Source organism: Sphingopyxis sp. HIX, assembly GCF_001468285.1.
In the GTDB taxonomy this organism is placed as follows: Bacteria; Pseudomonadota; Alphaproteobacteria; order Sphingomonadales; family Sphingomonadaceae; genus Sphingopyxis.
The window spans coordinates 1-57,671 of the sequence record NZ_LNSB01000015.1 but is presented as its reverse complement, the minus strand read 5'-3'; the positions used below and the strand labels follow the sequence as shown (position 1 = coordinate 57,671).

The 57,671-nt window shown below is 60.8% G+C and carries 50 protein-coding genes and 1 pseudogene; 29 read left to right on the top strand and 22 right to left on the bottom strand.

Annotated elements, in window-relative coordinates; all coding sequences use genetic code 11:
• Positions 1–8: 8 nt before the first annotated feature.
• Positions 9–1,178 (bottom strand): ATP-binding protein, encoded by a 1,170-nt coding sequence (locus ATE62_RS09095; RefSeq protein WP_058807938.1) that lies wholly within the window; start codon positions 1,176–1,178, stop codon positions 9–11.
• A gap of 119 nt (positions 1,179–1,297) precedes the next feature.
• On the opposite strand from ATE62_RS09095, the gene ATE62_RS09090 reads away from it, so the two are divergent.
• Both ATE62_RS09090 and ATE62_RS09085 read left to right on the top strand, forming a co-directional pair.
• Positions 1,298–2,719, top strand: coding sequence for a conjugal transfer protein TraH (locus ATE62_RS09090; protein ID WP_058807937.1), 1,422 nt, complete (start codon positions 1,298–1,300; stop codon positions 2,717–2,719).
• Positions 2,720–2,733: 14 nt separating this feature from the next.
• A complete protein-coding gene (locus ATE62_RS09085) occupies positions 2,734–6,468 on the top strand; it encodes a conjugal transfer protein TraG N-terminal domain-containing protein (protein ID WP_058807936.1) in 3,735 nt (1,244 codons plus the stop codon).
• A gap of 10 nt (positions 6,469–6,478) precedes the next feature.
• On the opposite strand, the gene ATE62_RS09080 is transcribed toward ATE62_RS09085, so the two are convergent.
• On the bottom strand, positions 6,479–6,889 hold the full coding sequence (locus ATE62_RS09080) for a hypothetical protein (protein ID WP_082660218.1): 411 nt from the start codon (positions 6,887–6,889) through the stop codon (positions 6,479–6,481).
• Between the two features lie 179 nt (positions 6,890–7,068).
• On the opposite strand from ATE62_RS09080, the gene ATE62_RS09075 reads away from it, so the two are divergent.
• The 5 genes from ATE62_RS09075 (at position 7,069) to ATE62_RS09055 (ending at position 10,496) form a co-directional block, all read left to right on the top strand.
• Positions 7,069–7,791 carry a hypothetical protein gene (locus tag ATE62_RS09075; RefSeq protein ID WP_231736217.1) on the top strand — a complete coding sequence of 241 codons (723 nt, stop codon included), beginning with the start codon at positions 7,069–7,071 and terminating at the stop codon, positions 7,789–7,791.
• Positions 7,784–8,467 (top strand): RES family NAD+ phosphorylase, encoded by a 684-nt coding sequence (locus ATE62_RS09070; RefSeq protein ID WP_058815256.1) that lies wholly within the window; start codon positions 7,784–7,786, stop codon positions 8,465–8,467. Before ATE62_RS09075 ends, ATE62_RS09070 begins: the two co-directional genes overlap by 8 nt.
• A gap of 343 nt (positions 8,468–8,810) precedes the next feature.
• Positions 8,811–9,104: a type II toxin-antitoxin system prevent-host-death family antitoxin gene (locus ATE62_RS09065; RefSeq protein WP_082639250.1), complete on the top strand. Its 294-nt coding sequence runs from the start codon at positions 8,811–8,813 to the stop codon at positions 9,102–9,104.
• On the top strand, positions 9,101–9,553 hold the full coding sequence (locus tag ATE62_RS09060; RefSeq protein ID WP_058807934.1) for a type II toxin-antitoxin system VapC family toxin: 453 nt from the start codon (positions 9,101–9,103) through the stop codon (positions 9,551–9,553). Before ATE62_RS09065 ends, ATE62_RS09060 begins: the two co-directional genes overlap by 4 nt.
• A gap of 19 nt (positions 9,554–9,572) precedes the next feature.
• A complete protein-coding gene (locus ATE62_RS09055) occupies positions 9,573–10,496 on the top strand; it encodes a nucleotidyltransferase and HEPN domain-containing protein (protein WP_058536454.1) in 924 nt (307 codons plus the stop codon).
• Positions 10,497–10,722: 226 nt separating this feature from the next.
• On the opposite strand, the gene tnpC is transcribed toward ATE62_RS09055, so the two are convergent.
• The 3 genes from tnpC to tnpA all read right to left on the bottom strand — a co-directional run bounded on the left by tnpC (position 10,723) and on the right by tnpA (position 13,081).
• Positions 10,723–12,255, bottom strand: coding sequence for an IS66 family transposase (gene tnpC, locus ATE62_RS09050; protein WP_058807933.1), 1,533 nt, complete (start codon positions 12,253–12,255; stop codon positions 10,723–10,725).
• Positions 12,256–12,317: 62 nt separating this feature from the next.
• Positions 12,318–12,665, bottom strand: a complete 348-nt coding sequence (gene tnpB, locus ATE62_RS09045; protein ID WP_058807932.1) for an IS66 family insertion sequence element accessory protein TnpB — start codon at positions 12,663–12,665, stop codon at positions 12,318–12,320.
• Entirely contained in the window at positions 12,662–13,081 is a 420-nt protein-coding gene (tnpA, locus tag ATE62_RS09040) for an IS66-like element accessory protein TnpA (protein WP_082662703.1), read from the bottom strand. The genes tnpB and tnpA overlap by 4 nt, the downstream gene beginning before the upstream one ends.
• 136 nt (positions 13,082–13,217) lie before the next feature.
• On the opposite strand from tnpA, the gene ATE62_RS09035 reads away from it, so the two are divergent.
• The 3 genes from ATE62_RS09035 to ATE62_RS09025 all read left to right on the top strand — a co-directional run bounded on the left by ATE62_RS09035 (position 13,218) and on the right by ATE62_RS09025 (position 16,298).
• Positions 13,218–13,466 carry a helix-turn-helix domain-containing protein gene (locus ATE62_RS09035; RefSeq protein ID WP_058536453.1) on the top strand — a complete coding sequence of 83 codons (249 nt, stop codon included), beginning with the start codon at positions 13,218–13,220 and terminating at the stop codon, positions 13,464–13,466.
• A 1-nt stretch (position 13,467) separates the two neighbouring features.
• Complete coding sequence (locus ATE62_RS09030) at positions 13,468–14,802, top strand: type II toxin-antitoxin system HipA family toxin (RefSeq protein ID WP_058807930.1); 1,335 nt, start codon at positions 13,468–13,470, stop codon at positions 14,800–14,802.
• Positions 14,803–14,924: 122 nt separating this feature from the next.
• The gene (locus ATE62_RS09025) at positions 14,925–16,298 is read left to right on the top strand and encodes an IS1182 family transposase (RefSeq protein ID WP_058807929.1); all 1,374 of its coding nucleotides are present in this window, start codon (positions 14,925–14,927) and stop codon (positions 16,296–16,298) included.
• A 658-nt stretch (positions 16,299–16,956) separates the two neighbouring features.
• Here ATE62_RS09025 and ATE62_RS22860 read toward each other — a convergent pair.
• The 12 genes from ATE62_RS22860 to ATE62_RS08975 form a co-directional block, all read right to left on the bottom strand.
• On the bottom strand, positions 16,957–17,253 hold the full coding sequence (locus ATE62_RS22860) for a helix-turn-helix domain-containing protein (protein ID WP_197412018.1): 297 nt from the start codon (positions 17,251–17,253) through the stop codon (positions 16,957–16,959).
• Between the two features lie 261 nt (positions 17,254–17,514).
• Positions 17,515–18,027, bottom strand: coding sequence for a hypothetical protein (locus tag ATE62_RS09020; RefSeq protein WP_058807928.1), 513 nt, complete (start codon positions 18,025–18,027; stop codon positions 17,515–17,517).
• A gap of 33 nt (positions 18,028–18,060) precedes the next feature.
• Complete coding sequence (locus ATE62_RS09015) at positions 18,061–18,450, bottom strand: hypothetical protein (protein ID WP_156417083.1); 390 nt, start codon at positions 18,448–18,450, stop codon at positions 18,061–18,063.
• A gap of 45 nt (positions 18,451–18,495) precedes the next feature.
• Positions 18,496–18,966: a helix-turn-helix domain-containing protein gene (locus ATE62_RS09010; protein ID WP_058807927.1), complete on the bottom strand. Its 471-nt coding sequence runs from the start codon at positions 18,964–18,966 to the stop codon at positions 18,496–18,498.
• Between the two features lie 653 nt (positions 18,967–19,619).
• The gene (locus tag ATE62_RS09005) at positions 19,620–20,501 is read right to left on the bottom strand and encodes an NAD(P)-dependent oxidoreductase (protein WP_058807926.1); all 882 of its coding nucleotides are present in this window, start codon (positions 20,499–20,501) and stop codon (positions 19,620–19,622) included.
• A 66-nt stretch (positions 20,502–20,567) separates the two neighbouring features.
• Positions 20,568–21,710 carry an NADH:flavin oxidoreductase gene (locus ATE62_RS09000; protein ID WP_231728208.1) on the bottom strand — a complete coding sequence of 381 codons (1,143 nt, stop codon included), beginning with the start codon at positions 21,708–21,710 and terminating at the stop codon, positions 20,568–20,570.
• 157 nt (positions 21,711–21,867) lie between these two features.
• Positions 21,868–24,432, bottom strand: a complete 2,565-nt coding sequence (locus ATE62_RS08995; RefSeq protein WP_058817806.1) for a TonB-dependent receptor — start codon at positions 24,430–24,432, stop codon at positions 21,868–21,870.
• A 321-nt stretch (positions 24,433–24,753) separates the two neighbouring features.
• Positions 24,754–25,194: an acyl-CoA thioesterase gene (locus ATE62_RS22855; protein ID WP_231736215.1), complete on the bottom strand. Its 441-nt coding sequence runs from the start codon at positions 25,192–25,194 to the stop codon at positions 24,754–24,756.
• Between the two features lie 60 nt (positions 25,195–25,254).
• Positions 25,255–26,385, bottom strand: a complete 1,131-nt coding sequence (locus tag ATE62_RS08990; RefSeq protein WP_058807924.1) for an iron-containing alcohol dehydrogenase — start codon at positions 26,383–26,385, stop codon at positions 25,255–25,257.
• 101 nt (positions 26,386–26,486) lie between these two features.
• Positions 26,487–28,268, bottom strand: a complete 1,782-nt coding sequence (locus ATE62_RS08985) for a flavin-containing monooxygenase (RefSeq protein WP_197411660.1) — start codon at positions 28,266–28,268, stop codon at positions 26,487–26,489.
• Positions 28,186–29,088 (bottom strand): alpha/beta hydrolase, encoded by a 903-nt coding sequence (locus tag ATE62_RS08980; RefSeq protein WP_058807952.1) that lies wholly within the window; start codon positions 29,086–29,088, stop codon positions 28,186–28,188. Before ATE62_RS08980 ends, ATE62_RS08985 begins: the two co-directional genes overlap by 83 nt.
• A 357-nt stretch (positions 29,089–29,445) precedes the next feature.
• The gene (locus ATE62_RS08975; protein WP_082660453.1) at positions 29,446–30,900 is read right to left on the bottom strand and encodes an NAD-dependent succinate-semialdehyde dehydrogenase; all 1,455 of its coding nucleotides are present in this window, start codon (positions 30,898–30,900) and stop codon (positions 29,446–29,448) included.
• A gap of 162 nt (positions 30,901–31,062) precedes the next feature.
• Between ATE62_RS08975 and ATE62_RS08970 the strand changes: the two genes are divergently transcribed.
• From ATE62_RS08970 to ATE62_RS08925, 10 genes are all read left to right on the top strand, one after another.
• Complete coding sequence (locus ATE62_RS08970) at positions 31,063–31,854, top strand: IclR family transcriptional regulator (RefSeq protein WP_058807950.1); 792 nt, start codon at positions 31,063–31,065, stop codon at positions 31,852–31,854.
• Positions 31,855–31,872: 18 nt separating this feature from the next.
• Complete coding sequence (locus ATE62_RS08965) at positions 31,873–33,030, top strand: acyl-CoA dehydrogenase family protein (RefSeq protein WP_058807923.1); 1,158 nt, start codon at positions 31,873–31,875, stop codon at positions 33,028–33,030.
• Between the two features lie 13 nt (positions 33,031–33,043).
• Entirely contained in the window at positions 33,044–34,198 is a 1,155-nt protein-coding gene (locus tag ATE62_RS08960) for an iron-containing alcohol dehydrogenase (protein ID WP_058807922.1), read from the top strand.
• Positions 34,195–35,397, top strand: coding sequence for a CaiB/BaiF CoA transferase family protein (locus tag ATE62_RS08955; protein WP_197411658.1), 1,203 nt, complete (start codon positions 34,195–34,197; stop codon positions 35,395–35,397). The genes ATE62_RS08960 and ATE62_RS08955 overlap by 4 nt, the downstream gene beginning before the upstream one ends.
• A 59-nt stretch (positions 35,398–35,456) precedes the next feature.
• A complete protein-coding gene (locus tag ATE62_RS08950) occupies positions 35,457–36,335 on the top strand; it encodes a helix-turn-helix transcriptional regulator (protein ID WP_058807921.1) in 879 nt (292 codons plus the stop codon).
• Between the two features lie 431 nt (positions 36,336–36,766).
• Positions 36,767–37,438, top strand: a complete 672-nt coding sequence (locus ATE62_RS08945) for a TetR/AcrR family transcriptional regulator (RefSeq protein WP_058807920.1) — start codon at positions 36,767–36,769, stop codon at positions 37,436–37,438.
• Positions 37,435–38,358, top strand: a complete 924-nt coding sequence (locus tag ATE62_RS08940) for an alpha/beta hydrolase (protein WP_058807919.1) — start codon at positions 37,435–37,437, stop codon at positions 38,356–38,358. Before ATE62_RS08945 ends, ATE62_RS08940 begins: the two co-directional genes overlap by 4 nt.
• Positions 38,355–39,494, top strand: a complete 1,140-nt coding sequence (locus ATE62_RS08935) for a saccharopine dehydrogenase family protein (protein ID WP_058817809.1) — start codon at positions 38,355–38,357, stop codon at positions 39,492–39,494. The genes ATE62_RS08940 and ATE62_RS08935 overlap by 4 nt, the downstream gene beginning before the upstream one ends.
• Positions 39,495–39,548: 54 nt before the next feature.
• Positions 39,549–39,743, top strand: coding sequence for a hypothetical protein (locus tag ATE62_RS08930; protein WP_058807917.1), 195 nt, complete (start codon positions 39,549–39,551; stop codon positions 39,741–39,743).
• Positions 39,737–40,594: a fatty acid desaturase gene (locus tag ATE62_RS08925; protein WP_197411657.1), complete on the top strand. Its 858-nt coding sequence runs from the start codon at positions 39,737–39,739 to the stop codon at positions 40,592–40,594. Before ATE62_RS08930 ends, ATE62_RS08925 begins: the two co-directional genes overlap by 7 nt.
• Before the next feature lie 99 nt (positions 40,595–40,693).
• On the opposite strand, the gene ATE62_RS08920 is transcribed toward ATE62_RS08925, so the two are convergent.
• Positions 40,694–41,239: a TetR/AcrR family transcriptional regulator gene (locus tag ATE62_RS08920; protein ID WP_058807915.1), complete on the bottom strand. Its 546-nt coding sequence runs from the start codon at positions 41,237–41,239 to the stop codon at positions 40,694–40,696.
• 160 nt (positions 41,240–41,399) lie between these two features.
• On the opposite strand from ATE62_RS08920, the gene ATE62_RS08915 reads away from it, so the two are divergent.
• Positions 41,400–42,128 (top strand): hypothetical protein, encoded by a 729-nt coding sequence (locus ATE62_RS08915; protein ID WP_058807914.1) that lies wholly within the window; start codon positions 41,400–41,402, stop codon positions 42,126–42,128.
• Between the two features lie 204 nt (positions 42,129–42,332).
• Here ATE62_RS08915 and ATE62_RS08910 read toward each other — a convergent pair whose 3' ends face one another.
• The gene (locus ATE62_RS08910) at positions 42,333–45,518 is read right to left on the bottom strand and encodes a bifunctional cytochrome P450/NADPH--P450 reductase (protein WP_058807913.1); all 3,186 of its coding nucleotides are present in this window, start codon (positions 45,516–45,518) and stop codon (positions 42,333–42,335) included.
• Positions 45,519–45,523: 5 nt separating this feature from the next.
• Positions 45,524–46,228, bottom strand: a complete 705-nt coding sequence (locus tag ATE62_RS08905; RefSeq protein ID WP_058807912.1) for a TetR/AcrR family transcriptional regulator — start codon at positions 46,226–46,228, stop codon at positions 45,524–45,526.
• A gap of 219 nt (positions 46,229–46,447) precedes the next feature.
• Here ATE62_RS08905 and ATE62_RS23600 point away from each other — a divergent pair, with 219 nt between their 5' ends.
• Positions 46,448–46,858, top strand: a complete 411-nt coding sequence (locus ATE62_RS23600; protein ID WP_082660456.1) for an acyl-CoA thioesterase — start codon at positions 46,448–46,450, stop codon at positions 46,856–46,858.
• A 262-nt stretch (positions 46,859–47,120) separates the two neighbouring features.
• Here the strand turns inward: ATE62_RS23600 and ATE62_RS08895 are convergent, their stop codons facing one another.
• Positions 47,121–48,083 carry a helix-turn-helix transcriptional regulator gene (locus ATE62_RS08895; protein ID WP_058807911.1) on the bottom strand — a complete coding sequence of 321 codons (963 nt, stop codon included), beginning with the start codon at positions 48,081–48,083 and terminating at the stop codon, positions 47,121–47,123.
• A gap of 307 nt (positions 48,084–48,390) precedes the next feature.
• Here ATE62_RS08895 and ATE62_RS08890 point away from each other — a divergent pair, with 307 nt between their 5' ends.
• The 4 genes from ATE62_RS08890 to ATE62_RS08875 are packed head-to-tail and all read left to right on the top strand — an operon-like array spanning position 48,391 to position 52,675.
• Positions 48,391–50,424, top strand: a complete 2,034-nt coding sequence (locus ATE62_RS08890; RefSeq protein ID WP_197411656.1) for a TonB-dependent receptor — start codon at positions 48,391–48,393, stop codon at positions 50,422–50,424.
• A 10-nt stretch (positions 50,425–50,434) separates the two neighbouring features.
• The gene (locus ATE62_RS08885) at positions 50,435–51,580 is read left to right on the top strand and encodes a PepSY-associated TM helix domain-containing protein (RefSeq protein WP_058807909.1); all 1,146 of its coding nucleotides are present in this window, start codon (positions 50,435–50,437) and stop codon (positions 51,578–51,580) included.
• On the top strand, positions 51,577–51,771 hold the full coding sequence (locus ATE62_RS08880) for a hypothetical protein (protein ID WP_058807908.1): 195 nt from the start codon (positions 51,577–51,579) through the stop codon (positions 51,769–51,771). Before ATE62_RS08885 ends, ATE62_RS08880 begins: the two co-directional genes overlap by 4 nt.
• 22 nt (positions 51,772–51,793) lie before the next feature.
• Positions 51,794–52,675 carry an alpha/beta fold hydrolase gene (locus ATE62_RS08875; protein WP_058807907.1) on the top strand — a complete coding sequence of 294 codons (882 nt, stop codon included), beginning with the start codon at positions 51,794–51,796 and terminating at the stop codon, positions 52,673–52,675.
• A 187-nt stretch (positions 52,676–52,862) separates the two neighbouring features.
• Here ATE62_RS08875 and ATE62_RS08870 read toward each other — a convergent pair whose 3' ends face one another.
• Positions 52,863–54,155 carry a tyrosine-type recombinase/integrase gene (locus ATE62_RS08870; RefSeq protein ID WP_082660459.1) on the bottom strand — a complete coding sequence of 431 codons (1,293 nt, stop codon included), beginning with the start codon at positions 54,153–54,155 and terminating at the stop codon, positions 52,863–52,865.
• 464 nt (positions 54,156–54,619) lie between these two features.
• Between ATE62_RS08870 and ATE62_RS08865 the strand changes: the two genes are divergently transcribed.
• From ATE62_RS08865 to ATE62_RS08850, 3 genes and pseudogenes are all read left to right on the top strand, one after another.
• Entirely contained in the window at positions 54,620–55,156 is a 537-nt protein-coding gene (locus ATE62_RS08865; RefSeq protein ID WP_156420524.1) for an RNA polymerase sigma factor, read from the top strand.
• A 109-nt stretch (positions 55,157–55,265) separates the two neighbouring features.
• The gene (locus ATE62_RS08855) at positions 55,266–57,077 is read left to right on the top strand and encodes a vWA domain-containing protein (protein WP_082662700.1); all 1,812 of its coding nucleotides are present in this window, start codon (positions 55,266–55,268) and stop codon (positions 57,075–57,077) included.
• Positions 57,078–57,205: 128 nt separating this feature from the next.
• Positions 57,206–57,671, top strand: a pseudogene (locus ATE62_RS08850) (hypothetical protein); the annotation flags it as partial.

Below are 57,671 nucleotides of genomic sequence, written 5' to 3'. Positions count from 1 at the left end.
ACGGGTGGTCAGCCGCCGAGCGACAGCAATTCCTGCGCTGCGAATGGGAGGGGCATCGCCTCTACCCCCTCCTTCAACGGGAAGGCCTCAGCGCCGGGATAGATCGCAATCTTGCGTTGGGGCTTAAGGTCTTCGCACGCGCTGTAGAATCCGCGCTCCATTTTCGGAGCGAGGCTGCGCTTGATTTCGATCGCCCAGAGCGCACCGCCCGGAAGGCTCAGCAGAAGATCGATTTCTGCACCGGCGGCCGTCCGATAGAAGTTCGCGGTGCTCCCTTCAGGCGCGGCTGCGATCATGGTTTCGATGACGAAGCCTTCCCAGCTGGCCCCGGCGACGGGATGTCCCAATATGTCGTCAAGAGTCGTCAGGCCGAGCAGATTGTGCACCAGGCCGCTGTCGCGAACATAAACGCGCGGCGACTTGACCAGGCGCTTGGAACCATTGCTGTGCCAAGGCTCAAGCCGCCGGATGAGCAGCAGATTTACGAGCAGGTCAAGATATCCCGCGACGGTCTTGGAATCCACGCCGAGGCTGCGCGCGAAGTCCGATGCGTTGAGCAATCCCGACTGGTGATGCGCAAGCATCGTCCAGAAACGCCGCAGCGTTTCCGCCGCGATGCGTGGTCCCAGCATCGGAATGTCGCGTTCGAGATAGGTGCGAACAAAATCCTGCCGCCAGCGCTGGCTCACTCGGTCGCTGATTGCCAGAAAACTGTCGAGGAAGCCGCCGCGCACCCAAAGCCGGTCGAGATCCTTCGGCGGCACTTCGAGAGCATCGAGCGGACGCATTTCGAGATAACTGATACGGCCCGCAAGGCTTTCCCCGGATTGAGCGAGCAGGTCTATCGAAGCCGACCCCAAGAGAAGGAAGCGACCGACGCGAAGACCCTTTTGGCGTCCGCGATCAACGAGCCCGCGCAGGATCTGGAAGATGCCGGGCATGCGATGAACCTCGTCGAGAATGACGAGCTGTTCCTCATGGGCCGCGAGATAGAACTCCGGATCAGCAAGCTTCGCCCGGTCGGCGTCCGATTCGAGATCGAGATAAATCGAAGGGCGCCCCTCCGCTATTTCGTGGGCAAGCGTCGTCTTGCCAACCTGCCGCGGCCCAAGCAACGCGACAGCGGGCACCTCGCCGAGGCGCTCCGCGAGCTCCTGCTTGATCCTGCGTTCAATCATCCTTGCATATTCGGAGTTATATTCCGAAAATGCAAGGATGATATGGGATGCCTCATCACCCTGCAACCCGGGCTTGGCGGGCCGGGAGCGGGATCTTTGCCTTCCAAAGGAAACCCGCCATGTCCACCTCCCCTCCCCGCACGATCCTCGCAGCCCTCGCCTTGTTCGCCGGCTTTGGCTCGGCGCCTGCACACGCCCAAAGCTGGGCCGAGAGCTGGTTCGACAATGTCACTTATACCTCGCCGGGCTCGTTCGAGGACCAGACGCGCGGCTATGTGACCGCTGGCGGCATGTCGGGGCGGGTCGACGTCCATAATGATTATCTCATGTCGATCAGCCTGCCCAAGGTGCGTGCGGGCTGCGGCGGCATTGACATGTTCCTGGGCGGCATGTCCTTCCTCGACCCCGAATATCTCGTCCAGAAACTCGAGAGCATCCTCCAGGCGGCACCGGCGGTCGCATTCCAATATCTTCTGGAAACCCTCGACGAGAAGATGGGCAACATCATCTCGAAGATGGAGGCGGCGACCAATTTCCTGAACTCGATCCAGGTCAACGACTGCCGCCTTGCCAACCGCATGGTCCAGATCGCCAAGGGCGACGACAATATGTCGGGGATCATCGAGGAGATGACCGGCTATCGCTCGATCAAGCAGGGCTATGCGAAAAGCTATCAGCAGAGCCGAGAGAAAATCCAGGCGAACAACAACAACCCGACCGAGGATCTGAAAGACGCGCTCGCCAATTGTCCGCGTGACGTCACCGACATCTTCCGCACGGGCTCACTCCTCGCCCATGCCGCGCAGCGGGTCGGTGCCGGCGAATGGACGGGCGTGATGCGCGCCCGGGTCGGCGACGTCTATATGCGCTGGGACCCGTCGGACAAGGTTCCGTTGTTCACGGCCATTCCGCAATGCCCGGCGCAGGACAGCGAGAGCGCGCAGGATTTCCTGACCGGCAAGGTCCAGCGGCGCTCGCTCAGCGTGCCGCCGACCGGTGCCGACTGCTCACAGGATGGAGCGGGCCGCGGGGCGCTCCTCCTGGCGCGCGAGCGGATGCAGTCGATCGCCACCAAGATCCGGACCCGCGCGGCGCTCAGCCCCGAGGAGCGCCAGTTCGTCGCGAATGTTCGCACTCTTCCTGTCTATCGCATGCTCGAATGGGGCGTCCGTCAGGGCGTTGTCGATTCCGTCATCGCCGACACCGACGAACTGGTGGCGCTTACGCTCGCCTACCAGATGCTCAACGATCTTACCCGGACGATCGATTATGCCCTCACCAACGCCGAACGCGGATCGGCCGCGGCGGGCGCGGCCGACGCCAACAACGCGAATGTTTGCCAGACCAGAATCCTGTCCAAGGGCCTCGAACAACTCCGCGACCTGCGCGACGAGGTGCTGCGCCAGCGTGCACAGATGCGGCAGAGCTATCTGGCTGCGATGTCGGCGGCGAACCTTTCGGCGAGCTATGCGGGACTGGTGCGAGAGCGCGACCGCGATGCTCGCGACGCCGCCGGCACCGCCGCTTCGCGCAATCCGTGACGAGGGCGACCGCAATGCGCCGCCTTCTTCGCCTAAGCGCCGGACTTCCCGCCCTTCTCGCCGCCGGTCCCGCCTGGGCGATCGATACGAGCTTCCACACTTATAATGGCTTCGCCGAGACGGTCGATGCGTTCCGGCTCGTCTCGATGATCTTCGCCGATCCACGCTATGAGACGTTGGTCCTGATCATCGCGACCGCCGGGATCGCGCTCGGCGCGGTCATCGCGAGCGTTCGCGGCTCGGGAATGGGCCTCGTCGGGTTCGGTTTCCAGATGTTGTTCGGCATTGGCCTGTTCGTGGGCCTTATCGCGACCACGGGCACGGTCCATGTCTATGACCGGGTGCGCAACGCCTACCAGCCGGTTGGCGACGTCCCCAATTTGCTGGTGCTGGTGGCGGGCGCCACGAACATGATCGAGCGCGCGATCGTCGAGACGATCGACGACAATACGCTCGATCCTGGTGCCAAGATCGAGTTCGGCGCCGGCGGCCACGGCTTCGATCTGCTGCTCAACGCGGTGAGCCCGCGCGGGCCGATGACCGACACCTTCCTCGATGCCACGATCAAGGATTATGTCCGGCAATGCTATCCGGTCGCCAGGGTATCTGCGGCCTATGGCGTCGATGACGATAAATTGTTTCACACAGCAACCGACCTTCCCGAAGCATTCGCGGCGATGGCGGGGCCGGCGACCTTCTCCACGGTCTTTACCGCCGCCGACAAGGGTGGGTCGACGATGAGCTGTTCGGACGCTTGGACCCATATTTCGGATCGCCTGTCCGACCCGACGCTGTTCGACGGCTACACAAAGCAGATTTGCTCGCGAACCGGCTATGACGTCGGCAGCGCGCAGCAGCTGGCGCGCTGTCGGCAGCAGCTTGGCGATCTCGGCCAGATGATGCTCGGCCACCCGCTTACCACCCAGGCGCTCATGACCCACGTGCTGCTCGGCAATACGGTAGGCGATGTCCTGTTCGAGGACTCGCCCGCGAGCGCGGCGCGCGTGATGGCCAATCGCGCGGTCATGTCGAACGGGCTCGCGACTTTGTCGGTCGCCAATGAATGGATGCCGACAATCCGCGCGACGGTGTTCGGGATCATGCTGTTCATGATCCCGGTCGCGCTTCTCTTCATCCTGACCCCGATCAATCTCCGGGTCGCAAGCTTCGCGCTCGGGCTGTTCGTCTTTGTCGCGCTCTGGGGCGTGATCGATGCCGGCATTCATCAGCTCACGCTGGGGCGGGCCATGGCGGCGCTCGAAGAGGTGCGCGCGAACGGACTCGCGGCGAACGCCTGGTTGCTCGCGCCGTCATCGGCCATGAAGGCGCTCGCGGTGTTCGGGACCTTCCGGACGGCGGCGGCCGGGATCGCCGGGGCCTTCGTGTTCACGATCTTCCGGTTCAGCGGAAACGTCTTCTCGTCCTTCACCCACGGCGCACAAGGGATTGCCGGCGGCGCGGCGGCCGTGGCCGCACCGATGACCACCCCTGAAGGGCAGGCGTCGGCACTCGAAGCGCAAGCCTCCGCGCTCGGGACACGCGCCCGCGCCTCGGCGGCGTCGAGCTTCGGCGATTTCGGCGAGCGCACGACGTTCAGCGCCAACCGCTCCTTCGGCGAGGCGGGCCGCATCCTCGGTGAACGGCCCGGCACCCCCGGCGGTACGGCCATGGCGCTGGGCGGGATCGAGGGATCGCGCGCGCTCGGCGGCCTTGCCCCCGCGCTTGCCGGGCGCGATCTCGCCGATCCGGATGCGGCGCGCGCGGTCCAGGCGAGCGCAGCGACCAGCGCTATCCACCAGTTCGCGCAGCAAGATGCGCTTCGTTCGCTCGGCACGACCTATTTCGGCAAGGGCGAAGCAGGTGAACGTGCCTTTGCCTCCTTTGCCCAGAATCTGGTACAATGGCGCGCGTTCGGCGATCAGCGCGCCTATGGGATGATGCAGCAGGCCGCGACGCGTCATTTCGAACGTAACGGCTATTCGAAGGACGACGCGGCGCTGAAGGCGTCGGGTGTCATCGGCGAAGCGCAGGCCGACCCGACCTTCGCGAAGCTCATAGCCAATGCCTATGACCAGGAACAGATGATCGCGAACGACCTCACCGCCGCACAGGTCCAGGCTGGCGCGATGGCTGGACGCAGGGACTTCGCAGGGGAAGATGTTGCTGGCGTCGAGCGCGCGAATGTCGCGACCGAACAGGCGTGGCGGACCGGCAGCAATCAGGGTCAGCGTGGTGCGGCGGGCATGCTCGGCCTTCCGGTTGACGAGACTGCCCGGCGCATCTCCTTCATCAACGGCTTGTCGGGCGAGGCGCGCAGCAGTGCGATTACGCAGCTCGCGCGGTCGACGGGACGCAATGAAGCGCAGGTCATGCGCGCACTCGAGCAATATAATGCCTCGGTCTCGGTTGGAACCGCCGACGGGGCGACGGCCGAGGCCGGGCGCGAGGGCGCGAGCGTCTATGGACGCACTCGTGAGGCAGCCGGCTATGACTTCGCGGAACGGTCGGGCAAGCTCGATGCGCAGCGCGAGGTGGGAACGAGCGGCACCCGTGCCGCAGCGCGGATCGGTGAACAGCGGCGGCAGTCGGACAATTTCGGGTTCGCGCAGGGCGCGGCCGCGGCCGGCGTTTCGACCCGCGAAGCCGCGCAGCTCGACAGCTTCATCCAGGCGCTCAGCCGCACGGCGGGCAATCAGGTCGATATGGCCGCTGGCGGCGCTGCCGGGATCGCCGATCGCGCGCGCAACGAGCGGACCACGAGCATCGTAGACAAGGAGCGGCTTACCCGTATGCAGGGGCTGCTCCGCGCGCAGGGCATCACCATGTCCAAGCGCGACCTTGCGCTCGCGCAGAATGGCGATCTCGGTCTCAACCTCACAGCGGCGCAGGCCGCACAATTCCACCAGGCCGGGCTCATCAACGACAGCCAATATGGCGCGCTCGCCAATGGCGGCCATGCGCGTTTCAGCTTCGCGAATAACGATCTGCTTGTATCAAGCAGCGCGAGCTATCAGCAATCTGCGCGGAGCGACACGAGTACGCGGTTCGAGGCGGGCAAACAGGCCGGACCCGACACGATCGAGCATTTCCTCGGCGGCGGCGCGGAGGGGCAGCGCGCGATGGAAGGGTGGCTCAAGGGCGGATTCGAGATGGACCGCCAGGGCAATTGGCGGCTCAAGCCGCAAGTCGCGGACACGCTTCAGCGCGACGTGCAGGCGATCATGGTCCAGACAGGATGGCAGCGGTCGATCACGCGGAGCGCCAGCGACAGCATTACCATGGGTTCGACGATCGACGCCGAGATCTCGGGCGGAGCCGGAAGCCGAGGCGCGGCCGCAGCGTCGCGTGCGGGCAACCGTCAATCGCCCAGCAAAGATCATTATGGCCGATCCGGAGCCAGCCTCGGCGGTTCGAGCAGCGACATGGGCAATTCCACCGAAGATGCCAATGCCAATCTTGATATCGTGAACTATGATGTTCGCGATGCGATCGCCAAGGCCGAGCGTGCGGCGGCCAGGTCGTCCGTCCCCGAGAAGGCCTTCAGCTCTGCTCTGTCGCGCGAGGTCCTCGGCAGTGATGGCCTGCGAAACCGTTATCTCCGGCAGGCCGATGCGAGCCGCGGGACGGATGACATTACTGGACCCCTGACATCGATCGAGCAGCGATCAGTCTTGAACAGCGGAAGCTTCTCGACCGACCTCGACAACGGCTGGACCGATGGCAACTCCGAATTCAAGGAACGCAAGTAAGGCGCCACCTTCAGTGCCGCTTGTGGCCAATCCAGAGAGGACCCGAGCGCGGGTCGAGCGGATCCACGTAACAGGGCAAGCCGCTTGGTCCACGTTCCGGACCGAACCGTTCGTGGGGATCATAGTCGCCGGACCAATCGAAAGGGCCTATCCGCTCTTGCGCAAAGCCCAGCCCGAGCACCATGAGTGCGGTCGGCGGAAAGAAGAAGACGTTGAGATAGCCGGCAAGTGCGAGATCATAGAAATCCGCGATCAGCGGCACTTGCGACGAAAGCGCCATTCCCGCCCAATAGGCGGGGATCGCCACCCACCAGAGCCGAGCGTACCATGGGCGCCAAAGATAAGCGGACAAGGGCGCCCGTTGCACCCTTTCCGGAGGATTTTCTTCCTCGCTATCCGTCGTTTGAAATTCGCGTGTCATCTCGATTGATCCCGGATATCCTATCATGTGGGCTGACCTAGCCCAACCAATTTCTTCCATCTTTCCTCCGACCCCGAGGGACAATCGCCGCAAATCTTGCGGGATTCCGGCAAACTTCGATTGCGCCTTTCCCGCTCGCGATGTCGATCCAACCTTTCTCTTGAATATTTCGAAGATCAATGTATATGGATATTCATTATATCCCATTGGACATGCGCATGGCTGCGACCTTTCCCACCGAATTGACGACAATCGGCTTCGAAACACTCGCAGGCACGGCTTCCGAGGTGCGGCGGAAACTTGACGCCGCCGGCGACGATCAAGTCGTGGCGTTCACCATGGAACATGGCAACAAAAAGCTCGCGAAGGCGGTCGAAGAGGCGATTCAGGCGATCGCACCTCTCGTGCTCGCTGCCGTTGCTCGCCGTGAGCAGCAGGCGCTGGAGACGATTGTCGATGCGCTGGTACCGCAGGTTCCGCCGCCGCAGCATCTGCTTGCAGAGGCCCGGATGAACGCCGAGGCACGCAAGCATGTGCTTGAGACTGCGGATTGGCTCACGGCCGCGCAGCTTTCGGAAATCGCAGGGTTCAGTGGGCAGAATGCCAGCGCCCAGCCAAACAAGTGGAAACGCGAGGGCCGTATATTCGCGATCCGTCGCAACGGGAGTGACTATTACCCTGGCTATGCGCTCGACCCCGACAGCGGATATCGGCCAGCCAAGGGGCTCGCGCCGATCCTGGCCCTATTCGACAGCGAACTTGACGCATGGGACGTCGCGATCTGGTTTGCCTCGGTGAACAGCTTCCTTGACGGCAAGATACCAAAGGATTTGCTGTTGGGCGCTCCAGATCGCGTTCTTGCGGCAGCTCAAGACGAACTGGCCGGCGTGCTGCATGGCTAGGAAGAAGGCCGCTTCCTCCACGCCGCCGCCCACTCCCCCTCCTTCACCTCCGGCAAATCTGGATGCGCTCGTACGCCGGGTGACCTGGCCATCGACCAAAATCATACACCGGGTCCATCCGGAGGCATATGGCGCTGACGTCTTCAATCCCGGTCCGAAGGGTAATGCGCGTTTCAGTCCCATCCTTGACGCCAAGGGCAAACCGGTTCCGACCATTTACGGCGGTGAGACCTTCGATTGTGCCGCCATGGAAACCGTCTATCACGACGTCCCTTTTGTGCCCGGACTCAAAAGCGTCGCCAAGCGCAAGCTCCGCGGCCATCTCTATTCGCAGTTCGCCAGTTCCTCCGACCTGACGCTGGCGGACCTGCGGGTAACCGCGCTGCGGAAGCTCGGGGTCGCGCGCACCCAGCTCATCGATACCGAGAAGGATCGCTATCCCTATACCCGGAGCTGGGCGGAGGCGATCCATGCGCAATGTGCAGATGTTCAGGGATTGTACTGGGTATCGCGACAGGATGACCGGGCGCTTGCCATCGTTCTGTTTGGCGACCGGATTGATCCCGGGCTGTTGTCACCGCATGGCCCTTCACTCGACATCGTCAACGAACCCGCCATTTTTGCCGGGATTGTTCTGCTCGCCGACAGAATTGGCGTGAAATTGACGGGGCGATGACCAGGATCATGTGATGCCATTCGGGTGGAGATTCCTCCAGAGCGGCCTGCACTTGTGTTTCCTGTTCCATAGCGAACATCCTCGGTTGGCTCGTATCATGACGGCGGATCGACCCCAAACAAGACCTCCCCCTCCTCTCTCACAACCCATGAAAATTGCCGCAAGATCTGCGGCATCTCTCATGGAACGCCATTGAATACGCAGCTATCCAAACGATCGGGCATCGCCTGATGGAGCCGAGCCGTGCTGCCCTACTCAACTCCTCCTTCGAATACGATATCCGCTATTGCCGTTCGATCGAGGTGTCGCTATATCTGACTAGCTAGTCAGAAGAGGTGTGAGTATGGTTGCCCGCAAGATTGCTCGTGGCGCACCCGGCGTTCGAATGCGGAGCTGGAAGCTGGAGGATGCCAAGGCACGATTCAGCGAGGTTGTTCGGCTCGCCGAGAGCGAAGGTCCCCAACGCGTTACGGTGCGCGGGCGCGAAGCGGTCGTAGTAATGAGCGTGGCTGAGCTCAACCGGCTCCTGCCTGATAATCCCGAACAGCTCTCCTTGGTGCCCTTCCTAGAAGGGCTTCATCTCGATGGACTCAATCTGGAGCGCGAGATTGACCGTGGACGAGATTTTGCGTTGTGATCGGGTGGCTGCTCGACACTCATATTGTTTCAGCGCTCGCAAGCCCCAGTGGCGCGCCATCGGTCAAGTCCTGGGCGTCGACGCAGCACGAGCAACGCATGTTCGTCAGTGTCCTGACGCTCGCGGAGATCGATAAGGGCATCCACAATCTCGAACCGGACCATCCCGATCGGTCACGCTATGCCGTCGCCCGGGACGCCTTGGCGACGCGGTTCGCCGATCGCATCCTTTCGGTCGATGACGCGGTGATATACCGCTGGGGCGCGATATCGGGCGAAGTGAAGCGGCAGACCGGGCATGCCCCGTCTGTGATCGATACGATGCTTGCCGCGACCGCTGTAGAGCATCACCTGATCTTGGTGACGCGGAACGCGAAGGATATCCGGCACAGTGGCGCGGTCATCTTCAACCCTTGGGAAGACGACCCTTCCCTCTTCCCGCTGACATGATGCTGACGAGATTTATGACGTGAAAACCGACCTCGATAATCTCCCTCCCGCAAAACAGCGCGAGCTTGAGCGTGTCGTCCAGATTCTGTTCGAGGAATTCGGCGATGCCAATGGCCAGGCGACTGGCAACCGCCGGCTCGGCCGCATTCTCAAAGTCATTCTCTACGGCTCCTATGCGCGCGGCGGTTGGGTCGACGAGCCGCATACGGCGAAGGGCTATCAATCGGATTTCGACCTTCTCGTGATCGTCAACCAGAAGGAGCTCACCGACCGGGTCGCCTATTGGGAACGCGCGGAGGAACGGCTCAACCGTGAGCGCGCGATCACGCAGACCCTGAAGACGCCCGTCAATTTTATCGTCCACAGCCTCCAAGAAGTGAACGATGGCCTCGCGCATGGCCGGTATTTCTTCATGGACGTCGCGCGCGACGGCATCGCCCTCTATCAGGCTGACGAGAGCGAACTTCACAAACCGAAACCGAAAGCGTCTGGTCAGGCGCTTGCATTGGCAGAAGAGTATTTTGAAGAATGGTTCTCGCTGGCTGTAGCCTCTCAAAAAGGAGCTCTTTTCTACATTTCGCAGAATGAGCATCGGCACGCTGCGTTTTCGCTACATCAAGCCACCGAGCAGTTGTACCATTGCGTCCTCCTCGTCCTCACCTTCTACACACCCCACGTCCACAATCTCAACTTTCTCCGCACGCAAGCCGAGCGCGCCTCCCCGCGCCTGTTCGACGCCTGGCCGCGCGATACGCAAAAGGAACGCGCACGGTTCGAGAAGCTGAAGGATGCCTATGTGAAAGCGCGCTACTCAAAACACTACAAGATCAGCGAGGAGGAATTGACCTGGCTCTCCAAGCAGATCGAGGCCCTCGGGCAACTCGTTCATATGGTTTGCACGGCGCGTATCGAGGAGCTTCGCGCCTCCACTTCATCGGAATAGTCGCTCGCCCCCTCCTACCTGAGCCGCTCAAAGCGGTTCCCTTTGCGCGACTCGATCCGAGCACCACCGTCTATTCTCGCTATCATTGGAACGACGCTGACCTTGGTATACTCTGCAGTGGCCCCTTCCGTTCTAGCTCCAATTTCCGCTTCCGGCTGCACAATATACCCTGCAGGGTGTAATGAAGGATTATACCCTGCAGGTAAGCGTGGCCTGAAGGCCGCAGCTAGGCGGCTTGGGCGATCTGCTGCTGATCGTGCTGCCAGTTCCATGGCATGAGCTCATCCCATCGGGACGCGAGCCAGCCTGAGGCGATCTTCTCGATGACGTCGGCGATATAGGCCTGCGGCTCGACCCCGTTGAGCTTCGCCGTCTCGATGACGGAGTAGATGGCGGCGGCGCGTTCGCCGCCGGCCTTCGATCCGGCGAAAAGCCAGTTCTTGCGCCCGATCGCGATGGCGCGGATGGCGCGCTCGGCGATATTGTTGTCGATCTCCGCGATGCCCTCATCGATGTAGCGGGTCAGCGCGCCCCAGCGCTTGCGGCCATAGGCGAGCGCCTTTGCCATCGCCGACTTGGGCGACAGGCAGCGCAGGGCGTCGTCGATCGCGCCGCGAAGCGCGTCGATCTGCGGCCTGGCCTGCTCTTGCCGGTGGCGGCGCCGGACATCGGGCGGCTGACCGCGGACGTCCTCTTCGATCCGGTAAAGCCCGGCGATGCGGTCGAGAAGATCCGTGGTGAGCGGCGTCGGGCTGGTCTGGTGACACTCGAAGATCTTGCGCCGGAAATGCGCCCAGCAGGCGACCTCCTGAATGCCATTGCCCTGGTAGAGCTTGTCATATCCGGCATAGCCGTCGGCCTGGAGTAGGCCGGTGAACGACCTGAGCTCGCTCTGCGGATGGATGCCGCTGCGATCGGGGGTGAACCGATACCAGGCGAGCGCCGGGGTGGCGGCGCCCGATGCGCGGTCATCGACAACATAGGCCCAGAGCCGCGCCTGCGCAGTCCGGTCCTTGCCGGGCACGAGCATCGGCACCGGCGTGTCGTCGGTGTGGAGCTTGGCGGCCTTCAGTCCTTCCTCGCGGATGCGGCTGACAATGGGATCTAGCAGATGCGCGGCCTGGCCCGCCCAGCCGGCGAGGGTCGAACGATCGATGTCGATACCCTGCGCCGCCATCATCTCTGCCTGGCGATAGAGGGGCAGATGATGATCGAACTTGTGAACGACGACATGGGCGAGCGTGGCGAAGCTCGCCTTACCGCGCGCGATCGCCTTCACCGGCGCCGGCGCCTGGACGATCCTGTCGCAGGCGCGGCAGCTATACTTGGGCCGCACGGTGCGGATGACACGCCACTGGACCGGCGCGACATCCAACTGCTCGTCGCTGTCGTCCCCCAGCGGACGCAGTGCGCCGCCGCAATCAGGACAGGTGCAGCTGCCGGCCTCGGGCTCGATCCGCCGTTCGGCGCGCGGTAAATGATCGGGCAAGGCCCGCACCGGTGAGGGGCGCTCGGTGGGTGCCCGCTCACTCGTTCGGTTGTCGGCGACCTCAGCCTCGCCTTCGAGTTCCTCGAGAGCAAGCTCGAGCTGCTCGATCTGCAGCGCGAGCTTCTCCGACGACTGGCCGAAGGTCATGCGGCGAAGCTGGGCGAGCTGGTGACGGAGGGTATCGATCAGCGTGTCGCGGGCCGCGAGAGCGGCTTCGAGCTCAGCGATCCGGGCGTCCTTGTCGATGCTGGAAGAGGCTGGTTCCGACACCCCGGATGCCTAGCAAAACAGGCTCCACAATGCCAGTAAAACTAACGATAATCCGCCACTTTTTACCCTGCAAGCAAGGGTGCCGCGGTGCGTTCGGGACGCCGCCAGTCGATGCCTTCGAGCAGCATGGAAAGCTGCGCCGCGGTGAGACTTGCCTTGCCGGCCTTGGTAATCGGCCAGACGAACCGGCCGCGGTCCATGCGCTTCGAGAACAGGCACAGACCCTGGCCGTCGTACCAGAGCAGCTTGACCAGATCGCCGCGCTTGCCGCGGAACGCGAACAGCGCCCCCGAGTGCGGACTCTTCTCCAGCACCTGCTGCACCAGCACCGCGAGACCATCGAACCCCTTGCGCATATCGGTGGCGCCGCAGGCCAGATAGATGCGCGTCGTCGGTGGTAAAGGGATCATCGGGCAAGGACGGACATCACCCGGGCCAGCGCATCGGCGTCGACCGCCGCGTCGACGGTGATCCGCACCCCCGACGGCAGCTCGATCCCGATCTGGCCGCTGCCCGCCGTCACCGCGGTCGGCACCGACACCTCGACCTCGGCGAACGATGGCGGCGGCGTCCGCTTCGCCCCCGTCAGATCGCCCGCCAATGCCTGCCGGCGCCACGTATAGAGCATCCCGCTGCCGACCGCGTGCCGCTGGCACGTTGCCGAGACCGAGCCATCCGGGCCGAACGCCTCGCGCAGGATCGACAGCTTCTGATCCACCGACCAGCGACGGCGACCACCGACGACCGCGATCCGACTGCTCATACGATCACTCATATGACCGGTCGTAAGAGCACTCGCTCCCGCCGCTCCGATATCCTCGTTCATCACCGCTCCTCGCAAAGAGCGGCTATCAGCACCCCAGAGCAGCTTCCCGCAAGGCGGCCTTCAGGACACGGTTACCCCTGCAGGGTATATTGCGTTTTTATACCTTAAAGGGTATATCGACGCCCGGAGGCACGGCATGAATCAGATGGTACGAACCGCTACGCAGCTAGGCGCCTATATTCAGGACGCCCGCGCCCGCAAGGGCATCTCGCAGCAGCAGCTTGCCGAGATGATCGGCAAGCATCAGAAAACCATATCGAGTATCGAGCAGGGCAGCGACGGCACGAAGCTCGACACGCTTCTCCTCGTGCTCGCCGCACTCGATCTCAACATAGCAATCAGCGCCCGCACCAAGGGAAACCAGAATATCGGCGACATCTTCTGACATGGCGCGCGAGAAGACGCACATCCCGCTCGACATCCTGATAAACGGGCGTCTTGCGGGTCAGCTGGAAAAAGAAACGAGCGGCGCGATCAGCTTCCGTTACGATGAAAGCTGGCTTGCATGGGAGCATCGCTTCGCGATTTCGCTCTCGCTTCCGTTGCGCCGCGCCATCTACCGCGGCGCCCCCGTGGTCGCCGTGTTCGACAATCTCCTTCCCGATAATCCCAATATCCGGAGGCGAGTTGCCGAGCGCACCAGCGCCGCAGGAACCGACGCCTACAGCCTGCTTGAACAGATCGGCCGCGACTGCGTTGGCGCGATGCAATTCCTGCCGCACCACGAAGGCGACGGAAATCGCACCATCCACGGCAAGCCGATCAGCGACAAATCGATCGAGAAAATGCTCGCAAATCTTAGCGGCGTGCCGCTCGGTATCGATCCCGAGCACGAGTTCCGGATTTCGGTAGCTGGTGCGCAGGAAAAGACCGCGCTGCTTCATTTCGAGAGAAGATGGATGAAGCCGATCGGCATCACCCCGACCACGCATATCCTTAAGCCTCAGATCGGCGAGATACCGACCTCGACCGGCGTCATCGACATGGCCGCAAGCGTCGACAACGAGCATTATTGCCTGGCGCTTCTCGAACAGTTCGGCCTCTCCGTTGCCCAGACGCGCATCACAACCTTCGGCAAGCGCCGCGTGCTCGTCGTCGAACGTTTCGATCGCCAATGGCGCGGCGACAAGGACCTGCTGCGCATTCCGCAGGAAGATTGCTGTCAGGCGCTCGGTATCCCGCCGACCCGCAAATATCAGTCGACCGTCATCGGCCATCAGAACGGGCCGAGTGCGGTCGACATTTTGAAACTGCTTGCCGCGAGCGACGAGCCAGCGAAGGACCGCGCCGATTTCTTCAAAAGCCAGATCATATTCTGGCTGATCGGCGCGACCGACGGGCACGGCAAGAATTTCAGCATCTATCTACGCCCTGGCGGCGGCTTTGCCCTCACCCCTTTTTACGACGTGCTGTCGGCGCAACCGGCGTTCGACAAGAAGCAGATTCCGAACAACCGCTACAAGCTCGCGATGTCGGTCGGCACCAACCGCAAATACAAGATTCTCGACATCTGGGGCCGGCATTTTGTCGAAACCGCGCGCGAAGCGGGGTTCGGCAAAACCCAGATAAGGGCAATGATCGACGATATTCTTGCGAAGGCGCCAAGCGCCGCCGAACGGGCCCTCGCCCGCATGCCCAAGGATTTTGCAACCCATATCCATGAAAGTGTCGCTGGCGCGATCGGGGCGCGCCTGTCGCGCCTTGAACATGTGCATCAGTAGTTGGCAACGGCCGCATTTCACTGCCGGCAACGACCGGGCACGGCCAATGCTGTTGAAAAAGTTCCCCTTGCAGTGATGGCGCAGTCCTGATTCAGAATCTCCAGGACCGGGAGATTTTGCAGATGATGGGTGAGCGGACGGTGATGCAGGAGGCGCTGTTTTACAGCTTCAGCCTCGAGGATCATGTGCCGGCAGATCACCTGTTGCGCTCGATCGACCGGTTCGTGGACCTGGGCGATATCCGGGAACACCTTCGGCCCTATTACAGTGAGACGGGTCGGCCTTCGATCGATCCGGAGCTGATGATCCGGATGCTGATCGTCGGCTATTGCATGGGTATCCGTTCGGAGCGGCGGCTGTGTGAAGAGGTCCATCTGAACCTCGCCTATCGTTGGTTCTGCCGGTTGGGGCTCGATGGCGCGGTTCCCGATCACTCGACCTTCTCGAAGAACCGGCATGGCCGCTTCCGGGACAGCGATCTCTTGCGCAAGCTGTTCGAGATGACGGTGTCGCGCTGCATGGCCGAGGGGCTGGTCGGCGGTGAAGGCTTCGCGGTCGATGCGAGCCTGATCCGCGCGGAGGCCAACCGGCAGCACTTCCATAGCGGCGAAGACGGCTTGCCAGCTGACCTGACGAGCCGGGCGGTCGACGAGTATCTGGCGGTGCTCGACGATGCGGCGTTCGGGGCGGCGAGCCAAGCGGTCCCGCCCCGCATATCGCCATCCGATCCGGCATCGCGCTACACCTCGGCGCACGGCGGCCGCGCCGAGTTCTGCTATGCGACCAACTATCTGATCGACGTCGACCACGCAGTGATCGTTGATGTCGAGGCGAGCACCGCGGTGCGGCAGGCCGAGGTCACGGCAGCGAAGCGGATGATCGCGCGTGTGCATGATGACCTCGGGCTCTGGCCGCGCAAGCTGATCGGCGACACGGGTTATGGCTCGGCCGACATGCTCGGCTGGCTGGTCAACGAACGCGATATCGAACCGCATATCCCGGTGTTCGACAAGTCCGCTCGCGCCGATGGCGCCTTCGATCGCACCGACTTCCTGTACGATCATGAGCTGGATCATTACACCTGCCCGGCGGGCAAGCAGCTGAGGCGCTTCCGCCGGTCGGGCCATGTCGATCACAACCGGCCCAACGCCGATGGTCTTTATCGCTACCGCGCCAGCAAGCTCGACTGCGATGTCTGCGCGCTCAAGCCGCGCTGCTGCCCGGGGACGGAGCCGCGCAAAGTGCTGCGATCGGTGCATGAAGGTGCTCGCGATCTGGCCCGTGTGATCGCCCAGGAAGACGAATGGATCACCTCACGGCGCGAACGCAAGAAGGTCGAGATGCTGTTCGCACACCTCAAGCGCATCCTCCGGCTCGACCGGCTGCGATTACGCGGCCCCAATGGCGCCCGCGACGAGTTCCACCTCGCAGCTGCAGCTCAAAACCTCCGCAAAATGGCAAAGATCATCCCCATGCCGCGGCCAGAAATGGCTTGAATGAAGAGCGCTGCCGCTCGCCGGCACCGTCCGCTTCTGTCAAATGCGGACTTTATCAACACCATCGGCCGAATGTGGTCTGTCGTCTGTGGATGGCTCCCGCGTTGCAAGCATAAATTGATGTTCGGCGTTCTGGTCGGTTGCAGTCGTCTGTCCGACCTGTTGATGCAGTCGGTAGGGACTGCTGGCCCTGATGGAGTCCGCGAACCGGGTCCCGATCGGCTTATCAGGTTATGACGCCTTTGACAGTCCATGGGTTGTCCCGGCTCCCAGTCTGACCGGTATCCCTGGACCGTCATTCACGTCGAACGGCGCAAGGAATATATGGCGTCCCTCGAGGCGGCGAGCAGCAAGCAGATTATCGCACCCTTCGCCGAGTTTCTTGCTGGCCTTGTCGAACGCGGACTCAAGGGCGAAGCGACCGCGGAGCTTCCTGCAGCACGCGAATAGCCGGGCGCCATTCTGTCAGCATGCTCCGGGCTTGAATTATTGATTGCACTAAAGGCCTGATCGGTCCTTCGGCCTGCCCTGCATCAGGGCGATGGCATCGGCAAATACGAGCTACTCGATACATTACAGGATCAGCGAGTAAGAATTGACGTGGCTGTCCGGCCGGATCGGGATACTCGGCCAGCTCGTGCATATGGTTTGCACAGCCCTATATCGCCCGCCTCGCAATCCGTCGCCAACGACCCGGCGTTTCTCCCGTCCGGCGCGCGAACGTGCGGTTGAAATGGCTCTGGTCGCAAAAGCCGCAAGCAAGTGCAATCTCGGCGAGCGGAAGATCCGTCGACCCGAGCAGTTCCTGAGCGCGATGAAGGCGTGAGCGGATGAGCCATTGATGCGGTGTCAGTCCGGTGGATGCATTGAATGCGTCAATGAAATAGCCGCGAGAAACGCGGCAACTTCTTGCAACCTCGCCGAGATCGATCGGGTCAGCCATATGGTCCGCCATCAGCTTCATGGCTTTGCGCACTTGCCACACAGCAAGGCGCGCGGTCTATGCGCCTTTAGACGGTCGCTGCCGAGCGCCGAAATGGGAAACTACAAACTCTTCGTGCGCGGCGTTCAACGACAACGGGCCGGTCGGTGACAATCGCAAAATGGGGGACCTGTCGAATGCTGACATTAGAGGGGCCTTAGCGCCGCCGATCCGGCAGGAGATTCCAGGCAACGGCGTTCGCGGCGAACGGTCGGTGGTCGCCGCGGCGTTTCTTCAGTTTGCGGCGCGGCCCAACGCGACCTCGACCGGCCCCTCATGCGGCGCACCGGACCGATAGGAAGCGGAAAGTTGCCAAACCCAGGCGGGGTCGGCGCCATAGCGGCGCAAGCGCTGCCGGTGGCGGCAGGTCGCAACCACAAGCATGATCAGCATGGCATAGGCCCAAACCGCGACGACGGTACCATAGGCCCAGGGAATGATCTCCAAGCGCAATCCCGCCAGGTGCGACAATGCCACGCAGGCCTGCGTTCCTGCCATCCACGCGGGCCAGTACCGGGTTGTTACCAGCGACAAGAGATAGAGCGCAACGAAGGCAGCGGAGTCGATGGCGAACATAGGCCATTCCACACCGGCGAAGCGGCTTTGCATCGGCTCCACGACCCAGGCACTGAGTTGAAAGTCGACGATCAGGATGACGGCCCCTATCCTCTCCGGCGCTCCTCCGCGGATTAGCGCGAAGAGGCTGGAGACAATGTAAAGGGCGTTGAAAATCAATATCCTGATCATCAGGGCGTACGGTCAGCATTACGGGGCTCCCGGTCAACCGGCAATCGCATCCGGCTCTTCAGGACTTGCTGCCGACTGCACGGCGCTCCACGACGGGAGCGGAATCTTGTCGCCGCCAAGCGTTTCAGGAATCCGCAGATCGCGGCGTATTTCGTCGAGGTTCAAGTGTCCGCTTGTTGCCTTGCCCATAGCCTGATTGACGAGCGAGATGGACGCGACAAAATCGCTGATCACCTCCACGCCAACGATATCGGAGACGTTGGCTCGCGACCGCGCCTCCGGCAGCAAGCCGACAAGCGCGGAACCGCTTGAAAGGGCGCGGCCAAGATCCATTTCGAAGGTCTTCAGTCGCGACACAATTTCTCCCGCGACTTCGTGGCGCTGCATTTGAACCTGACGTTTTTCCATAAATGACATCGACATATAACTCCTCGCGGCCCCAGGCCGTCGCCATGCGTGAATCCGATGTCAGCGTGTGAGGGCGATGGTCAGCTGCGAGAGTTCCGATGCCACGGCCATGATTGCTCCCGCTCCGATGGCGATAACGCCAAAAAGGAGAAGCGGCCATGCAAGACGCCATCCAAAACTCAGATCGTTCCATGGTCTTCCTTTCGTTGCGAAAGGAAACAGGCTCGATCGCTCCACCATCACCGGCTCAAACGCCGACGTGTCGGTGGCGCTGTTCTGGACAGGAACCGCCATGGGGGACGATCCCCATTCTTTGGTATCCGAATTAGTGATGGGGTCCTCGAGGGCGCGAAGCAACTGGGCTGCGCTCCAGCTGTCGGTCGTCCCCAGCTTGCGCCGCGCGGATTTCAGATGCTCGTTGACAGTGTTGACCGATAAGCCAGTAACCCGGGCCACTTCCTTGGCACGCATGGGTTTTAGAAGAAGCCTCAGGCATTCCTTCTCACGGGGCGTGAGTTGATCGATGGTCATGGAATGACTCCGGACGCACAAACGAATGACTCAATACAAGATCAAATCAATCCACTGGACTGTAAGCATTGTAGGTTTTCCTGCCGATTCCAACTAGCACTCTCTTTCCGATGTCAAAATTTCGGGGTGAACGGCTAGCCTCGGTGACGCCCTAGCCTAGCCATCCACGACGTCCGTCTCGCGGCGAGATGCAGGTCGTGCCATATTCAGCCGACGCCGACTGGAGTTTGGCCATCAATTGCCCGGCCTGGCTCCGCCCTACATCGGGGGAGCCGGCAAAAGTGCCAAGAAAAATAAGGAAGCTCGAGGCCACTGGCATTCCCCGTGCCTCAACCCAGACGATGCCATATTGACCACTTCCGGATCGGTAGGGTCGGCATGCAAGCGCAAGCATGTCATCGGGAGTCCCTAGCGTTCTAAGGCTCTGTTCCTCGCGCAAATCGCGCCGCAGCGCGGCGTGGCAGGAGGTCGCGTAAATGGGCCTCCGCCTCGCCGCTTTCCCGCATCCCCACGGCTCTGGCGAGCAACGATTTAACTTCGCCGGCATAGTCCCGAAAGCCAGCCATGAGATCGCCGGCCGGATGGCAGCAGGCGCGGCATCGGCGACCGAGTTTCGACGAGGAAGTCGATCAGACGGAGGAGTTCGTGGTCGTTTACATGGCGAAGCCAGCATCACGCTCGCATTGTTCGAGCAGCATGAAAAAGTCTCTCGCGCCATGCCCTTGTGCGCGGGCGGCTTCATATTGCTGACGGACGAGCGCGCTGAGCGCCATCGGGACGTGGTCGAACTTGGCCGAATCCAGCGCGAGATCAACGTCGTTGATCATCTGTGACACCGTAAACGCGGGAGTAAAATCGCGCCGAATAAGCATGGCGCGCTTGTAGTCCAGAACCGGCGATGCCACCACGCTTTCGCAGATGACATCGAGCATAGCCTCGACAGAGAGACCGCCCTTTTCGCCAAAAGTCAGCGCTTCGCCGACCAGTGCTGCGGTGCCTGCCAACATCAGGTTGAGGACAAGTTTCAGGTAGCGGGCTTCCTCCGCTGTTCCGACAAGAAACTGGCGCGCCGAAAGGCAAGACAGGAGCGGCAGCACGGCGGCGTAGTCGTCCCTATTGCCCGACGCGAGCACAGTGAGCTTCCCATCCTTTGCCATGACGGTGCTGCCGGAAACGGGCGCGCGCAGATAGCGCGCGCCAGCGGCGGCGAGCGCGGACGCCACCTTCGCTGACACGGCGGGCGACAATGTGCTCATTTCGATGAGCAGCTTCGATTCATCCAACGCGGGGAGAATCCCGTTTTCGCCGAAGATGATCTGCTCGAGCGCCTGGTCGTTGGGAATGGTGAGAAATATCAGGTCGCTCGCTTCAGCCAATTCCGCCAAGCTCGACGCCCTCCGCCCGCCTTCGGCGATCAGAGGCTCAATTTCGGCATGCGATGGGTCGAACACCGTTACCGCATAGCCTTGTCTCGCCAGGCGAAAGCTCATCGGTGAGCCCATCTTGCCAGCGCCGATCCACCCTATCCGCTCCAATTCTTGTCTCCATCCGGCTATCTGAACTGCCAATGGTGGCGGCGCCAGCGTTTATAACGCCGCCGATTAGCCGGCCGCGAGCTTGACGCTCCTTCCGGTCTTGAAGAATTCTTCGACGTCGAACCGCGGAATCTCGGGCGGCACAAAGTAGTTGATCACCATATCTGGCCAAGTTGCAAGATATGCGATGAAGCTTTCTCCAAGGCCTTGGGTGCGCAGATAGTCGGCAGTTACGGGGAACTTCTGGGGGATGAAGTGTGGATTCGCCCTGAACAGCTTGGGCAGGTTATGATGAGCGATCGCCGCGCGTCCAATGACGACGAAATCCGCCCCTTGCTCAAGGCAGCGTGTCGCGTCGGCATGCGAATTTATCTTACCCGCGAAACCAAGCCTGACCCCCTTCATATCCAGCTCCGTGAAATAGGACATCAATGAGCGTCCTTGATATTTGGGATCGACCGGATCTTTGAATACGTCCCAAAGCGATATATCAAGATAGTCGATTTTTCCTTCGTCGATCAACTGCTGGGCCAGTTCGGAGGTTTCACCGACATCCTGGCCGAAACGCTCCGGCGAAACTCGAACGCCGATCTGGAAATCCTCGCCGCAGCGCGCGCGAATTCCATCGACAATCTCAAGCAGGAACCGACGTCGTTTCTCAGGGCTGCCGCCGTAATGATCCTCACGCCTGTTATAGACGCTGCTCAGGAACGCACTGATCAGGTAACCATGGGCTCCGTGAAGTTCCACGCCATCGAAGCCGGCGCGTTTTGCGCGCTCGGCCGCGACTATGAAATCCTCAATTGTCGCGCGCACTTCTGCGACCGTCATCGCGCGTGCATGATCTTCCGGGGCGGCGGATGGTCCCGCGCGATCCGGAGTAATCGTGCGAATTCCGCCATGATAGAGCTGCATGCTTGATATGGCCCCCGCTCCGCGGAGGGCACCTGCGAGCCGCTCCAAGCCGGGAATCAAGGCATCAGAGTAGACGCCAAGTTCGCCGGGAAAGCCCTGGCCTTTCAGATGCACATGCGAGCAACAGGTCATGACCAGGCTGAAGTCACCCGTTGCGCGCATGAGCAACCAGTTCAACTCGTCGTCCGTCAGAGTGCCATCGTCACGTGCCTGCTGATTGGTCATCGGGGCGAGAAGAAAACGGTTTTTCATCGCGGGGCCACGCGGCAGCGTCAACGGTTCAAATAGCGACACGATCGATCCATTCCTTCAATGACATATTGTCTTGCCAATCGCGGTTGGTACCAGTGCAGGGTGGGCAAGACGCTGGCTGTCTGCAGGTCTTCCCGAGCATTTAGCGACCCGGGATCCTCAGCAATGATGCTTGGGAATCCCGGACCGGACCAACGAGCTAGAACTTATAGGAGACGTCGACGCCGAACCGGCGGAGCGCGCCACCTGCAATGAAGTCGCCTCCGAACTCCGGAGCGATCACCACGTCCTCGACATAGTGCTTGTTAAACAGGTTGGTAGCGAACGCAGAAATCGAGAAGTTGCCAACATCCACACCGAGTCTTGCATTCACGGTCGCAAATGTATCCCGCGTCGAGTTGTCATAGGTTGCCGGCAACCCGAAGATGGTCGGTGTCGTATTCCGTTGAACGGTATGGAACGGGGTTGGACCGACAACTCTGAAATCGATGCGGCTAACCAGATTGACCCGGTCGGAAACCGGGGCATTCATCTGCACGCCGCCGTTGATCGTGAAATCGGGCGTCGCAGGAGATTTGTTGCCGACGGTATAAGGACGGCCGCTATTGGCTTTGATTTCGCTCTCGGTGTAGTTTCCGTTCACGAAAACCTTGAAGACGGGCGATATCTTATAGTCGATTGAAGCGTCGATACCGTAGATCTGCACCTTGTCGATATTGGAGGTGCTCCGCAGCAAACCGAAGTCGCCGACGAAGAATTCAAAGAATTGCATGTTTTTCACGTTGGTGAGAAAACCGGCCACTTCGAAGTTCACCGCATCGAAAACACGCCCCTTAACGCCAAGTTCGAATGCGCTGTTGGTTTCCTTTTTGATGAGATCGGGAACCGAGATTCCGGCACTGATGCCTGTCGGCGGCGGCGGATTGAAGTAGCCATTGATGATTGCCTCGGTGCCGGCCGGATTGAAGCCACCGGCCTTGAATCCCATGCCCCAGTTTCCGAAAATCGTGAGGTCATTGTTGGGCTTGTAGGTGATCGTGATCTTCGGTTGAAGTTGCTTGAACGTTTCCGAAATCGGGGCAATCACGCCCGACGGGTTATAGGCCGGGTCGAGCCCTGGATTGAGGAAATAGTTCGACGGCGTGGTCGCCGTACCAATCGGATATCCCGTACGCGGATTGCCAACCCAGCGCGTGCGGGCATTTACCGGAACATTATTGATGCGGTCGCGCGCTTCGATATCGTAGCGCAGTGCGACGCCCAGCCGAAGTTTGTCAGTCGCGTCCCAGTCGGCTGCGGCAAACACGGCATAGACATTGGTCCGGTAATTGTCATCGGTGAGATTCTCCGTCGGGAATCGCGGGTCCGTCGTGAAGCACTGACGCGTCCCGCCCTGGCCCGTGTCGAGAGTAAGGTTTACGCAAACCCGTCGATCGATGTAGATGTAGCTACCTCCCAGTTGCCAGTTCAACGAGGTGCCTTCGCCGCCAGTGAGCCGGATTTCCGAAACCACATCTTTCTGCGTGCGACGATTGCCCTGGATACCGTCGCAGGTGGAAGGTGAGTAGGGCATGGCGAAACCGAACGCAGCATTATACTGTGTAAATGGCGCCTGGTTGACTACTCCTGCCGTGGCTGGCCTGGTGCGGATGCAGGTGGGCTCGTTGTTGAAAAAACCGAACGCCCCGCTCGTTCCTCCAGCAATATATTCATTCCTGTTGTTGTTGTAGGCCACGACTCCGATCAATGTGCCGAAATCCAGGTCCTGCCGAATTCTCATCGACGCCCCATATGTTTTTTGCCAGTGCTTAGCCTCGGTGTCGTCCGTGAATATGAACTTGTGCTTGCTCACCGGCGCGTTGAAAATCGGGTCATTGAACGCTTGCGCGAGTGTTGGGATCTGGAAGACTGCGTTGAAACTCAGTGCGCCGCCGTGGCTTCTTCCGTAATTGGCCTTGAGATCGATTTCGGTGTCATCCGAGGGCTCAATCAGGATGCGCCCAAAGATGTTCAATTTGTTATAGCTGTCCACTGAAGCCGGATTGCCGCGATAGCCGTACACACTCTGATGCAGATCCGACCCTACGAAGGTGTTGCGATAATATCCGTCCGACTTGGTCCATTCGCCGTTCAGCACGAATCCGACACCATCTGTGACAGGGCCACTTAGCAGCCCGGAGACGAGATATGTGTTGTCGTTGGCGACACGGCCCTTGATCTGACCAGACAGATCCGGCGTCGGCTTCTTTGTCGTAATGACGATAGCGCCGGCCGACGCGTTCCGACCGTAGATAGCGCCCTGTGGCCCCTTGAGAATTTCGACCTGTGCCAGCGCACCCTGAGGCTCATTAGTTGAAGCAATGCTCGTCTTGAGAACGCCATCGACCACCAGCGCAATGTTGTTTTCCGCGTCGCGCGGGCTGTTCAGACCTCTGATGTTGATGGACACGTCCGATGGATCGGTTGTGGCGGTTTGAATGGTGACACCCGAAGTCAAGCTCACGAAATCGACTGCTACGCGAGCTTTGGTATTTTCGATTGTGTCGGTCGAGAGCACATAGACCGACGCAGGAACATCCTTCAGGGATTCGTTCTTCTGCCGTGCGGTAACGATGATCTCGTCGCCATGGCCTTCTTCTGAAGCTTGATCGATCACGTCGCCGGCGCTGCTCGCCATCGCCTGGGCGTTCACTTGCCCGGGCAACAGCGCAATGCCCCAAGCGCAACCACATAGAAGCTGCGAAATTGCCTTCAGGTTCATCATCTCTCTCCCTCGATTGCAAAGTTCGGCTCTTCACGCGTCTCCCGCTGCTTGCGGAAAGGCGAATGCCGACTTAGTTTGTCGTCAAGGCGTAGAGCCCATCGAGGGGCGGCAGTCTTGAAAATCCTTGCTCGCATGGGTTGAACAATCCTGCGAGGTGGCAACCGGGATTGCCTAAGATTTCGCGGCCATTCCGGCCGCAAGAGCAGCTATAAATTCCTGCCGGGCCGCACTGATGATTTTAGGAAAGCGTGGCGCTTTGCAGAGCCACGGCCGAGGCGCCCGGTCAGCTCACGATCAGCGACGATCGAGCATCATGCGATATCAAGTTTCGATCATCTGCGCCGCAAGGACTTTTCGCCATCGCGCGGGCAAGACGACTGGTCGGCGGCTCTTACGATCTACCATGACATGGGTGAAATGCCCTTCCGCGGCAGCAAGGACGCTCAGCTCGCGGAAAATGCCAACGCGATACGTCACGCTTGTTCGCCCCAAATGGCTTACGCCAAACCCCACATCGACGGCTTCGGGATAGCAGACTGCTTCTGCATATCTACATCCCGTCTCGACCACCAGACCGATCAGCTTGCCCCCACTTAGACGAAGCAGGCCGCTGCCGATCAGCCAGCTGTTGATCGCAGTATCAAACCATCCATAGTGCACGGCGTTGTTGACATGACCATAGACGTCATTGTCCGCCCATTGCGTCTGAATCTTGGCCCATTGAGGGTAAGCACCGCGTGACAGGAGTTTCGCTTTTTCCAATCTGCCTCCTTGGGCAAGACGCTTCAACGGGAATACCATTCGGGAGAAAACTCGGTAGCCTCAGTAGGCTTCTCGATATAGCGACAGGGCGTCTTGTTCCGTCATGGCTCTCGGATTGTTGACGAGAAGCCGGGTCTGCAGCATCGCATCTCTCGCGAGCGAAGGCAGGCTCTTTTCAGGAACTTCCACGTCCCGAAGCCGCAATGGGCAACCGGAATCGACGAGCAGCTGGCCAATGAAGGACACAAACGCCTCAGCCCTCTCGACAGTCGGTGCTGCCGTAGGCCCCAAGACCGCGTCGCCAAGTTCGGCGTACAGCGCCGCCGCTGTTACCATATTGAATCGAAGTACCGGCATCAGCATGAGTGCGTTGGACAGCCCATGTGCGATGTGAAAAAGTCCTCCGAGCGGATAAGCAAGCGCGTGGACCGCCGCGACCGGCGCGTTCGCAAACGCCTGCCCCGCAAGATTTGCACCAAGCATCATGGCTTCTCGCGCGTCCCTGTCATGACCAACGCGACAAGCGGTGATCAAGTTGCCCGTCATGAGCCGGAGGGCTTCGCGAGCAAACATATCGGACATGGGGTTCTTGCGGTTCTGGCTCGTATATGCCTCGATGGCATGCACGATCGCGTCGATGCCTGTTGCCGCAGTGAGGAGCGGCGGCATACCGCAGGCAAGTTCCGCATCAAGGATGACCCGATCGGCGTATAGCTGCTGCGCTATAATTCCCGATTTCGAAGATTCCCCCGTGGTCAGGATCGATATGTTCGTTGCCTCGGACCCTGTGCCGGCGGTAGTTGGCATTTGTACCAGGGGCACTCTTTTGCCCCTTACGCGATCTATGCCGTAGAGTTCGGACAGATGTTGCTCTGAGACAGCAAGGACCGCAACCAGCTTGGCAATATCCATCGATGAACCGCCACCCAGGCCAAGAACGATATTCGTGCCCGCCTCACGCGCCAGCTGGACAGCGTTGGCGAGCACGGATTCGGGTGGGTCGGCAACAACGCCGTCAAAAACCGTTATTGCGAAGCCGGCTCCTTCGAGCGATTCCAAAGCAGGATCCAGGATACCAGCGGCGCGCAGATGATGGTCCGTAACGATCAGGATGCGGCGCTCTGCAAAACACTCAGCAAAGAATTGTCCCAAGCGGCGATGGACGCCCCATTCGACATGGAGGGTCGGCACTGAACGAAAAACAAGCGGCGTCTCGCGACTCCCAAATCTCGTTTCTGCCGCATTGCGAGTTGGCGCGGCGAGCGATCCATCGAGCGGTCGCGTCGCAGAACTCACGTCAAAATTGCTTCGCGATCGAAAATCATTGAGTCATATCCTGACTCGCGCACCGCCTGAAGCGCATCGCGGTAATTTCCAAGGCCGCCGAGATAGAACATCACGGCGTTTTTCTTTCCCGGAATATTAGCTCCGAAGATCCACGATTCAGCTTTCGGGAAGAGTGTCATATTTGCAATTGTCCGGCACGTCTCTACCCACTCGTCTTCGGCGGCCTGTGTCGGCTCGATCGTGGAGCGGCCGTCGGCTTCCATGGTGGCGATCGCGTCGGCAATCCAGTCAACCTGGCTTTCGAGACTCGGCGGAAGGTTTGTGAATGGGCCATTCGGGCCGAGGATCATGAACATGTTCGGGAAGTCGGCCTCCATCATTCCGAGATACCCCAAGGGACCATCGGCCCATTTTTCGCGAATGGTTACACCGCCGCGCCCGTGAATATCGATCTTCGTATAGTTCCCGTCGACCGCATCGAATCCCGTGGCGAAAATCACGACGTCAAGTTCGTGCTCGATACCACTGGCCAGGCTAACGCCATTTGCCGTGAACTCGGTGATCGGATCTTCCTTGACGTCTACCAGCGACACGTTCTTCCGATTATAGACTCCGTAGTAGTCCGTTGCGCACAGGGGGCGTTTGGCATAAAGATCGCTAGGCATCAGTTTCCGGGCAATGTCCGGATCCTTCACAATTCTGGCAATTTTCCGCTTGATGAAGTTGGCAGCGGACGTGTTTACGTCATGACTGGTTGCGACATCGGTGAATGTCTCGAACATGAAGCGGAAGCCGCCACCTCGCTGCCAGGCTTCTTCGAATACCCGGTCTCGTTCGGCTTCGGAGACATCTAGTCCTGACGTTGTGCTCTCGGCGAAGCCAAAGGCAACCTGTGAACGCTTAATCTGTTTCCAGATTTCGTCATAGTTGGCCTTATAATTGTCGATCGTCTCGGTGTCTTCGGGCCAGTTTCCAATAGGAACCACATATTGGGCCGATCGTTGAAACACGGCCAGATGCTGCACAATGGGCGCAAGCGCGATGATGACCTGAACGCCTGTAGAGCCGGTTCCTATAATGCCGACACGCTTTCCGCTCAGATCGGCGCCTTCTGGCCAAGCGCCAGTATGGTAAACTTCGCCGCGATATTCATCGATGCCGGCGAATCGTGGCTTGTTTATTGCCGAAAGCAGCCCCAGGCCGGTGATCAGATACTTCGCCGATGCCGACTCCCCCTTATCTGTCAAAACGTGCCACAAGCCGGTGGCCTCGTCGAAGCGGGTTGACACGATTTTCGTATTGAATTGATAGCTGCTGCGCAGATCAAAGCGGTCAGCGACGCCGTTCAGATATTCGAGAATCTCGGGCTGCGTAAGGTATCGAGACTGCCAGCTGCCTTGATCAAGAAGTTCCTTGTCAAACGAAAAGCGGTAACAAAAGCTCTCCGTATCGGAAAGGGCTCCGGGGTAACGATTCCAGTGCCAGGTTCCCCCGACGTCGCTCGCATTGTCATAGGCCTTCACGTGAAGACCCTGCTCATTGCGAAGCTTATGGACCGCATAGAGTCCTCCAAAGCCTCCGCCGATGACAATCGCGTCGAAATCGGCACCATGGGTTTTTGTCGCGGTTACATTGCTGATCATTATTTTCTCCAGAGCGGGGTTCCCGCACAAACCGTTGCTGCGAAATGGATTTTCGCGCGTGTCAAAGTGAGTGATACCAAGCGGCGATCTTGAGCAGTTCCTCGTCAGCTTCAGCGGCTCGACCGGCGAGAGCTGGAAAGACATGCTGCATGCCAGGGACGACCGAGAACGCGACTGAAACGCCTTCGCTCCGTGCCTTTTCGCACAAGGCTTCGGCGTCGCTTAGCAATGTCTCGGCGCCGCCCGCATTGACGTACAATGGAGGGAATCGCCGAAAGCTGTTCTCGAGCGGGTTCGCCAGCGGATTTAGCGGACTGGCCGCGTCGCCAAGAAACATGGCGATCATACCTTCCAGTATCGGCCTGCCAACGAGAGCATCCGTTGCGGCGTTTGTCTCCAGCGTGGCACCACGCAACGCCATGTCCAGCCAGGGCGAAAACGCGATGAGGCTTCCAGGAAGCTGCTCGCCAAGTTCTCGAAGTTGAAGAACCATGGCAATGGCAAGATTGCCGCCGGCGCTGTCACCCGCACTTGTTATGTGCCGGGGCTCTATGCCTCTTTCGATCAAGCCCAAATATGACGCAACCGCATCCTCGATCTGGGCCGGAAATGGAAATTCGGGCGATCGTCGATAGTCCAGGATGAAAGCTGATACGCCCAGAGCTTTCGCAAGATGCCCCACAAGCTTGCGATGGCTATCAGCTGAACCGACCGCGAAACCTCCGCCGTGGGTGTAGAGTATGACGCGAGAGAGATCTGCATCTCGCGGGAATGCCCATATGCCTGGAACACCGCCAATTTCATCTGACTTGTAGCTTACCCCTTCCGGCTCGCGTGCGGGCTTGCCCCACTCGTCGAACATACTGCGCAGCCCTGCGATGGACATTTCAGGATCAGCGACCATTCGGTCGCTCCAATCCTGGTACAGCTCGCGCAGGAAATCTGCTTCCCGATTTTCTGCCATTTTCCTCTCCATCCAAATTCTTGCGAACGCCGTACTCCACCGCTGCCCGTCGCATGAGGCAGACAGATGTGAGGCGTGATCAGGAGGAGACGCTAGGTTGCGCTGGTGAGGACGTCTTGAATTTCCCTGCGCGTTCCGTTGTCGTTTATTGCTGTCACATTAGGAGCAAACGCTCTGTCCGCCGACGCCAACACACGTCGCAACCAAGGCCATAGCGCACATCGGACCGGGCAAGTCCCTTTGCTGCATTGCCAACATTTCGTGTAGAGGACCCTCGCATGTCGAGGATTCCCAGGGATTGTCGATGATCGGGTGCAGTACGATCGCGGCGTTCGATCCGCACCATCATGACATCGCTCATGCGCAAACGCCTGCAAATCGCGAAACAAATTTCGTGTTGAGGTAGCCGTCAAAGGTTTCGCTACCGCCTTCCGTGCCGTAGCCGCTGTCACGGACTCCTCCGAACGGGGTTTCAGGTAATGCCAGTCCAAAGTGATTGATGCTGACCATGCCGGCCTGGAGGGCGGCGGCGGCACGATCGGCCCGCTCAAGCGAACTGGTAAAGACATAGGAAGCCAAGCCGAACGGCAATGTGTTTGCCCGATCGATAGCATCGCTCATATCACCAAAGCGCGAAACAACGGCAATTGGCCCGAATGGTTCATCCCGCATCAGTGCGATGCGATCACCCATGGTATCGACGATGGTCGGTGCGAAAAAATAGCCCGCATTTCCCTGTCGTGCGCCACCAGCCAGGACTGCGGCTCCGCCAGCGCGCGCGTCCTCAACAAGCCGCTCCATTTCCGTAATCCGCCTTGCGTGGCACAGCGGTCCCATTTGAACATCCGCCTCGAGCCCATCGCCTACCTTGACACTCGCGAAGACGTCAACCAACGCGTCGACAAAGCGTTGGTGGACGCCCGCTTGCACGAAGAACCTGGTCGGTGAAATACAGACTTGTCCGGCGTTTCGCAGCTTGTTGCTAGCCAATGCCAGGGCAGCGCCCTCTGCGTCGGCATCGTCGAAAACCAGGACCGGCGCATGACCGCCAAGTTCCATTGTGGTGCGCTTCATGTGGCGACCCGCGAGTTCAGCAAGATTCTTGCCGACTTCAACCGATCCGGTGAAAGTAATTTTGCGGACGTCAGGATGGGCCACCAACGTTTCTGAAATCATCGCCGCATTGCCCCACACAAGATTGAGGCACCCATCGGGCAGCCCAGCTTCTTGAAGGTAACGGGCGATGGCCAAACATGCGGACGGAGCTTCTGCAGGGCCTTTCAGGATCATCGTGCAACCGCAAGCTAACGCGGCCGCGACCTTACGTACCGCCTGACTCAGTGGAAAATTCCAGGGCGTAATCGCCAAGCATACCCCCACTGGTTCACGCAGGACCAGCTGTTGTACAGTGGGAGAGCGCGAAGGAATCACTCGGCCATAGATGCGGCGCCCTTCCTCGGCATGCCAATCGACATGATCGGCCGAGGCCCGTACTTCAACGCGCGCTTCAGCCAGCGGCTTCCCTTCATCCAAGGTAATGGCCGTAGCAATTGATTCTTCGTTCTCACGAAGCAGGTCCGCGAACCGCCGCAAGATGGCGCTCCGATCGAGCGGCGAACGTTGCTTCCAATCATCAAAAGCCGCCTGGGCGGATCGAACCGATGCCTCAAGATCTTCCAATGTTGCCATCGCCATCAGGCCAATCTGCTGTGCCGTGGCCGGATTGATGACTGGCTGTGCCTCACGTTCTCCTGGATCGATCCACGCGCCGGCAATGAACAATCCAATGTCTGTATAATCATGTTGCGTCATAACGACCCTCTCCGACCTTGAGTGCCAGCGTCCATGCCGCACTAGCATCTCAAATAAAATATTCCGCTGTGCCGAAATATATTCCGCAAACTTGACAGAAGCATTACTCCGTGCTTAGAAGCATTTCAAGCCGGCAACGACCGGAGCGAGAGGAGTATGGCGGTGCGACCGCGCAAGGAGCCTTCAAAAGTCGGTGATACAGATCGCGATTTCGTGGTCGCGTTGGGACGTGGACTCGAAGTTTTGCGCGCTTTCCGAAAGGAGGGTGAGGCCTTAGGCAACGGTGACTTTGCCGCCCGGACCGGCTTGAGCAAGTCGACCATCTCCAGGCTGACGTACACGCTCCATCGTCTTGGGTACCTGAGCTTCAATCCGGAAACAGCCCGATACCGCCTCGCTCCGCCCGTCCTTTCTCTAGGATATTCCTGCCTGGCTGGCATGCCGACCTTGCAGTTGGCCAAGCCATATATGCAGGAGCTGGCGAACTACTCGGGTATGCCCGTTGCGGTTGCGGGCAGAGATCGCCTGACCATGGTTTATCTGGAACGCTGCCGCGGTCCAAACCCGGTTACACTCGCGATCGAAGTGGGGGCTCATATCAAACTTGCGACCACGGCGATTGGTCGTGCGTACCTGGCGGGTATATCCGAAGATCTCAGATCTGAAATCCTTCAAGAAATTCAAGACCATGAAGGCCATGGCTGGCCCGCGATCGAGCGCGGGATATATGACGCTTTCGAATCCCACGCGAAACACGGATATTGCCTTTCGATTGGCGAATGGAAGACGGATGTTAACTCCGTAGCTGTGCCCTTCATCCCCTCAGACGGTTCGCCCGTTTTAGCCTTCAACTGCGGCGGGGCGGCGTCCCACCTATCACGCGATTGGATCGAAACCGACATTTCTGCTCGGCTGAAAGACCTTGTCCGCAACATCAGCGCGATTTCGCCCTGAGCTTTTGGAAACATTTTGATGCCCCTGGATGACGATACACTCTCACAGTTCCTCGACACGCTGGATCGCTTTGTCCGCGAGCGGCTCGTCCCGTGCGAAGCCGAGGTGGCCGAAAACGATGCAATTCCACCGGCTCTCACCGAGGAAATCAGGATCATGGGCCTATTCGGCATGTCGATACCTCAGGAATATGGTGGCCTCGGCTTGACCATGACCGAAGAGGTAAAAGCTGCATTTGTACTCGGTCAGGCCTCCCCGGCGTTCCGGTCACTGATCGGAACGAACAATGGCATCGGGTCGCAAGGGATTATCATCGACGGCACCGCCGAACAACGAGAGCGCTACTTGCCTCGACTGGCAACGGGAGAATTGATTTCTTCATTTGCCTTAACCGAACCCGATGCGGGCTCTGACGCCGGTTCGCTTTCCACATCTGCCAAGCGCGATGGCGATCATTACGTCATAAATGGGACCAAACGTTTCATAACAAACGCGCCGCACGCAGGACTGTTCACAGTTTTCGCACGCACCAAGCCGGGATCGACAAACTCTTCGGGAGTTACAGCCTTCCTCGTGGATGGCGATACAGCCGGCATCACATTCGGCGCTCGTGACCGCAAGATGGGCCAGAGAGGGACGCACACATGCGATGTGATTTTCCAGGATGTACGAGTGCACGAATCCGCGATCATCGGTGGTCCGGATCGCGAAAACCAGGGATTCAGGACGGCAATGAAAGTACTCGACCGCGGTCGTCTGCATATTTCTGCCGTATGCGTCGGTGCCGCCGAGCGGCTTATCCGGGACAGCCTGAGCTATGCCATGGAGCGAAGGCAGTTCGGTGAGGCGCTTGCGGAGAAGCAGCTTATTCAAGCGATGCTAGCCGACAGCAAGGCCGAGGCATTCGCCGCCCGTTGCATGATCGAGGAGACCGCACGTCGACGTGACTCCGGTCAAGACGTGTCGACGGAAGCGGCATGTTGCAAGATGTACGCCAGCGAGATGGTTGGCCGGGTCGCCGATCGCGCGGTCCAGATTCATGGTGGCGCAGGCTATATGTCCGAATATTCAGTGGAGCGGTTCTACCGGGATGTGCGCCTGTTTCGAATTTACGAAGGCACGACACAGATTCAGCAACTCATCATCGCACGGAACATGATCCGTGACGCAGCCTGATCGGAGACTTGAAATGAGCCTCGACTTCCGTTCCTGTCCGCGCGTTATCTGCGAAGCGGGATCGCTCTCTCAAATTGGAGCACTTATGCGCGGCCTTGGCGGAAGTCGCGTTTTGCTTGTCACCGACCCTGGAATTTTTGCTTGCGGATTTGCCGAACAAGCCGTTTCCGCCCTTGCCGACGTCGGAATCGCGACATCGACTTTTGATCGCGTGGCAGCGGATCCGCCGATAACTGTGGTCAACGATGCCGTGGAATGCGCCCGGTCCTTCCACGCAGATGCCATTGTAGGCTTGGGTGGCGGAAGCTCTCTCGATACTGCGAAAGTCGTTGCCCTGGCAGCGGCGACCGGCCAGTCGGTCGATGACATGATCGGTACCGATAGGGCAGTCGGCCAGCGGCTGCCATTGATTCAGGTCCCCACAACGGCGGGTACTGGCTCGGAAGTCACATGGGTTTCGGTCCTGACCAGCGAAAATCACGAGAAGATGGCGGTTTATGCACCGCAATTGCTCCCGGATGTTGCATTGCTTGATGCAGAGCTTACCATAGGGATGCCTCGCAAAATTACTGCAGCAACTGCCCTTGACGCGATGGTGCACGCTATCGAGGCTGCGACCAGTCGGACCCGCAAGAACCCGGTATCGGACGGGCTGGCGGACAAGGCGCTCGCGCTTCTCGGACAAAATCTGCCACGCGTACTTGACGCTCCTTCGGATTTGGCCGCGCGCGAAGCTGTGTTGCTGGGGGCTACCTTGGCGGGCATGGCGTTCATCAATGCCAGCGTTGGCTCAATCCACGCCCTTTCCTACCCGTTGAGCAGCCATTTCCAGGTACCGCACGGCCATGGCAACGCCTTGGTTGCAGCACCGGTATTGCGGTTCAACCTCCCCTCCGCCGAGGCTGAATACGCGCGACTTGCCCGTGTGCTTTTGCCCCGGAACACCTTCTCCGACGATTTTGAGGCGGCCAACGGTCTGATCTTGGCGATCGAGTCGATGTTTGTTTCAAGCGGCCTGGAAACGCGACTTTCGCAACTGGGCATTTCTGCCGAAGCCGTCCCGATGATGGCGAGCGAGGTGACGACCGGACTTACCCGCCTGCAAGCAAACAATCCGCGCGACATGTCGTTTGCCGATGTGGTCTCGCTATATGAGGAAGTCCTATGATTGGCGGTCCGCTTGCAGGCATTCGTGTCGTTGACCTCAGCCGCGTCCTTGGCGGGCCATACTGCACGCAGGTTCTCGCCGACTACGGCGCCGAAGTCATAAAGATCGAGCCGCCGCAAGGTGACGAAACACGAGCGTGGGGCCCGCCCTTCAAGAACGGCGTCAGCGCATATTTTTCTGGCGCCAATCGCAACAAGCGCTCGATCTCAATCGATGTGGGCAAACCGGAAGGACGGGACATCATATTGAAGCTGTTGGAAGAAGCAGACGTGCTAGTCCACAACTTCAAGAGTGGTGCGCTGGAGAAGTGGGGATTGGGCTACACCGAAGTGCTTGAAGGGCGCTTCCCGCGCCTTGTTATGTGCCATGTTACGGGCTTCGGTGCCGACGGCCCGTTAGGCGGATTCCCAGGATATGATGCAGTGGTTCAAGCAATGACTGGCTTGATGAGCATCAATGGCGACCCCCAACATGGACCAGTCCGGATGGGAACGCCTATCGTTGATATCGGAACAGGCCTCATCGCCTGCAACGCCATCCTTGCCGCCATAATCGAACGAGGCCGGTCAGGGCTTGGTCAACAGATCGAAGTTCCTCTATACGATTGTGCTATCAGCATGCTCCATCCGCAGGCGGCGAATAGCTTGATGTCGGGCAACACACCCGTCGCGACTGGCAACGGTCATCCGAACATCGTACCCTATGACATGTTCGAGACGAGAACCGGAAATATCTATCTCGCGGTTGGCAACAATAGTCAGTTCGCAAAACTTTGCGCAGTGCTCGAACGCCCTGACATTGCCCGGGACGAGCGCTTCGTCGACAATGCGGACAGGATTGCACATCGAGAACAGCTTGGCGAAATCCTGGCACATTGCCTAACTCAATTCGAGGCGGAAGACCTCGAACGAACTCTCCTGATCGCCGGCGTGCCGGCAGGCGTCGTGCGCAACGTCAGCGACGCACTGGCGCATCCCCATACCATCCACCGCAATATGGTGATCGATGCGGAAGGCTATCGGGGCACGGGAATAGCTGCAAAGTTCGGCAGGACGCCAGGATCGGTCCACTCTGCACCGCCCGGCTTCGGGCAGCACAGCCGGCACATATTGCTTGAATCGGGATACAGTGAGGCCCAGATTGCGGAACTGGAAAATCAGGCGATAGTGTTTTGTACCGAGGGAGCTGACGGCGACTAGAACAAAGGCCAGCTTGCGCGCCACAAATCAACGAGAGCGCCGAGTTGGGGGAGTGAGCGATGACTGACCTAATTCCACCAGAAAACATCAAGGAATGGATTCCTGGGCGCAAGACGGTCGACAGCTCCGCGATGGGCTGGCGCGGCATTACCTTGATGGGGTATCGATATAGCGGCCTTGAAGTCGAAATCCCGCCTATGCGGGACTACATGATCGTGGTCTATCAAGAGGCGGACACTTTCATGCGCCGACGTTGCGGCGGCCCTTGGCAAGCCGAGAGACTTGGCCCCGGGGCCGTCTCGCTCCTTACGCGAGGCGCGCAATCAACATGGCAGTGGGACGACGCTATCACCGTACAGCATATCTACCTTAGCCATGACGTCATCATCGATGCAGCAGCTCAAATCTTTGATCGGAATCTCGCGGCCATAGAGATTGATGACCGCATCCGCAGCAATGATACTGTGATACCTTCATGTCTCGCGATGCTCGAGCGGGAATATCGGGGTGCTGGAGTTGGAGAAACCCTGCTGATTGACGCGCTACGAACGCAGCTCGCCGTTCACATAATCAGAAACTACGCCGATATTGAGATCAAGGAGGCCCATGGGGGAGCCTTGGGGTCGGGCCTCAGAAAGGCAGTATCCGAATATATCGAGGAAACATTGGCGGATGGTATCCACCTTGAGGATCTGGCGTCTACCGCGGGATTGAGTCCGTTTCACTTTTCTCGCAAGTTCAAATTGGAGTTCGGCGTGACGCCGCATGCCTTTGTGGTTCAGCGTCGAATTGAACGAGCGAAGTCATTGCTACTCTTGAGAAACATCCCACTGAAAGTGGTGGCAGCCGATTGCGGCTTTTCCGACCAAAGCCATCTCAACAGAACGTTCCGCAAAGCGCTGGGTGTAACCCCGGCCGAATACCGCCGCTGCATTTAATGACTGCAACTTGATCGGCCGAGCGGAAGGAAGCTGTTCGCTAGGTTCGCCACAACGCTCTCGGTGAGCAGGCGATGCCGGCGACCCGCCTGTTCAACAACATGCTCTGAACGACCGGGATCGGCCTGCGCTCGACCGCGTACAAACGGAGCTGGGAGTTGCTCAAATTGAGGAACGTTGGCCGACGTTGGGCCGCCTGGTCGATCAGTCCCTGAACACCTTGAACGTTTGAAGCTCACCCCCGTACCGCGCCATCCGCAGCCTTTAACCTGCCGATCCGGCTTCGCACATGCACCGCTGCATTCAAGCGGAAATCTCTCCTGAAGGCGCATCGACGGCAGACCCCGTCATCCGTGCGCAATTTAATTGACATGCGTTGATTAATGATCAACACATGTCAATTATGAGATTGAGGAAAGCGATGGCACGATATGGTCAGTCATAGCGCAGCGGCGCCTTCCCGGCGCGCTCAACGGCGCGTAGAGCAGCCGCGCAGCGGGGATGAGCGGGAGCGCGCGATTCTGGCCGCAGCAAAGGTGGCGCTGAAAGCGCGGACTTTCGATACGATGTCCATCGCGGAGCTGGTAGCCAGCGCCCAGGTTTCCCGGCCGAGCTTCTATTTCTACTTTGCTTCCAAGGATGCGTTGCTGGCGACATTAATCGAAGAAGTACTGGAAGAAATCCGGTCGAACCTGGAACTGGCCAATGCCCGCGAGGGTGCCGATATGCGCGCACGGGTACAAGAGGGGGTCGGACATGTCGTCGTGGCTTGGTTGTCCCACCCCGAGATACTCTGTGCCGCGGTCGAACTCAGCTCTCGTCTGCCCGTTGTGGAGGACATGTGGCGTCGTGCCGTTATTGGTAGTGTGGAACTGTTCCTCCACCGCCTTGATCTGGAACAGATATCCCGGGACCCCGAGACGCTACGTCGGCAGGCCCATCTGCTCGCCTGGGGACAGGAACGCAATCTCTACAACTTGGCGAAATCCGGCGGTGACGCCGCAGCATTCGAGGCACTGGCGGTCGACCTGACCGAGATGTGGCATTCCGCATTGCTCGTCCCAGCCACTTTTTCGCTGCAAGCAGAAGGATCAAAACGATGACGGCAACTGCGCGCATCGACGTCGATTTTTACGTACGCGGCGTAAAATGCGCTGCCTGGCTCTACCTTCCCGACAATTTTGCCGGGGGGCCCGTTCCCGCGGTAGTCCTCGGGCATGGTCTCGGCGGTGTGCGCTCGTGGCGTCTCGACAATTTTGCCCGAGCCTTTTGTGCGGCCGGCTATGGTTGCCTCGTGTTCGACTACCGGGGTTTCGGCGACAGCGATGGCTCGCCGCGGCAGGTCGTTGATCCGGAACAATTGCTCGAGGACTGGCGCGCGGCTATCGTCTATGCCCGCTCCCGCCCCGAATTCGATCCGGACCGCATCGTCCTGTTCGGCACCTCTTTCGGCGGCGGCCACGTAACCCGCTTGGGCTCCGAAGATGCGAGAATTGCGGCCATCATCGCCCAATGCCCTTTTCTGGATGGGGTGGCCTCATCGCGTCTGACGGATCCGGTTCGCGGCCTCCGACTTCTCGGGCCGGCGATACGCGATGTGATCGCGCGCCGACGCGGCGCGGCGCCGGTTCTCGTCGACATCGGCGGGCCACGCGGCAGTAAGTCTCTGGTGCTGGCGGATCAGGCCGACTTCAACGCCATGATCCCCGAGGGTGTTCAGAGCGAGACCCAAGTTGCGGCGCGTATCCTGTTTTCCATCATCGGGTATCGGCCTGGATTGTCGACACCGGATATAAGCTGCCCGGCCCTGTTCATTCTGTGCGAGGGTGACCGGCTGATCCCCGTTAAGTCTTCACTGAGCCATGTACGGCGGGCGCCTCGCGGCGATATTCAGGTCGTGCCGTACGGGCACTTCGACATTTATGATGGAGCGCCGTTCCGCGACGTGCTCGCCAGAGAGCTGGATTTCCTGGCCCGGCATGTGCCCACGGCCTCATCTACGTCGACCGGGCAATCGCAATGAGCGGACCAGCGCGGATCGTCGTTTTCGGTGCAACCGGCTACACAGGAACATTGGTGGCGCGCGCGCTCGTCGAACGCGGCGCACGGCCGGTTCTGGCGGGACGGTCCCGCGACAAGCTGGCGCGGCTGGCCGATGCCCTGGGCGGGCTCGAAACGCACATCGCCGATGTCGCGCACCCCGCTTCAATCCGCGCCGCCATCGGGCATGGCGACGTCCTCATTTCGACGGTCGGCCCCTTTCTGCAATGGGGGAATGCGGCGGTGGAGGCAGCCATCGACGCCGGAGCAAACTACCTCGATTCCACCGGCGAGCCCGCCTTCATCCGCAAGGTGTTCGAGCATTATGGACCACAGGCGCGCCTGCGGTCATCAGCGCTGATGACCGCTTACGGTTTCGACTGGGTGCCGGGCAATCTCGCCGCCACCTTGGCCCTCACCCGTGCCGGCACTGCCGCAACCCGCGTTGAAATTGCCTATCTGCTCAACGGCACCAGCGCGGAGAGCGGCGGCGCGGAGGCGAGCGCGGCCGCCGCGATCATCGCGCCATCATTTGCCTTTCGCCAAGGTCGTCTGGTCACCGAGCGGACAGCTGCCCGCGCTCGGCGCGTCGCGGACGCCTCCGGTAAATCTCGTTGGATACTTAGCGCGGGCGGCACGGAACACCTCACATTGCCGGAGCAATTCCCCCATCTGCGCGATATCGAGGTTGGTCTGGGCCTCTATGGTGCTTCATCGGCAGTGGTTCCCTATGTCTCGGCAGTGCTCAACGCCGGCATGCGCATTCCCGCCGTGGCGGGTGGCATTCGCCGTGCAATGGCGCGCAAAGCGAACGGATCTTCGGGCGGGCCCAGCGACGAGGCGCGTGCCGCAGGATCAACCAGCGTGATTGCACGGGCATGGTCCGACAAGGATGAACTCTTACAAACAACCATCCTCACGGGAGTAGATGGTTTCAGCTTCACCGCGAACTTTCTAGCTTGGGCTTCGATCCAGGCCGCCGGGGGGATTATCGGAACGGGAGCCCTGGGACCGGTGCAAGCTTTCGGGGTCGACGCGCTGGAAGAAGGCGTGCGCCAGAGTGGCATCACTAGAGCGGATCGCCGATCGGATCAGTCGCTGATTGCGAGCGCGATATGATGAGTCCTGTTCTGACGCGCCGATCTGCTGTGGTACTCAGCTGAAGGATATCACATGCGTGTCGTCGGTTTCTTATTCGGCCTCGGACCGATCCTGTTCGGGGTCGGTTTTCTGGCGCCCGTCATCGCTGCTGCGATCACCGCGAGCGGTCTCGATGCACCGGCCGGCCTCAGCGCCGTCCAGTTCGGGCTTCTTACCGGCATCATATTGGGGGTGATCGCGCGTCAGCGGAGGACATGGCTATGGTGACGGAAACAAATACACCGGGCCTGAGGGCTCGCGAAAAGGCGATCGCCGAACAATTCATCGGCGGTTTTCCCTGGATCATGGTGATCTGGCCCCTAGTCAACACGAGCCTGTGGCTCGCGTTGTGGCCGCTGGTCATGACGGGCGCCCTGCCCCTATGGGCGGGATTTCTGATCGCAACGGTCAACATGACCGCCGCCTATCTGCCATCGCACGAAGCCCAGCATCACATCATCGTGCCGGAAGGATCGCGCTGGCACTGGTTCAACGAGTTTATCGGTTGGTACGCGCTGATTCCCATGTTCGCCCCCCTTACCGTCCTCCGGGTGACCCATTTCGAACATCATCGGCACACGAACGACCCGCTGCTCGATCCTGACATTCCGATGGCCGCAAACAGCGCCTGGGCCGCAATCGGCAGAGCGCTTGTAAAAGGGCAGCCACGCCACGATCGCTACGGCATGACATTGCAAAGGCTCGGGACATCTGGCGCCAAGACAGCCTCGCTTCACGCAATGCTTGCGAAGGCCGTGCAATATTCGATGCTCGCCGCGTTGGCATGGAGCGGACATGCGCTTGAGGCGCTGCTGCTTTGGTGGCTGCCGCTGAAAATCGGCTTGGTCTATATCAACTTCTACCTCAGCTGGGCGCCGCATCGGCCGATGACTGGTCGCGGCCGGTACAAGGACACGCGTGCCTTCAGCAGCTTCTTTGGCAATATCGGCTCATCGGGCATGCAATATCACATCATTCACCACCTCTATCCGACGATTCCGCTCAATCGGCATCCGGCCGCCTTTCGCGCGCTTCGCCCGATATTGGAGGAGCGCGGCTGCGATCTAGGCGGATTGTAACTTCCTTCGCTTGCGTGACCCGTCGCCTTGTCGCACTCGTCACCGACCGCACCTGCTCATCGGCATTGCGCACGTTCTTCGCACGACGCGGGGCGCAACCTAACCGCGAAGGTCGGCCGCTTGCAACGGGGGGAAGCCCTTCACATCCTGGCGTGCGACCCAAGCTGCCATTTGTCGGATGGTTCGATCGTCAACAGACGTCCCGAGAATGAGGATGCGGTAAAGAAGTGGCGCGGCTGCCAGCTCAAGAATCACGCGCGGCGAAACATCCTTGGGAAGTTCACCCCGCATAACTGCACGCGTGACGATTTCACCGCTGTCCGCAAAACGCTGCTCCCAGAATGCGGATTTGACGCGCGCGGCCTCTGGATCGACCCTTGAGGACAAAAAGAAGAAAATGCTGCGGATAGCGGGATCGGCCAATATGCTGGCGATACCCTTTAACATCTGTTCCAAGTCGGTTTGGAAACAACCTGTATTGGGCGTTGGCACCCTCACCCGCATCTCTTCGAGCATGAGCGCCAGGAGAAGCGCGGCCTTCGTAGGCCATCGGCGGTATATCGTCGTCCGGTTGACGCCCGCGCGCAACGCGATCTCCGGAATCTCGACGCCGTTCAGTCCACGCTCTGCCAGCAAATCGAACAAAGCCTGGCGGACCGCCGTTACCACTTTTGTCGAGCGGCCCCCCGGTCGTCTACGCGGCCCTCCTGTCTTTGCCTCACTCGACGCTCTCATATTGGTTGCCTCTCGGACCTAATGCAACTATAGTTGCTTTTATAACATTGACAGAGGGACTGGCAAGCCAATGACGATCGATCTTGAAGTCTTCATCAACGGCGAGGCCGTATCACAGGATGCAGTCTCGAGGTGGGAGCAAAATAGCGCTCGCAGGGCGCTCCGCAGACTGGGCCTCCGGGCCAATCATATGGATCTTGCAGAGCTTCGTGCAGAGCTGCGCGCCCGCAAGCTGAAGCTAGGGCATTCCGGCATCCGCAAGCTGCTTCGGCGCGAGCTTGCAGTCTCGGATAAATATGCACGGCTTGTCGCGTGGCTGTCGCGCGGCGGTCGCAGATATAGCGTGATTGAGATTGTGTCGCCTGAAGGGTCCGCGGCGGCGTTCGCTAATTGGTTTGAGGAACTCGCACATCGGAACCGTGAAGATGTCATGGTTGCGGCGGCACCCGAGCATTACCTCATTGCCACCGACGACGCGGGCCGGCAGGAAGTTATCGAGACGAACGGGGGATCGCCAATGGCTGCTCGTTTCTTGATCGATTACGCCGATCTTTCCACTCTGCGCTCGACACGCGACACCGATTACACAGCACAGGTCGCGGGTGTGGCGCGATCACCGAATGGCACGGCGATAGGGGGCGTTCGTCACCAGTTCCGCGACGAAGGAAGCGGCTTCCGCGCAAAGCTGACGGTTGAATTTCCTACCCTCATCCTGCCGTCGGTCGTGAGTGGACATAGATGGCATCTCGCGTGTGAATTCTCGAACTGGATCAGAACTGCTGTTGCCGAACTTCGCTAAGACCATGCGGGCGATTGCGTTCGCGGGTCGCGCGTGTTGACGTTGCAGACAGCGCACGCAGCGCGTTTCCTCAATGGCTTAGACCTGCATCGAGACGCCCGGCGCGCTGGCCTGCGGGCTTCGAAGACGGCCGGAGATCTGCTCAGATTTATAGTCGACCTCTAAAGGGCGCGGATGCGATTTCGGACCTGCCAGACTCCCACTCTATTTGCCAAAGCCGAAGACATCCTGCTGGAAACGCCCTTGTGCAATCAGGGTCTCAAGCCATGCCGAGCCTTGCGCATGCTCACCGCAGACCTGCTGCATCCAGATGCGGATCAGTGTATCGCGGACAGCGGGTGCCATGAACTGCCCGTCTCCACACAAATATATATACCCTCCAGCTTCGAGGGCCGCCCAGACGACCTCCTGCTTAGCCCAGAGGGCATCCTGAACAAAACGCCAGGGATGGCTTTCGACTGCGGAGAAAGCGAGATGCAGGAAGGCGAGTCCCGTCGTCTCCCAGCGCTCCATCTCGCCGCGGCAAAGCCAATCATGATCCGGGTGGCGGCAGCCGAAGAATAGATGAACTGATTCGATAGCCGCGCCCGCCATGCGCTGCGCCTCTCGCTCCTGCAGAAAGCCGCGCAAAGGCGCGAAGCCCGTTCCGGGCCCGATGAGGATCATGGGAACCGCAAGGTCACTCGGCGGCGCGAACGGCGGGTTCGGCTGACGGACGTAAGCAAACACCTCGGCCCCAGCTTCCGCGCTCGCCATATATGCGGACGCAAAGCCACGGTGCTCCCCCAGCCCCGACCAAGCAGGTGCCGCGGTGGTGCCGACGATCAGGTCCACAACATCAGGCGCAACCAGGGGGCTTGAAGCAATCGAATAGAAGCGGGGCGCAATCGCGGCCGACAACTCGATGAGGTGCGCCAGGTCGGCCTCGATTGCCGGATGGCTCTCGTAGAGATCAAGCAGGGTCAGCCGTTTTCCCGCCACCGAGGCATCATAGTCATTGGCGAGCACAGCAAGCTCGGCACGCGTTTTCGGGCAACGTGTCGCGCCTCCCAAAACATCGAGCGCGCGTTTTGGCGCCGGGTCTGACAGCTCGACGAAGTCGGTAAGCAGCTGCCTAACGGTCAGTGTGCGGCCGAGCGGCAAATGACGAAAGCGGCCACCCTGCCCGTCCACTGCTACCTGCAAGGCCGGGTCGAGTGCCATCCGGGCCAGGGCGCGTTCGACAAGATCCGGGCGGTTTCGGGCATAGACCGCGATATGGTCTCCTGCGCGATAAGTCTGCCCTTCGGGCAGGCGGAGCCGTATCAACCGTGTCGAGGGCCGTGGCGGTTCTTTCACGAAATCCCAAAGCCCGTCGGCGGACCGGACGAGTTCGGTGTTCGAGACCACGGCAAAGCGCTGCGCATGCTCGGGCAGCGCAGACGCTCGAAGGTCGCCGGGTTCAACCAGCCGAAGCGCCAGCTGCGCGTCAGATGCGGCGGGTACGCTCTTACCCCCGAGCGCTTGCCACAGGTCGCGAACGAAGCTTCCAACCGCGCCGTCGAAATCCGCCTGGCCGTCGGCTTCTGCACGGGGCACGAGTCTCGTCGCACCTGCGGCTTCAAGCGCCGCATCGACCCGCTTCGGAAAAGCCTGATAATTCGGCCACTGTGAATTGCCGATACCAAGCACCGCAAAACACGCACCCGCCCAGTCGTCCGCGACGAAAAGCTCCGCGTCCAGCGACTTCTCAACCTCTTTGGCTGAATCCGGAGCGCGCCCATTATAAGTGGCGGTGACGATCACGATCAGCTTGTCTTCGGGCAGGTCACCGCTTTGCAACGCGTCGTCCATTGGTCGAACGGCGACATCAAATCCATCTGCCTCGGCGCGCTCGGCGATTTCTTCAGCAACATCGCGTGCCGTCCCGAGTGACGAACCATAGAGGACGACGAAACGCTGGCCAGTGCCGGTGATGGAGGCGAGAGATTCCTCGGTCGCCGCCTGATTTAAGGGCGCGGGTGAATTTCGCTCGTGCGCTCCGCGAAGCCGGATACGCATGCGGAAATCATCGGGCTTGATCGACAATGTTTCCTTGATCCGGAGCTTGTAGGAGTGCGGATCGCTGATCGCGAACCGGCGCAGCAACATTGCAAGGGCGATCTTCGCCTCGACCATGGCAAATTGGCGTCCGATACAGGCCCGTTCACCATTGCCGAACGGCTTGAAGGCATGGGCATGGCGCGCAGCCTCGGCGTCCGGAAGCCATCGATCGATATCGAATTCTTCAGGCTCGGCCCAAGCGAGCGGATTGCGGTGCAAGCCGGGAGTAAAAATGTTGATTGGCCGGTCTTTGCGCAAGTGCCACCCATTGCCGATAATCTCGTCATCGAACGGCGCGACCTGAAATGCCGGGGCTGTGGGCCATAGCCGGAGTGCCTCCTTGAGAATTCGCTCGATCACCTTGAGCTGCGCGACCTGTGAATAATCGGCCCGTGCGTCGCCCGGCAACACACGGTCAACCTCGGCATAAGCCTGGGCTAGGACCGACGGATTTCGGAGCAGATAGCTGAAGGCGAAAGTCAACATACCGGACGTCGTTTCATGCCCCGCGATCAGGAACGTGAGGACCTGGTAGCGGATGTTGAGGTCATCGAGCGCCTCCCCCGTTTCCGGATCGACCGCATTGAGCATCAGGTTGAGCAGATCCTTGCCGTCGGACGGTTGCCGGCGTCGGTCGGCGATAATGCCGTCGACCAGTGAATTCATCTGGGCGATATCCGCTTCATACCGGGCCCTCGCACGCTGGGCAAAGCGCTGCTGGATAGGAAGCCGGGTAATCATGTTTAGCGCCTCTTCGAGCGCGCGGCCCAGCGCGACGAGAAAGTCGTCAAGCTCGTCGCGGCCAAAGCTGTCGAAGCGGTGGCCAAAACCCGCGATCGCGATGGAATCGATCGTCAATCGCGTCATGTCGTCGGCCACGAGTACATCGGTTCCGGCCAGCTTTTCCCATTTGGCGACCAGTTCGTCGCAGACATCGACGATCATGTCGAAATATCCACGCATCGCGCCTTGACTGAATGCGGGGAGGAGAATGCGGTGCGCCTTGCCCCAGTTCGGCTCGTCGCTGAATGCGGTGAAGAGTCCGTCGCCGGCAAATTTGCGGACCACCTGCAACGCCGGGCCCGGCATTTTGCGGAAACGCTTTTCGTCGGAGAGTTCGGCAACGAGGTCGGGGTCCGTAACAAATAGCGAGACGCGGTCGCCGAAGCGGATCTTGAAGATTCCCTCGGGCGTAGTGCGACTGACTTCTAGCAATCTGCCGATCAGTCCTCCGCGCGCGATCTGGTGCAGATGCCCCACCAGGGGAAGGCCAGGCGGCGACGGAATTGGCTTTCGCGCATTGGACATCGTGCCTATACCCTCCCTTCGCGTCTTTGACCTTGCAGTGTCGCCACCTCGGCGCTCGCAGTATCGGCGGAGGCGCCCTCTGCTTCGATGCATCCATCAGCCAAACCCATCAGGGCGCGCAGCGTCCGCACAAATGTGAGTTCGGGCGCCGCGGCCGTTTGGCGCCGGAGGGCAAGGCCACGCCAAAGGTCAAGGAGCGCCTCAGCTGCGCCTCTCGCAGCCACAGGCGGATCGATGGAAAATCGCTTCGCGAGATCGGCCAGCAGCGCTTCGAACAAGGCTACCATACGCTGCTCGGCCTCTTCGAACTTCTCCCCGAATAAAGCATCTCTGTTTGCATGAAGCCGCAATTCGGTTGCGAGCGCGGCCCATTCACGCTGCGCGGCGAGCGTCCGAAGCCATACGGTAAGTGCGTCAAGTGTGCCCTCGACACTGCTTCCGGCCACGGCCTCCGCTACCGACGCCAAGCTGGCATGTTGTTCACCCATGTGCCGCTCGAGAAGAACGAGGAGGAGAGCGTCTTTGCTCGCAAAGTTCGAGTAGAAAGCTCCTTGGGTATAGCCAGCGGCAACACAGAGAGAGCGAAGTGAAAGGCCGGGTATCGACTGGCTCACAACCATCTGTTCGGCGAGATCGAGTAAGCGGGCACGCGTTGCGGCCTGGCTGTCGACCCGGCGGACTCGCGGCGTTTTGGCGCGCGCCAATTGCATCTTGCCTCTCCCGACCTTTCAATTTCAGATTTCATATGATATCTGAGTTATCGCGAGTCAAGCTTGCACTGCCCGCCGCAGGGAAGCGGCGAAGGCAAGCCCGGCGCGCCGGACACCGCTGAGCGAGGAGAACATGATCATGGCGCACTTCAGCTTCAGGCATCATCGGATGTTGGCATTATCAGCGCCCGCCAGAGCGGGCGGGCTCGCTCCAAACTGATGAGCCCTCAGCATCATGGTCGGGCATTACGCCACCGGCATGAGATCCTCGTAACGTCGGACATGATCGACGAGCTCGGTCACGTGAACAACGCTGTCTATCTGCGATGGGTACAGGAAGCGATTTCGCATTTCTGGCAGAAGACTGCACGACCGGAAGATCTGGCGAGGATTGTCTGGGTAGCGTTCCGGCACGAGATCACTTACCGACGCCCGACCTTCGAGGCCGAAAGGGTGGACATCGAGTTATGGGTCGCAGATTATGCGGGTCCCCGCGCCATCTTCGAACTCCGTATCGGGCAGCCAGGCGACGTGCGCGCGGAAGTTACGAGCACCTTATGCTGCCTCGACCGCTCAACCCGGAAATTGGTGCGCGTGACGGGTGATTTGGCAGGTCGCTTTTTCGCCTGATCTCGATTCCTAACTTTTCGTTGAGCAGTTTTCTCCGCGTTGACGACAAACGAGACGATCGATTCCCAAGCCAACCGGGTCAGCCGCACTACCGTTCGATGCGTCGGAATATCTGGAGCGCCCAGAAAACAGATAATCAGCGTTCCTCCCACGATCGTTTGCCAAACTCCTGGGGACCGTGCACAATTTCAGCAGGGTGGTCGGCCCTGGGAGATTTTGACACCAGACGCGGTCGTTGGCCTGAGAAGTGATGGTCGACGCCTCAATGAGGCAAGATATGAGCATCCTTCCGGTCCAGCGATGGCGGAAGGCCGAAGTGCCGACGATAGGCCGCAGTGAAGGCCGCGGGGTTGGTGAAGCCGACCCGATATCCTGCCTCGGCGACGCCCACGCGGTGCTCGACGATGAGGATACGCCCCATCTCCAGCCTCCGCGCCCGCAGATAACCGAAGACCGTGGTACCGAATGCGGCCTTGAAATTGGCCTGGAGCGTGGTGACGTTTATCCCCAATTCCCTTGCAAGTTCGAGAAGCTTTGGCGGATCGACGAGATTGTGATCGAGCATAGCGCGGGCATGGACCACGCGGTCATAATGGCGCCGCCCGATCCGTGCGACCAGTCGCTGTTCTTCCTGGAGCATCGACGCGGCTTCGAGAATGAACCCGAGCGCCTGTGCTTCACGGTGAATGGCCCCGAGCGCCCCGGAATAGGGTTGCCGGAGCGTGTTTTCCGCAAGATCAATCAGCTTGCGCGACGGAGGCAACAGCGAAGAATGCAGGCCCGGGTCGAGATAGGACCGCAGCACGTCAAGTCCGCCGTCGTCGACGAGATCGGCAAACCGGTCGAAAAAGCACGGGCGCAGGGTGACACCGAAAGCGCGATTATGCTGCATTGCTCGCCAGGGGCGACTGCATGACAGCCTATCGCCGTAACCGACAACGATGACCCGCCGCGGTGGCGAGACGACAGGAGGATAGCCCACCACCTCGAGCGCGGCGGCCTCCCCTGCAAGCATGATCGCACATGAGATCGAGCGGTCTACTTCGACCTCGATTTGGCTGTCTGCGGTGTAGACAAGGTCGTACGCCGTTAGAAGCAGCCCGGGCTGCAATTCCTCACCAAAAACGGTGCCGGACATGGCCGGCGTATCGATCCGGGAATCGGGTCGCGCGACATGGCTGATCGTGACGGCGCGCTCGGCGGCGGCCCGGACGAGGTCTGACACGGAAAAATCGCCCGAAATGGCAGGTATTAGGAAGCCCGCTTCCGATCTGCTTGTACTCTCATGACGCATCGACCTGCCTCGTTCCCGCGCGACTCATTTCTCGCAATGGAATTTCCGTTTTTCTGCATAGCGCGCGCGATGGCGCACAGCCAGATTAATCGATAATAGGAATTAGTCGCAAGTGGATCGAACTTTGCGACGGCCGGTGCACGGCCCGTGTGGGTTTATCAGGGAAATGACATAAGGTCGGCCTGCCCCATCGGCGCCAAGCGCCAAAAATGGGGCGATATTCTGTATGCGGAAAAATGTGTTGTTTGTGATCGGCGCGGCCTCCTGTGCGCTCGGCCAGGCTGGAGCAGTGCGAGCCGAGGATGCGCCGACGGCGCCGGATGACATCATCGTCACCGGCGAGCGCGCCAATCGGACCCTGCGCGAAACCGCAGCAAGTGTTTCGGTATCGACGCGGGAGGATATCGAACGAAAATCAGGGGTCTGGTCGGTCAACGAATTGCTCGACCGCATCCCCAACATCATCGCGACCGAGCCCGGCAACGACATGCCCGCCGTGCGCGGCGTCGACGGAACGGGTCCTGGCGGCGGACCGACCGCCTTCTTCGCCGGAGGCCGGCCACGCTTCAGCTATCTGGTCGACGGACGCACGCTGAGTTTCAACGAAGCAACTTTCGGCGATACGAGCCTCTGGGATATCGAGCAGGTCGAGGTCTATCGCGGGCCGCAGAACACTTTGCTCGGGCGCAACGCGATCGCCGGCGTCGTCGCGATCAAGACCGCCGATCCGACCTTCGACTGGCACGGCGCAGCGCGTGGGGTCATCGGCAACCGGGACGAGGTCCAGACTTCGGCCGCCATTGGCGGCCCGATCGTGTCCGACGTGCTCGCGTTCCGCGCCAGTGCCGACTGGCAGCGCAGCCAGAGCTTCGTCGATTTTCAAGGCTATCCGGGCACCGAAAACCCCGGCCGCTACGACACCAAGACGTTCCGCGGCAAGCTGCTGCTAACGCCGGCGGAGGGCATCCGCTCGCTTCTCACCCTTTCCTACCAGGACGGGAAGGAACCGCAGTCGAACTGGGTCAAGCTGCCGTTCGAGCGCGCGATCTCGATCGATGCGGGTTTGCAGCAGCCGGTGTTCCGTTCGCGCAACTCGACCGCGATCTCCGACACGACGTTCGACCTTACTGACGGGCTGAGCCTGCAATTGCTGCTTTCCGCCACTGATTTCCGGGTCAACCGCTATGCGCCCGCCGGGACCGGCAATGCGCAGATCGACGGCGAAGAGTATATGGCCCAGCCGCTGCTCCGCTACGGCACCCCGGACGGGCGCTTCTCGGGGTTCGTCGCCGCCTATATCTTCCGCGCGCGCCAGGACGAGACGAACGACCTGCTCGGCGGCGGGGCCTATCGCGACAAGACTGACACGACCGCGGTGTTCGGCGAAATAACGGTGAAGCCCGCCGACCGGCTCTCGATCATCCTCGGCGCCCGCTATGAAGAAGAAAAGCGCTATCGCGTCGGGGCGACGGGGTTCCTCGTCACGGACTTTCAGGAAACCTACAAGGAGTTCCTGCCCAAGGCGACGCTGTCACTCGACCTCGCACCCGAAGTGACGGTCGGCGTCACCGCGAGCCGAGGCTATAACGCCGGCGGCGCCAGCATCACCCTCTCGCCGCCCTTCCAGGGCTATACCTATCGGCCCGAGCATGTCTGGAATTTCGAAGGCTTCGGGCGCGCGGGATTGGGCAACGACCTGTCGCTCACCGGCAATATCTTCTACAGTCGTTACAAGGACATGCAGCTCCCCCTCTATCTGACCTCGCTGTCGATCGAGATCCGCAACGCCGAACGCGCAACCACGCAAGGCGCCGAGGTGGGCCTGAGCTGGCGACCGTCGGAGAAGAATGAAATTTTCGCGAACATCGGCCTGCTCGATACGAAGATCAATCGCTACAGCAGCGATCCGCGGGCAGTCGGGAAGGAATTGCCGCGGTCACCCGCGTTCAACTTTGCCGCTGGTTTCAGCTTTTCTCCCGACGACCGGTTCGAGCTCGGAGCCGACGTCCGTTACAGCGGATCCTATTTTTCCGAAGTGCTCAACGTCGAGCGCGCGAAGGTCGGCTCATGGGCGGTCGTCAATGCGCGCGCCGCCTACAGCATCGGGCCGGCGAAGCTGTTCCTGACTGCGCGCAACCTGCTCAACAGCAACAAGGTCGTCTCGAAGGGCCTTGGCGCGAACCCGTTCACGGGCATGGACGTGCCCGCGCTCGACAATGCGGTCCTCCTCGAACCGCGGAAGATCAGCGCGGGCATCGAACTCCGGTTCTGAAGGACGGGCGATGGCGCTTTCGCAAACGGGCATAAGGCGGTGGTATCTGGTCCATAAGTGGACCAGCCTCGTCTGCACGGCGTTCCTGCTGATGTTCTGCATCACCGGACTGCCGCTGATCTTTCACGAAGAGATCGACGAACTGACGCGCGCGCCGGTGATCGCGGCGAAAGCCGAAGGCAACGCCAGCCTCGACGCCGTCGCGGCCGATGCGCTGAAGGATCATCCCGGCTGGCATAATATCTTCGTCGCCTATGACGCAGACAAGCCGGTCATCTTCGCCGCAGTGGGCCCGACACCGCTCGCGGGCGAGGATGAGGGCAAACTTTATCTCTACGACGCGCGCAGCGGCAAGCGCGTCGACGCACCGCCGTTCAACGAAGGGGTGATGGCGTTCCTGCTCGATCTCCACGCCCATCTGCTGCTCGGCATTCCAGGGCAGCTTTTTCTCGGACTGATCGGCCTCGTCTTCCTCGTCGCCGTGGTGTCGGGGGTGATCGTCTACGCGCCCTTCATGCGCAAGCTCGCTTTCGGGACGGTGCGCAAGGACCGCAGTCGGCGGCTGCGATGGCTCGACACGCATAACATGGTCGGCATTGTGACGCTCGGCTGGGTCAGTGTCGTCGGTCTTACGGGCTTCATCATCACAATGACGCTTCCGATCACGATGATCTGGCAGATGGACGAGCTTGCCGAGATGGCGGCGCCGTACAAGGATGCGAAGCCGGCCGCCAAGCTGACGTCGGTAGACGCGGCGGTCGCGACGGTCCGTGCCGCGGTTCCAAACGCCAAGGTCAGCCTCGTCTCCTGGCCCGGAAGCCAGTTCAGCACCAAACATCATTATATGGTCGCGCTCGCCGGCAATACGCCGCTGACCGAGCGGCTGATCAACCCCGCGATGGTCGATGCCGAAACCGGCAAGCTCACCGATGTCCGCTCGATGCCTTGGTATGTAAAGACGCTGTTCGTGTCGGCGCCGCTGCATTTCGGCGACTATGGCGGCCTGCCGCTCAAGATCATCTGGGGGCTACTCGACATCGCGGCGATCGTTGTGCTGTGGACCGGACTTCGCCTCTGGCTCGGACGGCGGAAGGTGCCGATCGAGAAGCGCGTCGCGGAATTGCAGAGCGGCGGCGAGACGGAGCCCGCCGCATGACGGTGCGTGCGAAAGGCGGCCAGTCCGGCTGGCGCATCTTCCGCTGGCCGCTGCTGATGGCGCTCGCCAACGCGGTCGGGCTGGTCGCGGCGCTAATCGGCGACGGCTGGTACGACATCGTCTCTTGGGCAACGCTAGGGCTGACGCTCGTCGTGATCGCGGCGTGCTGGCGTGGATGGCGCGGGTCATGACGCACGGCACGACCTCCGCAGCATGAGCGATCACCCGCTCGGCACCAGCCGGGCCATCCAAACGCGCGACGGCCGCAGCCTCCACGCCATGGTCAGAGGCGAGAGCGCCCCCGGCGTTCCGACGATAGTGTTCGAAGCCGGTCTCGCAGCGCCGGGATCCTATTGGGGACTGGTCGCGCCCGAGGTGTCGCGGAGGGCGCGGACAGTGGTTTACGATCGCGCCGGTCTCGGCCGCAGCGAACCCGACAGCCAGCCGCGATCGGTGGCGCGCATGGCCGACGACCTGGAGGATTTGCTGGAAAGTCTTGATGCCGCGCCTCTCCTGCTGGTCGCGCACAGCGGCGGCGCGCTTTTAGTGCGCGAAGCAGCTGCGCGGTGGCCCGACCGTGTGGCCGGGATGGTCTTGGTCGATCCGTCCGACGAGGGATGCGGCCCCGTCTTTTTCCGCTCTTTCCGCTTCACGGAGAAGGTGGTCCATCATGCAAGCTGCATGCTCGCCCGGGTCGGCCTGCTCGAACGTCTCTTTCGAGATCAGCTCGCCCCGCTGCCTGCACGCCTGCAAAAAGAGTTCCGGGCCGAAGCCTTTACCAACGCCGCGATGCGCACGCGGGGCGCGGAATTGAAGGGCATGATCGCGGCGATGAACGGCTGGCGGGATGGTCGGGGACCGAACGCCGCCTTTCCAGTGACCGTGATCTCGGGAGCGAAGGCGGACCCCGGCATGTCGGCCAACTTGCGCGCGGCGTTCAACGCTTCCCATGCTCGGCGCGCGTCCCTGTCTCCCCGTGGCCGTCACGTCATCGCCGCGCGTTCGGGACATTTCATTCCCCTCACCGAACCCGATACGATCGTGGCCGAAATAGCGCGACAATTACAGGGGGCTACCACACGGACTTCGACCTAGGGGCACGTCTGCACACCAGACAATGGTGGCGGCTGCGCGCACCGTCTGCTGCATCGGCCACGATTGGGATCATTGCGCCGCGTCATCGCATAGGCTGGCAAAATCGGGCATATATGCCGAGCAACCGCCGGGCTACTGTGAGCTCGCAGCCCAAGCTGTACGGGCCGCCGCACCTGTCGGGTCGTGCTTAGACAGAGCGGTATCGATGAGGGATCACGCGCTGCTCCAGGAGCGACGCCCAAGCGCCAAGGGCCTCCTTTCGCGGCTCGAAGAGTTCTGACTTGTTGTAGACGCGCATGATCTTGGATCGCGTCGCGGTCGCGACGTGGTTGAGAATGCGGTCCGCGACGTGAGGCGGAACTCCCAAAATTTCACAGGCGTGAGTGTTGAAGGTGGTCCGGAGATCGTGGACCATCCAATGCGGCATCTCAGGCGCGTTTTCGTCCTTCATCCGATCTATGCGAGTATCTTGAATTGCCTTGTCCAATCTGCGCCGCCCCTTGGTGAAGCCGGACACAGGCGTGTCGCCCGTCGTGGTGAAAACGAACTTGGATTCCTTCGGTCGATCCGGATGTTTGATCGCTTCGATGATGATAGACCGCGCCAATGCGGATAGCGGTACGCGCAGTGCGTTGTTCATCTTGGTGCGAGCGCTAGGCAACAACCACACAGCTTCACCAGGTGCTTGGTCGGTGGCGAGATCGAGATGCTCAATAGGCATCGCCGTTACCTCTTCGCGCCGGTTAGGCAGCACGATCAGCAACCGAAAAAGCTGATCGAATGGATAGCCTAGCGTGCCCGCGGCGGCCCATATCTCCGCAAGTTCATCAATTGTGTGGAATCGCTCTCGTTCATTTTCCTTTGACGGCTTGCGCACCTTTGCAGCGGGATTCTCGCTCATCACTCCTTCGTCGACGCACCAGTTGAAGAAGGCGGAGGCATACGCCAGGTTCCTATTGGCGGCGATAGGAGCCGTCTTGGCATGCTTCTTCACGAGATCGGAAATCTCGGCTTGCATGATCGAACATGGTTCGCGGTTCAGCAACGTCCGCAGAAGCCCCCGCTTGCCATCGAGCGCGCGCTTGGTCTGTGCTCCACGGCGATGCTGCGAAAGCACCGCCGCGTGATAGTCCTCAATCACTTCGTGCAGCGTCTTGCGGTTGAGAGCAGCGATAGCGGCGGTTCTGCGCGCGACCCGCTTCCGTTCGTTGGGATTGCTGCCTTGGTCAATCTGCGTCCGCGCGACGCGGGCTGCAGCACGAGCTTCGGCGATACCCATTCCTGGCCAGGTTCCAAGCTTGATCCGGCTACGCTGGCCGTTCTGCAGACGAGCCACGAGTGACCAGGTCGAAGAGCGTTCGCCTGCGCGCAACAAAAGGCCCGCTTCCTTGTCGTCCCGAAGCTCGACCCGACGCTTGGGATTCGCACGTACTTTGCCGATTGCCGCCTCAATACCGTTCTTTGTCAGTGATGTAGCCATGGATCGAACTCGAAAGACGACAAAATGGATCTTCTATGGGTGCCGTATGGGTGTCAAAATGACCTTGACAGACGGTGCTCGAACGTACATCAGGACGGAAGAATATGGAAGAGGCCTTCTGATATTAATCATTAAGTTCAGTGATATAAATGAAAAAAGATGGACAGGGTCGGAAGACGACGGAAGCACACGGAATGTGCTGAAAACGACTCTTAATCAGCGGGTCCTAGGTTCGAGCCCTAGTGCGTCCACCATTTCCTCAAAGACTTGGCAGGCAATTCCGTGTAGCTTTCTGGCTGCGGCAGCGGGGCGCTGCGTGTCTCGGTCCCACTATGCGATAGCCTTCGTGCGGGGGTTGAGGCACAAGGACCGGAATGGCGCGATGCGGGGGACATATTTGGCCGGAGATATATGTCCCGGCCGCGGACAGGCCCCATCGCCCGCAGCGCATGCGGCGCTGACGCATGGCGGGCGGCGACGATCCCGACATCGTAAAGGCGGCGATCGCCGGCGATCGCGAGGCTTTCGCCGCACTGCTCGGGCGCCACTATGATCGCATCCACGGCCTCGCCTGGCAGCTGACCGGATCGCGCGCCGACGCCGACGATATCGCGCAGGACGTCTGCTGCATCCTCGCCGAAAGGCTCGGCGACTTTCGCGGCGACGCGAAATTCACCACCTGGCTGTGCAGTATCGTCTTCAACGCCTGCCGCGATTTCCGGCGGCGGCGCTCGGCCTTTGCGCGCTTCGCCGGCAAGCTCGGCGTCATGGCGGGTCTGGCGCAGGCGCCCGACGGGCGCGATCTCTATGACGCGATCTGGATCGAAAGCGCGATTTCGCGGCTGAAGCCGGAACTGCGCGACACAGCGATTCTCGTCGCGGGACAGCAGCTGACGCACGGCGAAGCCGCCGAAATCCTGGGCATCGCCGAGGCGACGGTCTCGTGGCGGATGCACGAGATCCGGCGCCGGATCGCGCCCAAGGGCGGCGCGGCGGACTGACCTCCGCACATCTGCATTTTTTTTCGCGCGGCCGCCAAGGATTTCCCGCGCCCGCGCATCTCAGGAACATGCGGGCGATTTTGCACCGCTGTTGCCAGGGAGACATATCATGTCCCGTATTCCTCTGATGCTGACCGCCGGGCTGTCCATTTCGCTCGTCACCGCCTGCTCGCAATCGACCGACGTCGCGTCGCCCTCTTCGACGCCGGCCCCGAATATCGTCACGGCCGAGCGCGCCGCCGACGAGGCGCGCGAAATCATCGTCGCGGGTCGGATGCGCGAGGACAATAGCCAGAATACCCCGATTGCGGTGACGGCCATCGCATCCGGAACGGTTGCAACGGCGGCGCCTCCTCCTCCGCCTCCGCCTCCGCCTCCGCCTCCGCCTCCGCCTCCCGCTGCTGCGAAAATGGCCGCGCAGGGAAGCTATATGCGCGTAGCTCCGCCGCACCCCGATGCGACGTCACCCTATTACCAGGACATCGGCCGCGACAAATTCACGACCACCGAGCAGAATGCGTTCAAGGTCGCGCTCGACGAACCCGTGTCGACCTTCTCGATCGACGTCGACACCGCCTCCTATTCCTTCGTCCGCGCGTCGCTGAATCGCAATGTCCTGCCCCAGGCCGCCGCGGTGCGGACCGAGGAACTGGTCAATTATTTCCCCTATGACTATGCCGCGCCGCAAAGCGCCGAGCGCCCGTTCAGCACCAATGTCGCGGTGTTCCCCAGCCCGTGGACCGAGGGGCGCAAGCTGGTGCGCGTCGGCATCAAGGGCTTTGCGATCGAACGCGAAACGCGACCGCGCGCGAACCTGGTCTTCCTGGTCGACACCTCGGGTTCGATGAACCATCCCGCGAAGCTGCCGCTGGTCAAGCAGTCGCTCGCGATGCTGCTCGAACAGCTGGGCGACAACGACCGCGTGTCGATCGTCACCTACGCCGGCAGCGCGGGGACCGCGCTCGAACCGACCCCGGCGAGCCAGAAGGAGAAGATCCTCGCCGTGCTCGACCAGCTCGGCGCGCGCGGCAGCACCGCGGGCGCCGAAGGCATTCGCCAGGCCTATGCGCTCGCCGAACGCAACCTCGACCCGCGCGGCGTCAACCGCGTGATCCTGGCGACCGACGGCGATTTCAACGTCGGCATCACCGACCAGAACGAGCTCAAATCCTATATCGAGCGTGAGCGCGGCAAGGGCATCTTCCTGTCGGTGCTCGGCTTCGGCATGGGCAATTACAACGATGCGCTGATGCAGACCCTCGCCCAGAACGGCAATGGTGCGGCCGCCTATATCGACACGCTCGGCGAGGCGCGCAAAACGCTGGTCGACGAAGCGACCTCGACTTTGTTCCCGATCGCCAAGGATGTGAAGATCCAGGTCGAGTTCAACCCCGCGACCGTCGCCGAATATCGGCTCGTCGGCTATGAGACGCGAATGCTGAAGCGCGAGGATTTCGACAATGACAAGGTCGACGCCGGCGACGTCGGATCGGGCCAGACGGTGACCGCGATCTACGAGATCGTCCCCGTCGGCGGACCGCGCGCGAACGGCGACCTGCGTTATGCCAAACCGGCGCCGCGCGTCGCACAGGCAGGCCGCGCAGGCGAATATGGCTTCGTCAAGATCCGCTACAAATTGCCGAAATCGGACACCAGCCAGCTGATCTCGGCGCCGATCAATCGCAGTGTGGAGTTTGCCCGCTTCGACGATGCGCCGCAGGATGCGCGCTTCGCCGCGGGGGTCGCCTCCTTTGCCGAACTGCTGCGCGGCGGCAAATATAACGGGCCGATGACCTATGACGACGTGCTGCGCATCGTCGGTGGCGCGCGCGGTCCCGACGAGTTCGGATATCGCATGGAGCTGGTCAATCTGGTCCGCGCCGCGAAGAGCGCAGGCGCGATGGCGCGGCTCGACCGGTAAAGCGCGGATATGGCGGCGCTCCGGCGCGAGCGCCGCCATATCGACCGCCGGGCAATTCCGCGTATAAGCAAGACGATGCCGATGCCCCTTCCCCATAGTCCCGTACGGCGCAGCGGCGGAAAGCGTCGATGACCGGCGACGACGATATCCGGGCGCTGTTGCCCGATCCGCCGCCGCCGGCACCGAAGCCGCGCGAGGCCGCGATCGCCGGGGCGCTCGCGCGCTTCGACGGCGCGCCCGTTCCGGCACCCGAGCGGCCGCGCGCCGCCGCATCCTGGTGGCAAAAGCTGCAACGCCCGCAAGCCGGGCTGCTGGCCGCCGCGGCGCTGGTTGTCGCGATCGGCCTGCCCTTCGCATGGCAGGCGCCGCTACCCATTGCACCGGCGGCCGACGAGCAGCCATTGCCCGAAACGCCGGTCGAGGCGCCTGTCGCCGGGCGCGAGGTAGCCGCGGCACCCGCGGCGAGCCCGGCGGTGACGCGCCCGGTTGCCGCCGCCGCTTCCGCGCCCGTGGCCGCGCCGTCTCCCCGGCTCGACGCGGCCGCCCCGGCTGCCAAGCGGATCGAGATCGCGCAGGCATTACCCCCTCCCCCTC

Excerpts from the sequence above, each read along its gene's own strand:
- ATE62_RS09095 (WP_058807938.1), bottom strand. The coding sequence starts at position 1,178 with ATGATTGAACGCAGGATCAAGCAGGAGCTCGCGGAGCGCCTCGGCGAG.
- ATE62_RS09090 (WP_058807937.1), top strand. The coding sequence starts at position 1,298 with ATGTCCACCTCCCCTCCCCGCACGATCCTCGCAGCCCTCGCCTTGTTC.
- ATE62_RS09085 (WP_058807936.1), top strand. The coding sequence starts at position 2,734 with ATGCGCCGCCTTCTTCGCCTAAGCGCCGGACTTCCCGCCCTTCTCGCC.
- ATE62_RS09080 (WP_082660218.1), bottom strand. The coding sequence starts at position 6,889 with ATGACACGCGAATTTCAAACGACGGATAGCGAGGAAGAAAATCCTCCG.
- ATE62_RS09075 (WP_231736217.1), top strand. The coding sequence starts at position 7,069 with ATGTATATGGATATTCATTATATCCCATTGGACATGCGCATGGCTGCG.
- ATE62_RS09070 (WP_058815256.1), top strand. The coding sequence starts at position 7,784 with ATGGCTAGGAAGAAGGCCGCTTCCTCCACGCCGCCGCCCACTCCCCCT.
- ATE62_RS09065 (WP_082639250.1), top strand. The coding sequence starts at position 8,811 with ATGGTTGCCCGCAAGATTGCTCGTGGCGCACCCGGCGTTCGAATGCGG.
- tnpB (WP_058807932.1), bottom strand. The coding sequence starts at position 12,665 with ATGATCCCTTTACCACCGACGACGCGCATCTATCTGGCCTGCGGCGCC.
- tnpA (WP_082662703.1), bottom strand. The coding sequence starts at position 13,081 with ATGAACGAGGATATCGGAGCGGCGGGAGCGAGTGCTCTTACGACCGGT.
- ATE62_RS09035 (WP_058536453.1), top strand. The coding sequence starts at position 13,218 with ATGAATCAGATGGTACGAACCGCTACGCAGCTAGGCGCCTATATTCAG.
- ATE62_RS09030 (WP_058807930.1), top strand. The coding sequence starts at position 13,468 with ATGGCGCGCGAGAAGACGCACATCCCGCTCGACATCCTGATAAACGGG.
- ATE62_RS09025 (WP_058807929.1), top strand. The coding sequence starts at position 14,925 with ATGATGGGTGAGCGGACGGTGATGCAGGAGGCGCTGTTTTACAGCTTC.
- ATE62_RS22860 (WP_197412018.1), bottom strand. The coding sequence starts at position 17,253 with ATGGCGGACCATATGGCTGACCCGATCGATCTCGGCGAGGTTGCAAGA.
- ATE62_RS09020 (WP_058807928.1), bottom strand. The coding sequence starts at position 18,027 with ATGATCAGGATATTGATTTTCAACGCCCTTTACATTGTCTCCAGCCTC.
- ATE62_RS09015 (WP_156417083.1), bottom strand. The coding sequence starts at position 18,450 with ATGTCGATGTCATTTATGGAAAAACGTCAGGTTCAAATGCAGCGCCAC.
- ATE62_RS09010 (WP_058807927.1), bottom strand. The coding sequence starts at position 18,966 with ATGACCATCGATCAACTCACGCCCCGTGAGAAGGAATGCCTGAGGCTT.
- ATE62_RS08995 (WP_058817806.1), bottom strand. The coding sequence starts at position 24,432 with ATGATGAACCTGAAGGCAATTTCGCAGCTTCTATGTGGTTGCGCTTGG.
- ATE62_RS08985 (WP_197411660.1), bottom strand. The coding sequence starts at position 28,268 with ATGTCTTTCCAGCTCTCGCCGGTCGAGCCGCTGAAGCTGACGAGGAAC.
- ATE62_RS08980 (WP_058807952.1), bottom strand. The coding sequence starts at position 29,088 with ATGGCAGAAAATCGGGAAGCAGATTTCCTGCGCGAGCTGTACCAGGAT.
- ATE62_RS08975 (WP_082660453.1), bottom strand. The coding sequence starts at position 30,900 with ATGACGCAACATGATTATACAGACATTGGATTGTTCATTGCCGGCGCG.
- ATE62_RS08965 (WP_058807923.1), top strand. The coding sequence starts at position 31,873 with ATGCCCCTGGATGACGATACACTCTCACAGTTCCTCGACACGCTGGAT.
- ATE62_RS08960 (WP_058807922.1), top strand. The coding sequence starts at position 33,044 with ATGAGCCTCGACTTCCGTTCCTGTCCGCGCGTTATCTGCGAAGCGGGA.
- ATE62_RS08955 (WP_197411658.1), top strand. The coding sequence starts at position 34,195 with ATGATTGGCGGTCCGCTTGCAGGCATTCGTGTCGTTGACCTCAGCCGC.
- ATE62_RS08950 (WP_058807921.1), top strand. The coding sequence starts at position 35,457 with ATGACTGACCTAATTCCACCAGAAAACATCAAGGAATGGATTCCTGGG.
- ATE62_RS08945 (WP_058807920.1), top strand. The coding sequence starts at position 36,767 with ATGGTCAGTCATAGCGCAGCGGCGCCTTCCCGGCGCGCTCAACGGCGC.
- ATE62_RS08940 (WP_058807919.1), top strand. The coding sequence starts at position 37,435 with ATGACGGCAACTGCGCGCATCGACGTCGATTTTTACGTACGCGGCGTA.
- ATE62_RS08935 (WP_058817809.1), top strand. The coding sequence starts at position 38,355 with ATGAGCGGACCAGCGCGGATCGTCGTTTTCGGTGCAACCGGCTACACA.
- ATE62_RS08930 (WP_058807917.1), top strand. The coding sequence starts at position 39,549 with ATGCGTGTCGTCGGTTTCTTATTCGGCCTCGGACCGATCCTGTTCGGG.
- ATE62_RS08925 (WP_197411657.1), top strand. The coding sequence starts at position 39,737 with ATGGTGACGGAAACAAATACACCGGGCCTGAGGGCTCGCGAAAAGGCG.
- ATE62_RS08915 (WP_058807914.1), top strand. The coding sequence starts at position 41,400 with ATGACGATCGATCTTGAAGTCTTCATCAACGGCGAGGCCGTATCACAG.
- ATE62_RS08910 (WP_058807913.1), bottom strand. The coding sequence starts at position 45,518 with ATGTCCAATGCGCGAAAGCCAATTCCGTCGCCGCCTGGCCTTCCCCTG.
- ATE62_RS08905 (WP_058807912.1), bottom strand. The coding sequence starts at position 46,228 with ATGCAATTGGCGCGCGCCAAAACGCCGCGAGTCCGCCGGGTCGACAGC.
- ATE62_RS23600 (WP_082660456.1), top strand. The coding sequence starts at position 46,448 with ATGAGCCCTCAGCATCATGGTCGGGCATTACGCCACCGGCATGAGATC.
- ATE62_RS08885 (WP_058807909.1), top strand. The coding sequence starts at position 50,435 with ATGGCGCTTTCGCAAACGGGCATAAGGCGGTGGTATCTGGTCCATAAG.
- ATE62_RS08880 (WP_058807908.1), top strand. The coding sequence starts at position 51,577 with ATGACGGTGCGTGCGAAAGGCGGCCAGTCCGGCTGGCGCATCTTCCGC.
- ATE62_RS08875 (WP_058807907.1), top strand. The coding sequence starts at position 51,794 with ATGAGCGATCACCCGCTCGGCACCAGCCGGGCCATCCAAACGCGCGAC.
- ATE62_RS08870 (WP_082660459.1), bottom strand. The coding sequence starts at position 54,155 with ATGGCTACATCACTGACAAAGAACGGTATTGAGGCGGCAATCGGCAAA.
- ATE62_RS08865 (WP_156420524.1), top strand. The coding sequence starts at position 54,620 with ATGGCGGGCGGCGACGATCCCGACATCGTAAAGGCGGCGATCGCCGGC.
- ATE62_RS08855 (WP_082662700.1), top strand. The coding sequence starts at position 55,266 with ATGTCCCGTATTCCTCTGATGCTGACCGCCGGGCTGTCCATTTCGCTC.